Source organism: Roseateles sp. GW821-FHT02E12, assembly GCF_059421665.1.
The window spans coordinates 2222266-2276663 of record NZ_JBWKVK010000001.1 but is presented as its reverse complement, the minus strand read 5'-3'; the positions used below and the strand labels follow the sequence as shown (position 1 = coordinate 2276663).

The window sequence follows — 54398 nt, the reverse complement described above, 5'->3', positions numbered from 1 at the left end:
CTTGTGGCCCAGCTCGTGGGCGGTGTTGATGGCCACGCCGTTGATGCCGCCCACCGTCAGCACCAGGCCCACGAAGCCCACCACGCCGAGCCCGCCATGCACCGCCAGCCAGGCGCCGTGCAGCGTCAGCCCGAACTGCAGCGGCACGAAGAGCAGCAGCACGACGAGGTACCAGCGGTCAGCCTCCAACGCGGACACCTGGGCCTCGGGCGGGTTGCTGCGGTCCTCGCCCAGCAGCGTATCCAGCAGCGGGATCAACGTGTACATGACCGCCGGCAGCAGCCACAGCCAGAACGCGTGGCCACTGCGGTCGGCCTGCCAGACGTTCAGCCATGCCAGCCCCGGAAACAGGCCCGACAGCAGCCAGGCGTAGCGCTTGGTGTCGCGCCATCGCGTGGGGGCGGGCGCGGGGGCGGGGTCCGACAGGGTGGCAGGCATGGCGGGATGCTCGGCGGCCGGGCCGCCGCGGTCAAGGCCGCAGCGTCAGCGCTTGCAGCATCGTCACTGGCCAGCAGCGCGGGGATGGCGATGTGCGCCATCTGCTGACCCGCGGCTTTACAAATCTCAACCCGCTGCTGGGCCGCTGGCCCACGGAGAGTCGGGATTTCCGGTGACGATCAGCACGATCACACCACCCGGTGTAAGTTGCGCCCATCCTGCGCCGACCGAGAGGTCAGCCTCCAGCCCCGAGAGTCCCCATGCTGATCCGAATCCCTGCCCTTCACGAGCCCCTGCCCAGCGAGATCACGCCCCGCTCGGCCTACCTGAACCGCCGTGAGGCCCTGGCCGGGCTCGGTCTGGCAGCGGCGTCGCCCCTGGCGCTGGCGCAAGCCGCCCCTGGTGGCGGCAAGCTGGCCAAGCTGCCGGGCGCCCACTCGGCGGTGGCCGGCGCGATGGTGATGGACAAACTCACTAGCTATGCCGACGCCAGTTCGTACAACAACTTCTACGAGTTCGGCACCGACAAGGCCGACCCCGTGGCGCACGCCCACACGCTCAAGACCCGTCCCTGGACGGTCAGCGTCGAAGGCGAATGCGCCAAACCCGGCCGCTACGACATCGACGCGCTGCTCAAGCTCAGCGCCATGGAAGAGCGCATCTACCGGCTGCGCTGCGTCGAGGGCTGGAGCATGGTGATCCCCTGGGTGGGCTACTCGCTGGCCGAGCTGCTCAAGAAGGCCGAGCCCACGTCCAAGGCCAAGTACGTCGAGTTCACGACGCTGGCCGACAAGGCGCAGATGCCCGGCGTGCGCTCGGGCGTGCTGGACTGGCCCTACATCGAAGGCCTGCGCATCGACGAAGCCATGCATCCGCTGGCGATGCTGGTGTTCGGCATGTACGGCGAGGTGCTGCCCAACCAGAACGGCGCGCCGCTGCGCCTGGCCATGCCGTGGAAGTACGGCTTCAAGTCGGCCAAGAGCATCGTCAAGATCCGCTTCGTCGAGAAGGAGCCGCTGTCCAGCTGGACCAAGGCCGCCCAGCAGGAATACGGTTTCTATTCCAACGTGAACCCCAACGTCAGCCACCCGCGCTGGAGCCAGGCGGCCGAGCGCCGCATCGGCGAAGACGGCCTTTTCGCGAAGAAGCGCCCGACGCTGATGTTCAACGGCTACGAAGCCCAGGTCGGGCAGCTCTACGCCGGCATGGATCTGAAGAAGTTCTACTGACGCGATGAAGCGTTTGTTGACGACGGCGCTGCTCAGCAGAGCGGCGAAGCCCATTCTTTTCCTGCTCTGCCTGCTGCCGCTGGCCTGGCTCGTCTACGCCGCAGCCACCAACCAGCTCGGCGCCAACCCCGCCGAGGCCTTGATCCGGCGCCTGGGCGACTGGACGCTGCGCGGCCTGTGGCTGACGCTCACCATCACACCGCTGCGCGAGCTCACCGGCCTGGCGGCACTGGCGCGCTTTCGCCGCATGCTGGGCGTGTTCACCTTCAGCTACGCGTCGCTGCACCTGCTGGCCTATGGCTGGCTGGACATGGGGCTGGACTTCAGCGACATCGCCGTCGACATCGCCAAGCGCCCCTTCATCCTGATGGGCTTCACGGCCTGGGCGCTGATGCTGCCGCTCGCGACCACCAGCTTCAACAAGGCCATCAAGGCCCTCGGTGCCAAGCGCTGGCAGGCGCTGCACAAGGCCGTTTACGCCATCTCCGTGATCGCGCTGCTGCACTTCATCTGGATGCGCGCCGGCAAGAACAACTTCGGCGAACCGGCCATCTACGGCGCCCTCCTGGCCGCGCTGCTGGGCTGGCGGATCTGGAAAAAGCTGCGCAGATAATTTCCGGCCCTGCCCCACCGGCCACGCCATGTCCAGCCCCACCACCATCGACATCGCCATCCTCGGCGGCGGCCCCGCCGGCTGCAGTGCCGCGTCCTGGCTCGGCCAGTTGGGGCTGACGACGCTGCTCGTCGAGCGCGAGCCGCGGCTGTGCGCGGCGCTGGCGGCGCTGGACTTCCCCCAGGACTGGGTGCTGGGCGAACCCGCCACGCGCCTGTGCGACCTGGCCGAGCAGTACGCCGCGCAGGCCAGCGCCACGCCGGGCGTCTCGCTGCGGCTGGCGGCCCAGGTCGAATCCGCGCGTCATTCGCTGGATGGCTGGGCGTTGCAGCTCGCCGGCGGCGAGCGCGTGCAGGCCCGCGCGCTGCTGATCGCCACCGGCCTGCGCCTGCTGCGCCCGGCACGCTACTTCGCCTCGCCGCACCCGCGCGTGCTGGACGCCGCCTCGCTGACCTCGCAACGCGCCACGCTGCCGCCCGGCCGCGTGCTGCTGCTGGGCGCGGGCGACAACGCGGCCGAGAACGCCCTCTTCCTGGCCGACCGCGGCTTTGACGTCACCGTGTGGGCACGCGGCGGCTGGCGCGCACAGAACCATCTGATCGAGCGCGTTGAAGGCCACGCCCGCATCACCGTGCGCCTGTCCACGCCGCTGCCCGAGGCCTTGCTGCCCGACGCCGATGGCGTCAGCGTCGGCCCCGAGCGCTTCGACCACGCCGCCGCCCTGCTCGGCTTCGAGCCCGAACCCTCCGCCTTCACCTTGCTGGACGCACACGCCCGCCAACGCGCCTTCGTAGCCGGTGACGCCAGCGGCCGCTGGCACCCCTGCGTGCAGACAGCCCTGGCCGATGGCGTGCAAGCGGCCAAGCAGATCGAGCAGGCCCTGCGCCCGCAGGCCGCCGCCGCGCCGCAGCGCTACAACAACCGCCAGGTCATCCACCTACAGGGCCTGCGCTTTCGCGCCAACCTCGGCGTGCTGGACTTCGAGCGCACCGGCCCGCAGCCCATCCAGGTCGATGCCGAGGTCAACCTCGGCGCCCTGCCCGTCGTCGCCCGCGACGCCGACATCGGCCACGTGCTGGACTACCGCCGCGTGCGCACGGCCATCATCGACGAGTGCACCGCCGAGCACACCGACCTCGTCGAAGCCCTGCTGGGCAAGCTCTGCAACCGCCTGATGAGCCTGCCCGGCGTCGTCGGCGTGCGGCTGAAGCTGACCAAGCTGGAGATCTTCCCGGACTGCGAAGTCGCCATCAGCACCGAGCTCGGCGCCTGGTGAACCCACACCACCTTTGACCTGGGGCAAACAGCACCCCCGAGGTCTTGAAGCAAATTAAGGACGCCCGCGGCCGCCGCGCCGAGCATTCGGGTCGTCCATGTTGCACTCCTCGCACGCCAGCTGTTGCGCCAGCCTTCGCCAGACCCTGCTGCAGGGCTGGCAGCAGACGTTTCCGCTGCATTCATCGCCCTTCCGGCAGATGGCCGCGCGCAGCGGCGCCACGCCGCGCGAGCTGCTGAACCTGTGCCAGGAACTGCACCGCCACGGCGCACTGCAGACCATCCAGCCCTGCTGGGGTGAGGGGCTGCTGCGCGAGCGCTGGCGCCTTGCCTTCGAGCCAGGCGCCGACGATGCGCCACTGAACTCGGCACTGGCGGCCCTGCCCGGCTGCTTCCACATCGAGCGCTGCGAGCCCCAGGCAGGCATGCCCTCGCTGTGGGCCGAGATCGAGGCTCTGGATGACGAGGCTTTGGCCCGCCAGCTCCAGCACCTGCCCGCCGCCCCCGTGGCCCGGCTGAAGCTGCCCGCGTCGGCCGCCAACGCCCTGCCCTGTGACGACCCCGAGGTCGCCAGGCACCTCGAAGAAGGCCTGCTGCTGTGCTCGCGGCCCTTTGCGCAGTGCTCCAAGCTACTGGGCTGCAGCGAGTCCCGGCTGCTGGCCAAGCTGCAGGCCTGGCGCCGCGGCGGCCAGCTGGCTGGCATGGCCTTGAAGCCGCCGCCCACGCGCGTGCCGCAGCCGGGCCTGCTGGCGCTGTGGAAGCACATCGAGCCTACGGCCGAGGCCCTCGGCCGGCTGCAGGCCCACTGCAACGTGGACCGCGTCGTCAGCGCGCCCGGCACGCCGGCCTGGCCGTGGCGGCTGAGCCTGGTGCTTCACGCCGCGCCGCAGCTGGCGTTGGAGCAGCTGCGCGAGATCGTCGCCCACGCTGGCCTGCCGATGCCCGACACCAGCGCCAGGCTGCTGATCGATCAGCCACGCGACCAGGCGCTGCTGTTCCATACGCGGCCACCGACCGCCTGAGCCCTGCGGCGCGGACTCAAGCGCCGCAAGACGGGCTGGCCTGGAAGCGCATAGAGTGCGGCGACCGCCACGCGTGAAAGCCCTCCATCACCATGCACAAGCCCCTCCTCGCACTTTGCACGGCCCTGCTGCTCACCTGCACGACCGCCAGCCAGGCGCTCGACGATGCATCGGTGCTCTTCGACCGGTTGCCAGGGAAGTGGGCGCCCTTGCAGGATGGCAAGGCCGACTGCGGCGATGCCCAGGTCATCTCCTTCTCCAAAGACCACTCGACGGCGACGTTCACGCTCACCAAGCCTTTCAAGAACGATGACGGCCAGATGGTGTCCGCCGCCGTCTACAAGGTCTTGCGCGTCAAGGGCCGAAGCATCACGATGTTCCTGAACGGCGAGAAGCGTGAGACCGTGGGCGGAGACCCCATCGTGTGGACGCTCGTGCTGGTCCGGGACGACGCCTATGTGTGGCGCCAGACGGACTGGGGCGCCGGTGAGTCCACCATCCCCTTCGTCCGCTGCACCGATCAGGCCTGAAGCCCCCGCCCTCCCCTATCAGGCGGGCGTGCCGGCCGGGATGCCCGGCGTCAGCAACCGCTCCAGCAGCTGACGCACGCTGGTGATCTGGCTGCCGAAGGGCAGCAGGCCACGGCCGCGGAAGAACAGGCCCTTGTTGACCTCGCCGCGCAGCGCCGAACCCAGGCGCTGGTCGATGCAGAACTGGCCCCAGCCCTTGAGACCGTCGCGCAGGCCGCATTGGCTCAGGCAGTCGAAGGCCATGGTGCAGCGCTGCTTGAGCTGAGCCACGGCCTGCAGGCGCTCCTCGGCCTTGAGGTATTTGCGCAGCCACGGCGTCATCACGGCGCGGGCGGGCAGGCCGGCCACGCTGGTGAACTCGACGAGATCCTCGTCGCGCGCGTCCACCAGCACCTGCTTGAAGTTGGGATGGGCGTCGCACTCCTCGGTCGCGACAAAGGCCGTGCCGAGCTGGGCCGCGTCCGCGCCCAGGGATTGCAGGCGCTGGATGTCCTCGCAGGTGCGCACGCCGCCGGCGGCGATCAGCGGCACCCGGCCCTCGACGCCGGCATCGCGCAGATGCTGGCGCACGGCCGGCAGCACGGTCTCGAAGTCGAAGCGCGCATCACGCAGGTCGGCCACGCGCGCCGCACCCAGGTGGCCGGCGGCATGGCCCGGGTGTTCGATGACGATGGCACTCGGGATGCGCTGGCGGCGCTCCCACTTGCGCCAAAGCAGGGCCACGCCGCGCGCGTCGCTCAGGATGGGCACCAGGGCCGTGTCGGGGTGGTCTTGCGCCAGGTCGGGCAGGTCCAGCGGCAGGCCGGCGCCCACGACGAGGGCATCCACGCCCTCCTGCAGCGCCGTGCGCACCGAGGCCGCGTAGTCGCTCACCGCGCGCATCACGTTGACGGCCAGCAGGCCGCGCCCGCCGGCAATCTCGCGAGCCTGGCGAATCTCGCGCGCCAGTGCCTCCTGGTTGGCCTGCTCGATGACGGCTTTCTTCTTCTCGTCGCTGTCGCGCATGCCCTCGCTGCGGGCCATCAGGTCGGCGTGATGGCGGCGCAGATCCACCGAGGCAATGGTGCCCCAGGCGCCCTGGGCGGCCACGCTGCCGGCCAGGCGGTGGGCCGAGATGCCAACGCCCATGCCGCCCTGCACGATGGGCAGCAGCTGGCGGCCGCGGATCTGCAGGGGGTTCAGGCCGGCCGTGGCCATGCGGTCGAGAAGCGAGGAGGTGGTCATGGCGTCGGGGTTGAAAGGCGGAAACGGCGATGCTGGGCCGAGGCGCTCCGCAACGCTTTGATCTCGTTCAAGGTCGGGCCGATTTCTCAACCGCCCAGCACGTGCATGTCGGCACGCTCCGGATTCAGCAGGCGCAACTGTTCGCGCTGCTCGGAGTAGGCATCGGCCCGCTGCGCCCAGATGCCGGCCAGGCATTCACGCAGCAGCGCTTCGCTGCCCTGGGCGCCGCGCAGCAGCGGGCGCAGGTCGTGACCTTGGGCGGCAAACAGGCAGGTGAAGAGGCGGCCGTCCGCCGTCAGCCGGGCGCGCGTGCAGTCGCCACAGAAGGCGTGGCTGACGCTGCTGATGAAGCCGATCTCGCCCGCGCCGTCGGCATAGCGCCAGCGCTGGGCCGTCTCACCGCCACGCGTGGCCTCCAGCGGCAGCAGCGGCCAGCGGGCGGCAATGCGGGCGCGCAGTTCGTCGCTGGGCAGCACCTCGTCCATCTTCCAGCCGTTGTGGCAGCCGGCGTCCATGAACTCGATGAAGCGCAGCACCATGCCGCTGTTGCGAAAGTAGCCGGCCAGCGGCAGCGCCTCGCCGTCGTTCACGCCGCGGCGCACCACCATGTTGACCTTGATGCGCTCGAAGCCCGCACGCTGCGCCGCCTCCAGCCCGCGCAGCACCTCGGCCACCGGGAAGCCGACGTCGTTCATGCGCTGGAAGACGGCGTCGTCCAGCGCGTCCAGGCTGACCGTGAGGCGGCTCAGGCCGGCATCGCGCAGCTCGGCGGCCTGGCCGGCCAGCAGGCTGCCGTTGGTGGTGAGTGCCAGGTCCGGCGGTGTGCCGTCCAGCGTGCGCAGCGCGGCCAGTTGGCGAACGAGGCCTGCCAAGTCACGGCGCAGCAGCGGCTCGCCGCCGGTCAGGCGCAGCGTGTGCACGCCCAGGGCCAGCGCCTGGCGGGCAACCTGGGCGATCTCCTCGAAGTTCAGCAGCTGCGCCTGCGGCAGGAAGCGGTGGCCGGGGCCGAAGCGGCTGCGCGGCATGCAGTAGCTGCAGCGGAAGTTGCAGCGGTCGGTCAGCGAGATGCGCAGGTCGCGCCAGGGGCGTTGGCGGCGGTCGCGCAGCGTGCCGTCCAACGGCGCTTGCACAGGCGCAACGCGGGGCATCCAAAGCAAAGGGGCGGTCCTCGCGTCCATGCCGGCATTCTGGGCAGCAGCCCCGGCCCGGCCCATCCCGCCGTGGCACGAGGTGCGCCCCGGCAGCCTAGTCCCTTTGGCCGACCCCCGCCTCGTCCGCCCGCCGCGCACGCCGCCGCGGCGGCGCGTTAGTGTGTGGGCCATGAACATCGAGCATTTCAACGACCTGCTGGCCATGGCCCGTGCCCAGCGCGAGCCGCAACGGCTGCTGATGGTCTTCACCACGGCCGAATGCGAACCCGACGCGACGCCCGAGCAGCGCGCCGCCCACGCCGCCGGCGAGGGTGGCGTGCTGCGCCCGCTGATGTGCGTGGACAAGGACCCGGCCGAGCTGGCCGACTTCGCGGCCCTGGCCGCCGAGGCGGGCCAGGCCGGGCCGGCCTGGCAGCTGATGTTCACCGCCGCCCTGGCCGGCCGCACGACCACCAGCGAGATCCAGCGCATGCTGGAGCTGCTGATCAAGCGCGTGGAGTCGGGTGAGTTCGGCGGCCTGCTGCCGTTCAATCCGGCCGGCGAGGCCGTGCTGATCGGGTAGTGCGGCGGCGGATCACGCGACGGCCACGCTCCAAAGTGGCCCGATAGCGTCCAGCGTGTTCTTCAGGATGAGGCCGTACTCGGTGTCCCCTTCCATGACGAGGGCGCCATCGAAGAACAGGCGGTCGGCATCGTCCTCACCGCGCAGCAACCGCCACAGCGCATCGGCACGGGCGCGCAGGCGCAGATGCGGCGCACCACCCTCGCCCGCGGCGTGAAAGCCACGTTCGCCCAGGCGCAGACGCACGCGGGCGCCAAGCTCCTGCAACTCGATCTCGACGGTCTGGCCTTGCAGCGCCTGGCGCTGTGACGCATCCAGCCGCGGCAGCAGCAGGCGGTCCAGCATCAGCGCCAGGGCCGTGGAAGGCGGGCGGCTGGGTAGGAGGGCGATGCGCTCGCGCCAATGCGGCGGCAGGCTGGGCAGGCTTGTCGTCATGCGGCCTCCGCCAGGCCGGGCCGGCGGCGCGCAAAACCGTCCACGAGGCGGCCGGGCAGTGGCAACTCGCGCAACTCGGCCATGGCCTCGTCGGCATCGGCGCCCTGCGCGAACACCGCGTCGAACAGCTCGACGACACGCCCGAAATGCGCGCCGCAGGGCGACAAGCGCAGCAGGCTCACGCCCGCCTCGCGCAGCGCCGGCCCGTGGCCCAGCAGGCATTGCAGGGCCGCGCTCTGCGTCTGGATGCCGTTGAGCGCGAGGAAGTCCTCGCCCTCCCCCGTCTTCAGCAGCAGGCCGTCGGCGTCGTCGCGGCAGCGGAACTGGCAGTCGTCCTTCTGCAGCCGGTGGTGGCGGGCCGTGAAGCAGCGCGCCGAGAACGCCAGCGGCAGGCGGCCGAAACCCCAGACCTCGGTCGTGATCACCGACGGCTGTGGGTTGATGCGGCCCACCGCGTCCAGCGACAGCTCGACCGGCGCCACCCAGCGGTCCGCACCCAGGGCGGCGTGTTCGCTCAGCGCGTGGGCGTTGTAGATGTTGAGGTGAGGCCCCAGCGTGAACGGCTGGCGGCGCGCGCGGGACAGCACCTGCAACGCGGCGGCGTCACCGGCCTCGACGGGGAATTCATCCTGCTCACAAACACGGCGCAGCGTGCGCAGCTCGGCCTCGCTCATGACCAGGGCCATGGTCGCCAGGCGCACGTCCTTGCCGGCGGCGCGCAGTTCGCGGGCGATGGTCAGCCAGTCGTCGAACTTGATCTCGTTGCGCCGCGAACAGACCAGCTCGCCCAGCACGACGGCGCGCACCGGCGCGTCGGCCAGGTCGGCATAGAAGTTCAGCAGCGCCTCGCGCGGCCACCAGTACAGCAGCGGGCCGATGGAAAGCTCCAGCATCGTGTTCATCTCCAGGGACGGTCGTAGGCACCGAGCGTGTGCTGTTGCCCTTCGGCCCAGCGCGCCAGCAGGCCGTCCCAGGCCGGCTGCACGCTGTAGCGGCCGTGCCCTTCGTGGGCCGCCCAGGCCGAATCGATGGCAGCGCGCCAGACCTTGGTGACCTCGGCCACGTAGGCGGGGCTGCGCTGACGGCCTTCGATCTTGATGGCGGCCACGCCAGCCGCGATCAGCTGCGGCAGCAAGGCCAGGGTGTTGAGGCTGGTGGGCTCTTCCAGCGCGTAGTCGCTCGCCAGTTCACCCACCTCGAAGCGGCCCTTGCACAGCGTCGGGTAGCCGCGCGGCTCGCCGGGGCGGTAGTGATCGATCAGCACGCCGCCCAGCCGGGCGCGCACGCCGTCGGCCGCCTCGTCCCAGCGCACCGCCGAGGGCGGCGAGCAGACGCCGGCCGTGTTGGGCGACTGGCCCGTCGCGTAGCTGGACAGCGCGCAGCGCCCCTCCACCATCACGCACAGACTGCCGAAGCCGAAGACCTCGACCGGCACGCTGCAGTGCTTGAGCAGATGCTGCACCTGCTGCAGCGTCAGCACGCGGGGCAGCACGGCGCGCTCGATGCCGTAACGCTGGCGGTAGAACTCGATGGCCTCCCAGTTCGTAGCCGAGGCCTGCACCGACAGATGCAGGCGCAGCTGCGGATGGCGGCGGCGCGCGTCGGCCAGCACGGCGCTGTCGGCCACGATGAGGGCGTCGGCGCCCAGCTCGGCGGCATGGTCGACGGCGCGCTGCCAGGGCTGGGTGTCGCGCGCGTCGGCAAAGGTGTTCAGCGCCATCAGCACCTTGCGGCCGCGCCGGTGGGCCAGCGTGACGCCTTCGCGCACCTGGGCGGCGTCGAAGTTCAGGCCGGCGAAGTTGCGCGCATTGGTCGCATCCTTCAGGCCCAGGTAAACGGCGTCGGCGCCGGCATCGATGGCAAGTTGCAGCGCGCGCAGCGAGCCGGCCGGGCAGACGAGCTCGGGCTTGCGTGGCGGTGGGGAGTCAGTGGCAGTCATGCTCAGGCGCAACCGCCTCCGCCGCCACAGCCGCAGCTCTGGCGTGCGACGGGCGCAGGCGCCATGCCTTCGCCCGGCGCGGCGCGGCTGATGCGGATGCGCCAGTAGCCGGGGTCGGCCTGCACCACCTGCCAGCCGAAGGACTGCGGGCGGTTGGCGTGAAACTGCATCAGCAGGCCGCGCGGTTCATGGTCGTTGACCAGCTCGAAGGCCTCGCCCTCGGCAAGGGTGTCGAAGCACTGGAAGGCGAACTGGTGGCGCTGCGCGGGCGCGAGCGGGCGGAGGTCGTGGAGGGCGTTGTTCATGGGTCGTCAGCCTAGGGCTGGCGACTCCGCAGCGCCTTGAACCAGTTCAAGACAGCGGCACGCCGCTGGCATCCAGGCCACTGTCATCGTCACCGAAACGGTAGGGTCCGGTGCCGGCGTTGTCGGCGCGCGAGGCGGGTACGAAGGCGCCCACGGTCACGTCGAACACGTGCACCTCGCCGTCCTCGATGACGTAGTGCCAGCCATGCAGCGTCAGCGCCTTCGCTTCGACCTGCTCGCGCACCATGGGGTAGTCCATCAGCCGCTCCAGCTGCAGCACGATGGCGCGTTGCTCGGTGCGGCGCATCACCTCGGGGCCGGGCTCCGCCACGGGCAGCGCGGCCTCGCGGCCCAGGTCCAGCCAGCGGGCGAGGTTCTGCGCCGCCGGCGCCACCTCGCCGTACAGCGCGCGGATGGCGCCGCAATGGCTGTGGCCGCAGACGATGATGCGGCGCACCTGCAGGTTGAGCACCGCGTACTCGATGGCCGCCGCCGTGCCGTGAAAGCCCTGGCTCTGGTCATACGGCGGCACGAAGGCACCCACGTTGCGCACCAGGAAAAGTTCGCCCGGGCCGGCGCCGGTCAGCAGATAGGGCACGAGCCGCGAATCCGAGCAGCCGATGAAGAGCGTGAGCGGATGCTGGCCGTCGTCGACGAGATGCCGGAACAGCGAGCGTTGCTGCGGGAAGGCGTCCGTCTGGAAACGGCGCAGCCGTTCGAGCAGCTCGTCGGGCATTACTGCACCAGGGGTGAGGTCGCCTGTTGAAGTTCCACACCCTGCAGCCGCGCGTCGGCCGCCAGCGTCTGCAAGTACTGGCGCAGCGCGCTGATCTGATGCAGCTGGCGCATGCGCTGGGCCACGGCCTCGCGCACCTGCTCGAAGGCCGGCAACCTGCCGGGCTCGCGGGCGTCGATGGCGGCGATGTGCAGGCCGAAGCGGCTGTGCAGCAGCTGCGGCAGCACGCCAATCTCGCTGCGGCCGAACAGCTCCTTGGCGAACTCGGGCGCGCAGTCTTCCGACCTCAGCCAGCCCAGGCGCCCACCCTCGGCGCCGCTGGGGCAGTTGGACAGCGTCTTCGCGGCCTCGGTGAAGGCGGCGGCCTCGCTGGCGCGCAGCTGGATCAGGTGGCCTTCGGCGCGCTGGCGCAGCAGGCCCACGTCCACGCCGGGCGTGACGGCGAACAGGATGTGGCGCACCTGCACGCGCTCGCCCTGTGCGTAGTGCCGGGCGTTGGCCTCGTAGTGGCGCTGGCAGGCGGTGTCGTCCGGCTCGGGGCCGGCAAGCTCCTGGGCGATCAAAGCCTCGATGGCCTGGCTGGCTGCTTCGCTGACCGCACCCTCGCGAGGCGCCGGATCGTCTGCGGGGAGCAGGCTCAGGGCGATCGCGCGTTGGCGCAGCAGCTCGGTGCAGGCCCGCTGGCGCAGGGCTTCGTCGTCCAGCGCTTCTTCCGCAGCGGCGATCTCGATGTCGTTGACGTAGACCATGGCCGACCTCACTTGGGAAGATTCAAGCGGCGCGAGCGCACCACCTGATACGGACGGAAGACGTAGAACACCGAGGCCAGGCCGCTCCACACGTGCACGAGGCGGCTGAAGGGGAAGAGCAGGAAGATCGTCATGCCCAGCACCATGTGCACCTTGTAGGGCCAGGCCAGCGCCACCAGGCCGGTGGCATCCGGGTTGAAGGTGACGATGCGCTGCGCCCAGTCGCTCAGCACCAGCATGACCGTGCCGTCCGCGTGCGCCAGCGAGAACGGCAGCGTGATGAGGCCCAGGCTGAGCTGCACCCACAGGATCCACAGGATGGCCAGGTCCGTGCGGTGGCTGGTGAGGCGGATGCGCGGGTCGGTCATGCGGCGCCAGATCAGCATCGACAGGCCGATGAAGCAGAACGTGCCCGCCACGCCGCCGGCGACGATGGCCAGCATCTGCTTGTTGGCCGGGCTGATGAAGTGCTCGTAGACGGCATGCGGCGTCAGCATGCCCACCGAATGGCCGACGAACAGGAACAGGATGCCGGCGTGGAAGAGGTTGCTGCCCCATTTCATGCCGCGGCTGCGCAGCATCTGGGAGCTGTCGCTCTTCCAGGTGTACTGGTCGCGGTCGAAGCGGGCCAGGCTGCCCATCAGGAAGACGGCCAGGCAGATGTAGGGGTAGACGACGAACAGGAAGTTGTGAACGGCGTTCATGCCTGGGCTCCCGGTTGATGTGCACTGGGCTTGCGCACGATGTGGATGGGCTGCGGTTGCTCGGGCCGCGACTGGCCGGCCGACGAGCAGCCACCGAAGGCTTCGGGCTCGGCCCAGTCGTCGTCGAGCTCGGGCTCGGGCGGGATCTCGACGCGCTCGGCGCGCTCGCCCGCCAGTTCCAGCGTGGCGGCCAGCACGCTGGCGTAGGGGCTCTGGCGGCGCTGCAGCGCGCTGAAGATGGCCCGCGTGATGTGGGCGATCTCGGCGAGGAAGTCGCGCGCCTCGCGGGCCGGCTGGGTGCTGGCGAACTCCAGCACGACGGTCAGGTGGTCGGGCAGCTCGCCAGGTGCGAGGTAGAGGCCCGCGCGCTCGTAGGTCTGCTGCAGGTCGACCATGGCGGGGCCGCGGTCACGCGAGTCGCCGTGGATGTGCTCGAACAGGTGCAGGGCCGTGCCGCGGCCGCGGTCGAAGAGGTCGACGAAATCGGCCTCGGCCGCGAAGGGGTCGCCCTGCTGCAGGCGCTGCAGCAGCGCGCACAGTTCGTCCAGGCGAGCCGCGGGCAGCGCAGCTTCAGACCGCAGTGCCTGCTGAAGCTCGGGCACGGCCGCGCGGAAGGCGGCGTCGGGGTAGCGCAGCAGCGCGGCAAGCACGCGCAGGCTCAAGGGGGCGGGGGTGGGCGTGTTGAACATGGCGGCCGTCCTCAGATCGTTGCCTTGATGGGGATGGTTCGCTTCTTCTCCGAGCCGAAGAGACTCGTCTCGGTGACGCCCTCGGAGCAGCCGTTGCCGAAGCTGAAGCCGCAGCCGCCGCGCACGTTGAAGGCGTTCTCGGCGTACTCGCGGTGCGTCGTCGGGATGACGAAGCGGTCCTCGTAGTTGGCAATCGCCATCACGCGGTACATCTCCTGCACCTGGGCCTCGTTCAACCCGGCCTGGTGGAGCACGGCCTGGTTCTTCACGCCGTCCACATGCACGCCGCGCTGGTAGGCGCGCATGGCCAGCATGCGCTCCAGCGCGCCGACGACGGGCACCGTGTCGCCCGCGGTCAGCAGGTTGGCGAGGTACTGCACCGGGATGCGCAGCTGCTGCACATCGGGCAGTTCGCCCACGGCGCCCAGCTGGCCGGCATTGGCTGCCGCGCTGATGGGCGACAGCGGCGGCACGTACCAGACCATGGGCAGCGTGCGGTACTCGGGGTGCAGCGGCAGGGCCACCTTCCAGTCCACGGCCATCTTGTAGACGGGGCTGTTGCGGGCCGCTTCCAGCCAGTTCTCGGGAATGCCGTCAGCCCGAGCCTGCTTGATGACGGCGGGGTCGAAGGGGTCGAGGAAGAGGTCGAGCTGGGCCTGGTAGAGGTCCTTGTCGTGGGGCGTGGCCGCGGCCTCGGCGATGCGGTCGGCGTCGTACAGCAACACGCCCAGGTAGCGGATGCGGCCGACGCAGGTCTCGGAGCAGACGGTGGGCTGGCCCGCTTCGATGCGCGGGTAGCAGAAGATGCACTTCTCGGCCTTGCCGCTCTTCCAGTTGTAGTAGATCTTCTTGTAGGGGCAGCCCGACACGCACATGCGCCAGCCGCGGCACTTGTCCTGGTCGATCAGCACGATGCCGTCTTCCTCGCGCTTGTAGATGGAGCCCGAGGGGCAGCTCGCCACGCACGCCGGGTTCAGGCAGTGCTCGCACAGCCTGGGCAGGTACATCATGAAGGTGTTCTCGAACTGGCCGTAGATGTCCTTCTGGATGTCGTCGAAGTTCTTGTCCTTGCCGCGCTTGCTGAACTCGCCGCCGAGGATTTCCTCCCAGTTCGGGCCCCACTCGATCTTCTCCATGCGCTGGCCGGTGATGAGGCTGCGCGGACGGGCCGTGGGCGCATGCTTCATCTCGGGGGCCGAGTGCAGGTGGTCGTAGTCGAAGGTGAAGGGCTCGTAGTAGTCGTCGATCTCCGGCAGGTTGGGGTTGGCGAAGATCTTCATCAGGAGCTTCCACTTGCCCCCCTGGCGCGGCTCCAGCTTGCCGTCAGGCTTGCGGATCCAGCCGCCGTTCCACTTGTCCTGGTTCTCCCACTCCTTGGGGTAGCCGATGCCAGGCTTGGTTTCCACGTTGTTGAACCAGGCGTACTCGACGCCGGGGCGGCTGGTCCAGACGTTCTTGCAGGTCACCGAGCAGGTGTGGCAGCCGATGCACTTGTCCAGGTTCAGCACCATGCCGATCTGTGCGCGAATCTTCATTTGAGTGCTCCTCGCGTTCTCAGGGGTTTTCGCCTTGCGACTGGTAGGCCGCGGCGAGGTGGTCGTCACGCGGGGTGTCGAGCCAGTCCACCTTGTTCATCTTGCGCACCACGACGAACTCGTCGCGGTTGGTGCCGATGGTTCCGTAGTAGTTGAAGCCGTAGCTGTACTGGGCGTAGCCGCCGATCATGTGGGTGGGCTTGGTGACGATGCGCGTCACCGAGTTGTGGATGCCCCCGCGCACGCCGGTGATCTCGCTGCCGGGCGTGTTGATGATCTTTTCCTGCGCGTGATACATCAGCGTCATGCCGGGGTTCACGCGCTGGCTGACCACCGCACGGGCCGCGATGGCACCGTTGATGTTGAACAGCTCCACCCAGTCGTTGTCTTCGATGCCGGCCTTTTTCGCGTCGTCCTCGCTGAGCCAGATGACCGGGCCGCCGCGGTTGAGCGTCAGCATCAGCAGGTTGTCGCTGTAGGTGCTGTGGATGCCCCACTTCTGGTGCGGCGTGATGAAGTTCAGCACGATCTCGCGGTTGCCGTTGGGCTTGATGTTCTGGATCTCGCCCGTCGTCTTCAGGTCTACCGGCGGGCGGTAGCTGGTGAAGCCCTCGCCGAAGGCGCGCATCCAGGCGTGGTCCTGGTAGAACTGCTGGCGGCCGGTCAGCGTGCGCCATGGGATCAGTTCGTGCACGTTGGTGTAGCCGGCGTTGTAGGAGACCTTCTCGCTCTCCAGCCCGCTCCAGGTCGGTGAGCTGATGATCTTGCGGGGCTGCGCCTGGATGTCGCGGTAGCGGATCTTTTCGTCCTCGCGGTGCAGGGCCAGGTGCACGTGCTCGCGGCCGGTGGCCTGGCCCTGAGCCTCCCAGGCCTTCACGGCCACGTGGCCGTTGGTCTCGGGCGCCAGCTGCAGGATGACCTCGCAGGCGTCGATGTCACTGACGATACGGGCGCGGCCGGCTGCGTCCACACCGTTGAGTTCGCGGAGCTGGGCCACCTCGGTCTTGGTGTCCCAGCCAATGCCCTTGCCGCCGTTGCCCAGCTTGTCCAGCAAGGGGCCCAGCGACGTGAAGCGCTCGTAGGTGGCCGGGTAGTCGCGCTCGACGACAGCGATGGTGGGCGCCGTCTTGCCGGGGATGAGGTCGCACTCGCCCTTCTTCCAGTCCTTCACGCCGAAGGGCTGGGCCAGTTCGGCCGGTGTGTCGTGCATCAGCGGCGACATGACGACTTCCTTCTCCACGCCCAGGTGGCCGATGCAGACCTTGCTGAAGGCCTTGGCGAAGCCCTTGTAGATCTCCCAGTCGCTCCTGGCCTGCCACACCGGGTCCACCGCCGCGGACAGCGGGTGGATGAAGGGGTGCATGTCGCTGGTGTTGAGGTCGTTCTTCTCGTACCAGCTGGCGGTGGGCAGCACGATGTCGCTGTACAGGCAGGTCGTGCTCATGCGGAAGTCCAGCGTCACCAGCAGGTCCAGCTTGCCCTGCGGCGCCTTGGCGTGCCAACGCACCTCGTTGGGTTTGGCATCGTCCTCGCCCAGGTCCTTGCCCTGCACGCCGTTCTCGGTGCCCAGCAGGTGCTTGCAGAAGTACTCGTGGCCCTTGCCGCTGGAGCCCAGCAGGTTGGAGCGCCACACGAACATGTTGCGCGGCCAGTTCTGCGGTGCGTCGGGGTCCTCGCAGCTCATCTGCAGCGAGCCGTCGCGCAACCCCCGCACGACGTAGTCCTTGGGGTCCATGCCGGCGGCGCCGGCGTCCTTGACGATCTGCAGCGGGTTGGTCTTGAGCTGAGGTGCGCTAGGCAGCCAGCCCATGCGTTCGGCACGCACGTTGCAGTCGATCAGGCTGCCGGCGAATTCGGCGCGCTCGGCCTCGGTCGCCAGCGGCGACAGCACCTCGTCCACGTCCAGCTTCTCGTAGCGCCACTGGTCGCTGTGGGCGTAGAAGAAGCTGGTGCTGTTCATCTGGCGCGGCGGGCGCACCCAGTCGGTGGCGAAGGCCAGCGGCACCCAGCCGGTCTGCGGGCGCAGCTTTTCCTGGCCCACGTAATGCGCCCAGCCACCACCGCTCTGGCCGATGCAGCCGCACATCATCAAGAGGTTGATGACACCGCGGTAGTTCATGTCGCAGTGGTACCAGTGGTTCATCGCGGCGCCGATGATGATCATCGACTTGCCCTTGGTCTTGTGCGCGTTCTCGGCGAACTCGCGCCCCACGCGGATGACCTGGGCGCGCGGCACGCCGGTGATGGCTTCCTGCCAGGCGGGCGTGTAGGGGGCGTTGTCGTCGTAGCTTTTGGCACCCGAGCCGAAGCCGCGGTTGATGCCGTACTGCGCGGCCTGCAGGTCGAATACGGTGGCGACGATGGCTTCGCCGTCCTGCGTCTTCAGCCGTGTGGCCGGCACGCGGGCGCAGTGGCTGACGCCGTCCTGCTGCGGGTTGGGCGTGAAGTGCTCGCTGGCGCTGCCGGCGAAGTAGGGGAAGGCCACGTCGACGATCTCGTGCGCCTGCGCACCGTCCTCCACGAGGGAGAGCTTGAGCTTCACATCGCCGCCGCCCTCGGCCTCCTTGGCTTCGAGGTTCCACTTGCCGGTGTCGTCACGGCCCTCGGCGCCCCAGCGGAAGCCGATGGAGCCGTTGGGCAGCACGAGGCGGCCGGTGGCGTCATAGGCCAGCGTCTTCCACTCGGGGTTGTTGCTCTGGCCCATCTGGCCGGCCAGGTCGCTGGCGCGCAGGTAGCGCCCGGGCACGCGGGTCTTGCGCCCGTCGGGCAGCGTCTGCTCTTCCAGCAGCACCAGCAGCGGCAGGTCGGTGTAGCGGCGCGCGTAGTCGTCGAAGTAGGGGCTGCGTTCCTTGAAATAGAACTCGTTGAGCGCGACGTGGCCCATGGCCATCGCGAGCGCCGCGTCCGTGCCCTGCTTGGGGTGCAGCCACAGGTCGGCCAGCTTGGCGACCTCGGAGTAGTCGGGCGTCACCGCCACCGTCTTCGCGCCCTTGTAGCGCACCTCGGTGAAGAAGTGGGCGTCCGGCGTGCGCGTCTGCGGCACGTTGCTGCCCCAGGCAATGATGTAGTTGCTGTTGTACCAATCGGCCGACTCGGGCACGTCGGTCTGCTCGCCCCAGATCTGCGGGCTGGCCGGCGGCAGGTCGCAGTACCAGTCGTAGAAGCTCATGCAGACGCCGCCGATCAGGCTGAGATACCGGCTGCCTGCGGCATAGCTCACCATGCTCATCGCTGGGATGGGCGAGAAGCCGATGACGCGGTCGGGGCCGTGCTGCTTGATCGTGTAGACGTTGGCCGCGGCGACCAGCTCGTTGACCTCGTCCCAGGTCGAGCGCACGAAGCCGCCCATGCCACGCAGCTGCTGGTAGTCACGCCGGGCGCTCTCGTCGCCCTGGATCAGCGCCCAGGCGTCCACCGGGCTCTTGGAGACGGCCAGCGCCTCGCGCCAGCGCTTGAGCAGCCGGCCGCGCACCATCGGGTACTTCACGCGGTTGGCGCTGTAGAGGTACCAGCTGTAGCTGGCACCGCGGGCGCAGCCGCGCGGCTCGTGGTTGGGCAGGTCGGCGCGCGTGCGCGGGTAGTCGGTCTGCTGGGTTTCCCAGGTGACGATGCCACCCTTGACGTAGATCTTCCACGAGCAGGAGCCGGTGCAGTTCACGCCGTGCGTGCTGCGCACGATCTTGTCGTGCGCCCAGCGGTTGCGGTAGGCGTCCTCCCAGGTGCGGTCCTCGCCGGTGCTCACGCCGTGACCGCCGGCGAAGACTTCCTTCGGCAGCTGGAAGGCGGTCAGTCGATCCAGGAAATGGGACATCGATTTCTCCGTTAACAGGACAGGGGGGCGTGCCGCCGGCCGTAGAACCACCAGCAGATGGCCATGCAGCTCAGGTAGAACGCCAGGAAGCAATACAAGGCGGCAGCGGGGCCACCGCTCAACGTGATCGCGCTGCCGAAACTCTTGGGAATGAAGAAGCCGCCGTAGGCACCCACGGCCGCGCACAGCCCCAGCGCTGCGGCACCGTGGGCCCGCGCTTCAGGCACCGAGCCCTGGCTGTGCTGCGCCTCGCGCAGGAAGCCCAGCGGCACCATGCGGAAGGTGCTGCCATTGGCGATGCCGGCCGCCAGGAAGATCAGCGCGAAGCTGGCGACGAAGAGCGGAGCGCCGCCCTCGCCCGCGAGGCTGGCAAGCACGCCGACGACACCCAGGGCCAGCGCGCCGAAGCAGGCCAGGCTGATGCGCGCGCCGCCGAAGTCGTCGGCCGCCCAGCCGCCCAGCGGCCGCGCCAGTGCGCCGAGCAGCGGGCCGATCCAGGCCAGTTGCAGTGCGCCGTTCAGGTCGGGGAACTGGCTGCGCAGCAGCAGCGGATAAGCCGCCGCGAAACCGATGAAGCTGCCGAAGCTGCCGAGGTAGAGCCAGCTCATCAGCCAGCTGTGGCGGTGCGTGAAGAGCTGGGCCTGCTCGGCCATGCTGACGCCGGCGGCGGGCAGGTCGTCCATGCCGAACCAGGCGGCCAGGCTGCTCAGCACGATCAGCGGCAGCCAGACGAGGCCGGCATTGGCCAGCCACAGGCCGCCCGGCTGGTGCGCCAGGCCGAAGAGGTCGAGGCCAATGACGGCCGGTACGGCCCACTGCACCAGGCCCACGCCCATGTGCGCAAAGCCGGCACCCAGGCCCAGCGCCGTGCCCTGCTCGCGCGCCGGGAAGCAGGCGCTGATGTGCGCCATGCCGCTGGCGAAGTTGGCGCCACCCAGGCCGCACAGCAGAGCCAGCACAACCATCCACTCGTAGGGCGTGGCGGGGTCCTGCACAGCCAACGCGATGCCGCCGGTCGGAACAAGCAAGCTGGCCGTGGAGAAGGCCGTCCAGCGCCTGCCGCCCACCCAACGCACGGCGAAGCCGTAGAAGATGCGCAACGTCGCGCCGCAAAGGGCCGGCAGTGCGCTGAGCCAGAACAGCTGGTTGGTGCTGTAGCGAAAGCCCGCCGCCGGCAGGTGCACGACGAGCACCGACCAGAGCATCCACACCGCGAACGACAGCGCCAGCGCGGGGATGGCGACGCAGAGGTTGCGCAGCGCCACCGCACGGCCATGCCGGCCCCAGAAGTCGGTGTCTTCCGGGTTCCAGGGCAGCGGCAGGGACGAGGGCTTGGGCACGGTGGTCATGCTCCGCCGCGCAGGCTCCTGCGACCATCCATCGCCGGTCGGGTGGGGCCGGCGCGGAAGAACGAGGCGGGGCGGCACGGCTATCGTTCTTTCGGACGATGGCTGACGGCGGTCAGGGGTTCTTGATCTCCGCGCCACGGCGCAGGTAGAACCACCAGTTCAGCAGCAGGCAGACGGCATAGAAGGCCGCGAAGCCGTAGAAGGCCTGCTGCGGTGTGCCGGCCTTGATCTGCTCGCCGATCAGCACCGGCGCGATGAAGGCGCCGTAGGCCGCGACGGCGGAGGTCCAGCCCAGCACGGGACCGGCCTGGGTGCGATCGAAGATGACGCCGACCGAGCGGAAGGTGGAGCCGTTGCCGACGCCGCTGGCCGCGAACAGCAGCACCATCAGGCCCATGAAGGCTGGGAAGAACTGCTCGGGCGTGGCCGAGCCGTAGGCCTGCTGCATGACGTAGCCCACCGCCGCGGAGGCGAACACCATGACCGTCGAGATGACCTGCGTGACGATGGAGCCACCGACCTTGTCCGAGATCCAGCCTCCGATGGGCCGCACCGCGGCGCCGACGAAGGGGCCGATCCAGGCATAGGTCAGCGCAGACGGCGCGTTCGGATTCTTCAGCGTGTGCGTGAGCACGCCGGCGGCGTCGGGGATGTGCTGGAAGCCGAAGATCACCGTGATGGCCAGCGGCAGCGCCATGGAGAAGCCGATGAAGCTGCCGAAGGTGACGACGTAGAGCGCCGTCAGGCTCCAGGTGTGCTTGTTGCGGAAGATGGCGAACTGCTTGGCCACGTTCTCCTTCATCGCGCCGAAGGCGGCCAGGCGCATGACGACGAGCGCGGCCATGATGTCCAGCGGGATGGCCACCCACATGTTCAGCAGGCCCAGGCCCGTGGGCGCCGGCAGGTAGAGGTAGAGCATGCCGACGGACGGCACGAAGGCCAGCGAATACAGGTAGGTGATCTTCAGGAAGGCCACCAGCGGCGAGCCGGCCTGCGGCGTCACCGTCTTGAGGTTGTTCATGCCGAGCCAGCACAGCGCGGCCAGCGGCACGAGGGACAGCGTCCATGCAAAGCCGGCGTTCTGCACCCAGGTCTGCGTGCCCGCGGGGATCTTGCCGAAGATCCAGCCGCTGGCCTTCACCAGCGTCATCGGGTCGCCGGTCAGGCCGAAGAAGCTGACCGTCATGACGAGCGGAATGACGATCTGCATCGTCGTCACGCCGAAGTTGCCCAGGCCCGCATTCAGGCCCAGGGCCGTGCCCTGCAGCCGCTTGGGGAAGAAGGTGCTGATGTTGGACATCGACGAGGCGAAGTTGCCGCCGCCCACGCCCGACCACAACGCCATCAGCTGGAAGGCCCATAGCGGCCAGCCAGGGTGCTGCAGCGCGATGCCCGTGCCGATGGCCGGCGCCAGCAGCATGGCCGTGGTGAGGAAGATGGTGTTGCGCCCGCCGGCCATGCGGATCAGGAAGGAGGCCGGGATGCGCATCGTGGCGCCCGAGATGCCGGCGATGGCCGTCAGCGTGAAGAGCTCGGCCTGGCTGAACGGGAAGCCCAGGTTCAGCATCTGCACGGCGATGATTCCCCACATGCCCCAGACGGCGAAGCCGCACAGCAGGGCCGGGATGGAGATCCACAGGTTGCGGTAGGCGATGCGCTTGCCGGTGCTTTCCCAGAAGGCGGCCTCTTCCGGGCGCCAGTCCGCGATGTCGTTCTTGCTCATGTCTTGTCCTTGAGGGAGATCAGGCGGGTTGGGCGCCATGGCCCATGACGTCGGTGCGGCGCACCTCGGTCCAGTACATCCAGATCAACGAGACCCAGACGACGCCGTACATCAACATGAAGGCGCTGGAGCGGATGCCCGTGAGGTCCAGCAGCGCGCCGAACAGGATGGGCAGCACGAAGCCGCCAAGGCCACCGGCCAGGCCGACGATGCCGCTGATGGCGCCGATGTTGCCGGGGTAGTCGTCGCTGATGTACTTGAAGACCGAGGCCTTGCCGAAGGCGAAGGCCACGCCCAGCACGGCCATCAGCGCGGTGAAGGTGTAGACGTTCAGGCCGATGTGGAAGGTCTTGGCGCCGGCGATGGTCACGACGGTGAAATCGGTCTGCGGGTAGCTGAGCAGGAACAGGCAGATCCAGCTCACCCACATCACCCACCACGTCACCTTGTGGGCACCGTACTTGTCCGACAGCAGGCCGCCGATGGCGCGCAGCACGCCGCCGGGCAGGCTGAAGCAGGCCGCCAGCAGCGCCGCGACGCGGATGTCCAGGCTGTACTCGCCGACGTAGTACTGCACCATCCACAGCGCCAGCGCCACGTAGCCGCCGAAGACGATGCTGTAGTACTGGCAGTACTTGAGCACGCGCGGGTCCTTCAGGCTTTTCAGCTGCTCGCCAAAGCTCACGTTGCTGGTGACGAGATGGGCCGGGTTGCTGTGGCTGAACAGCCAGAACAGCACGACGGTGCCGGCCATGATGGCCGCGTACACCTGCGGCACCATGGCCCAGCCGAAGCTGACGAGCAGCACGGGTGCGATGAACTTGTTGACGGCCGAGCCGGAGTTTCCGGCGCCGTAGACGCCCATGGCCATGCCCTGGCGGCTCTTGGGAAACCAGCGCGCGACGTAGGGCGTGCCGACCGAGAACGAGCCGCCCGCCAGGCCGACGAAGAGGCCGATGACCAGGAAATGCCAGTACTGCGTCGCATAAGCCATGAGCCAGATGGCCGGCACGGTGGCGAGCATCAGCATGGTCAGCACGATGCGGCCGCCATAACGGTCTGTCCAGATGCCCAGAGGCACGCGCACGAGCGAGCCGGTCAGCACCGGCATGGCCGTCAGCAGGCCGAACTCGGTGGCATTCAGGCCGAGCAGCTTCTTGATGGGAATGCCGATGACGCCGAACATCATCCACACCATGAAGCACACGGTGAAGGCCAGGGTGCTGACGATCAGGACCGCCCAGGCCTTGCGGTCGACGGGGGTTGCGGTCATGCGCTTTCCTCCTCAGTGACGATGGAGTCACTGTCCCGCTGGCGCTGAGCGCTGCACATTCACCGGAGGGTCAGCAGGGCACCGCCCGCTGGGAGGACGACGGGTGTGGCGGCCTCGTCCTAAAGAACTACGCAGGAGGCAGCCGGCACCAACATTCGGACGGGCGCAGGAGAGCGGGCAGGCCTGATGCTTCGTGTCCCCCGGCCCGCTTCGCGAGCCTCCTCCTTTACCTGCGCATCAGGCCTCCCCGCCCTCCTGCTTGGCGTTGCATTCGGTGGTCGACCCGAAAACCCAATAGCGGAAAAGCTGGGGCGTGGGGGCGTGCAATTGCGCAGGTAAAGGAGGAGGGCCGCGCAGCGGCCCGGGGGACACGGAGCAATTGCATGCACCCGCGGCCCGGCGCAATCCAGTCGTGGACGTGGCTTAGCTACGCCCGCTGCTGCGTCACCAACACCGCCGCCTGCACGCGCGAATCCAGATCCAGCTTGCGCAGCAGATGCTGCACGTGGATCTTCACGGTCGTCTCGGCGATGCCCAGCTCGCGTGCGATCTGCTTGTTGGAGTCGCCACGGGCGATCAGGTCGACGATCTCGCGCTCGCGCGGCGACAACGTGCCCAGGGGGTCGGGCGGCGCCGCCGCGGCCGTGGACGCAGCCTCAGCTTCGTGGCGGAAGGCCGTGGCCAGCTTGCCGGCCATCTCGGCGCTGAAGCTGGACACGCCACGCGCCGCGCGCTCGATGGCCTGGGTCAGCTCGTGGTTGTCGGCCGTCTTCAGCAGGTAGCCGCAAGCGCCCGCACGCAGCGCGGCGCCCAGGTCGGACTCCGACTCGCTCATCGTCAGCATCAGCACCTGCGCGCCGGGGGCCGCCGCCTTCAGCGCGGGCAGCGCCTGCACGCCGGAGACGCCGGGCAGGTGGTTGTCCAGCAGGATGACCTGCGGCCGCAGCTCCGCGGCCAGGCGCTCGGCGGCGCCTGCGTCGCCGGCTTCGCCGACGACCTGCAGCTGCGACTGCGTGGCCAGCAGCGCGATCAGGCCGCGGCGGAACAGGGTGTGATCGTCGACGACGAGGACACGGATGGGATCAACGGCGCTCATGGGTTCATCGCCTCGGATTCGGGCAGCGAGACACGCACCAGCGTGCCCCTGCCGGGTTGGGATTCGAGCGCCACGGCGGCACCCACCTTGGCGGCGCGCTCGCGCATGATGCGCAGGCCCACGTGGCTGTCGTCGGGCGTGTCCACCGCCGGGTCGAAGCCACGGCCGTCGTCGCGCACGTCGATCTGCCAATGCGGCTGGTGCGTCAGCCTCACCCGCACCTGCCTCGCCTGCGCATGCTTGCGCACATTGGCCAGCGCCTCCTGCACCACATGCAGCAGCTGCACCTGCACGTCGGCTGGCAGCGGCGCGCCGTGGCCGTCCACCTCCAGCTCGGTCTGCAGGCCGCTTTGCAGGCGGAACTTCTGCAGCGTTTGCTGCAGCGCGGGCAACATGTCGTCTCCGTCCGTGCGGGTGCGGAAGTGCATCAGCAGCGCCCGCACATCGGCCGTGCATTCCTTCAGGCCCAGCTCCAGCTCCTCGACGAGGCGCCCGGCCGCATCGGGCTGCCCGCCCTGCTGGGCATCCTTGAGCAGCTGCAGTTGGATCTTGATGAACGCCAGGCTCTGCGCGATGGAGTCGTGCAGCTCGCGGGCCAGCATGCCGCGCTCCTCGGCCACCGCCGCCTCGCGCTGCAGCGCCTCGTTGCGCAGGCTGTCCATGGCGCTGGCCAGATGGCTCGCCAGGCTGTCCAGCAGCTCGCGGTCGGCCTTGGTGGGCTGCGGCGTTTCGCGGAAGAGCAGGTCCACCTCGCCCATCACCCGGCCCTGCACCGTCAGGGCAACCGCCGTGACGGCGATGAAGCCGGCCTTGGCGCAGTGCGACCCCTGTTTGTGCTCATGGGTGATGGGGATCACGCGGGCGTGCAGCCCCGGGCTGCCGCAATGGCAATCGCCCGGCGCCAGGCAGCGCTCGGCATCCAGCATCGCGGGCGGCAGGCCCTGCGCGGCCAGCAGCACCATGCGCTGCTGGCTCGGGTCCATCCAGCGCAGCGCCACGGCGTCGGCGCCGGCCGCGCGGCGCATGCGCTCGGCGAAACCGGCCGCCAGGTCGCGTTGCGAAGCGGCACGAGCGGCGAAGGCCGTGGCCTCATAGAGCGTCGCCAGCCGCTGCTGCTCCAGGCGCAGGTCGGCCGTCTTGGCGCGCACTTCGTCTTCCATGCCGCGGTAGACCGCCTCGAGCCGCTGTGCCATGCGGTTGAAGCCGCGCGCGAGGTCGCCGAACTCGTCCTGCGAGTCCTCGGCGATGCGGGCGCCCAGCGTGCCCTGCTCCAGCGCCTGCAGGCCGCGGCGCAGGCGGTCCACCGGCGCGAAGACAACCAGGTGGGAGGCGTACAAAAAGATCATGGCGGCCGCGATGGCCAGGCCCACCAGGGCCAGCTGCACGCTCGACAGCAGCGAGCTACAGCCCCCCATGCGCGCCTCGACGGCGTCGACAAGGATGTCGATGCGCCGCACGAGGGCCTCGGCCTGGGCGCCGCTGGGCGCCGGCAGGCCATTCGCCGAGGCCAACTTGAGTTGCTGCCAGCCTTCGCGCACGCTGCGGTAGGCCTGCAGGGTTTGCTCGTCGCGGGGAAGGAACAGGGGCCGCGCCGGGTCGCCGTCCACCAGCAGTTGCAGCGACGCGTCGTAGGCCTGCAGCAGTGCACTCAACTGCCCGCTGGCGCCCGTGGCTCCTTGGTGGGCGAGGCGCCAGGTCTGCATGCGCAGCCGACCGGCCTCGTTGACCGCCGCGGCGCCGCCTTCGAGCTGCCAGCCAATCCACAGCGTCAACCCGATGGAGGCGAGCGCGATGCACAGCAAGGCGGCCCCAAGGATGCCGACCTTGGTGGCGAGACGCGCGCGATTCCAGCCCTTGGACATGCGGCTCATTCTGGGCAACCGGTCAGCAGGCGAGCTTGATATCGCGCAAGGTTCGCAGCGATTCACTCCGCTACCGTTCCCGGCTGCCCGGGGGTTTGCGCCGCCTCCCTCGCGTCCAGGCCCCAGTCCATCCAGTCGTCGCCAAACAACTCGCTGGGGTGGGGCGTGGCGACCGAGCCATTGCCGCACTGCAGCGATTCAGCCGGGCAGTAGCGGTCGCAGCCCCAGCAGACGCGCCCGGGGTTGGCCGGCCGGATGGGGAACTTCTTGCTCATTCCAGCGCCAAGGCGGCGTCTGGCACCGCCCGCAAGGCATGCAGGCGTTGCCGTTGCTGCACCGGGCGCACCATGAACACGGTGGTGTCGCGCCCACGCTCCAGCAGCAGCGTGCGCACGCGCGCCTGCCAGAGGCCGCCCAGCTCGCGCTCGTCCTGCGCGGTCGCCTTGCCCGAAGACAGCAGCGCCACCAGGGCGTCCAGCTCCGGCTGCCCAGGCAGCGTCGCGGTGTCCACGCCGACGTCCACGGCGGCATGCGTGTCGAGCCGGGTGAAGCGCAGCGCCAGCACCAGGTCGGGCTTGCTGCGGATGAGGCCGGCGCGGCTGAAACGCCCGCCCAGGCCCTTGAAGCCGGAGCTGCCCGCCGCACCCGTGAGCATCTGCACCACCGTCGCGACGACGCCGCTGCTGCCGGAGCGCGCATCGTCGCGGAACTCCACCTTGATGCCACCACGCTGGGGCAGGCCCTCCGGGTAGAGGCGCTCCAGCGCCAGCCAGGTGAGCCAATAGGCCGACGCGACGGCCACGCAGGAATGGCCGGCAAGCCTCACGGCATCGGCAAAGCCGTATTCGAAGATGCCGTCCTCGGCGCAGCCCAGCACGCGGGCCAGCGGGTCCTGCACCGTGAGGCGGGGGATGTCGTCAAAGTAGTCAGGCAGTTTCATGGTGGGTCTCGTTGAGGTCAGCCGGGGCGGCCATCGACGCGCGGGCGGGACAGCACGGGCCAGTAGCGCACCGCGTAAAGGGCGAAGCCCGCCGACCACAGCAGCGCCGAAGCCAGGGCTGCGTGGACGATCTGGGCAGGGGCGACAACGGGCAGGACGACGCGCACGGCCGCGGCGGATGCGACCAGCACATAGCAGGCGACCTCATAGCGGTCGGCCTTCAAGGGCCGCCCGGTGTGGCCGCGCGCGGTGCGCGTCATCATGCCGATGACGAGGCCTCCCACGGCGCCCACGGTCAGCGCGTGCGTGGCAAGCGACGGCATCAGCCAGCCGGCTGCGGCCAGTGCGCGCAGCAGCAGATGCACGGGCACCCACAGATAGGCCAGGTGCAGCACCCACACCAGCGGCACTCGCCGCGTGCGCCAGGGCCGCCACAGCGCCCAGCGCCGGGCGTGCGCCGCACCGGCAGCGGTCGCCAGCAACGCCAGCGGCACGCCCTGCAGCCCGACCGCATCGGCAGCCAGCAGGGCCAGCACACTGCCCAGCGCGGCCTTCTCGACCCATGCATCGCGTGCCGCGCCCGCACCGGGCACGCCGTTGTTCGTGAACATCGGGATGACGCGCCCGCCCATGACGGCCAGGATGAAGAGCACCACGTCCAGCGCCACCTGGATACCGATCCAGCCCGGCACCGCGACCACGCCGAACTGCGCCAGGTGCACGCAGCCCGCCGCGAGCGCCAGCACGCCGAGCAGGCCGACGAAGAAGTAGTTGCGCCGGCTGCCTGCCTTCACGAAGGGCACGGCCAGCGCGACGGCCGCGGCCAGCGGGAAGGCGACGTTGGCGAGCGCGGCGGCCAGTGCATACGGCGTCAGCACCAGCACGCGGGCGGCCACCCACAGCGCCGCCAGCGCACCGAGCTTCCAGCCCGTGGGCGTGGGCAGGTTGGTCCAGTTGCGGCCGGCCGTGAACAGGAAGCCGACGATGACCGCCAGCGTGAAGCCGAACAGCATCTCGTGGGCGTGCCAGATCGGGCCGGCCAGGTAGGGCTGCCCCAGCAGCCCCGAGAACTGCAGCGCCCACAGCGGCACGGACAGCGCCGCGAAGACGCTGGCCAGCAGGTAAAACGGCCGGAAGCCCAGCGCAAACAGCGCAAAGCCCGCGGGCGCGGCGCCGGGGGGCTCGTCAATTCTCAACAGGGGCGTCATGTCTTGGGTTCCGATGAAGGGGTGCGAGCCCGGCACGCCAGGCGATGGCAGCGCCAGCCAGCGTCAGCACGAAGGCGGCGATGGCCAGCGCGTTGCCAGCCGCGCCCGCTGCCGTCAGTCGGGAGTCGAACAAGCCGCCGAAGAGGCGAACCGCCAGCGATGCGTGCAGCAGCGCAAGCGGCAGATAGAAGGGCCAGCCGAAGGCCAGCTTCACGCGGGCGACGGCCGGCAGGATGACCGGGGCATGGCCCAGCACCATGCTGAAGACGAAGCCGAGCGCGATGCCGTGCAAGGCCGCGTCGCGCCACGGCAGGCCGAGTGCCGTGCCCGCCCAGGCGAGGCCGGCGATGGCCAGCCACGCGTAGCCCGTGAGCAGGCACAGGGCCATGTAGCGGCTCAGGCCCGCCGCGCGGACCGTGCGGCGGGCGATGTCGAAGGCCGCGAGCCAGGCAGCGAGCGCTGCCAGCGACAGGCCGTACAGCACGCCGCCCCAGCCGGGCAGGAAGCCTGACAGCACCGCACCACAGGCCATCGAGGCCAGGATGGCGAGCAGGGCCGGGCCGGCACCGGCATGGCGGCGCATCAGCCGCGTCATCTCCAGCCGCTCGGCCGCGATGGTGAACACCAGGAAGCAGAACCACAGCGGCACCACGGCGCCCGCGATCAAGGCGAGTGCATGCAGCAGGCTGCCGGTGGCCCAGGTGGCCGCCCCGGCGAGCAGCAGCAAGGTGTGGGTGGCCCGCTGGCGCCGGACCACGGCCAGGTTCACCCCGACGAAGGCCAGCGCCGCACCCGCAGCCAACCACGCGCCGGCATCCGGCGCGCCGGCCAGCATCGCCAGGCCCGCGAGACCCGAGGCCACCGGCCCGGCAAAGGCGGCCGGATGCTTGACGGCCACGGCGCGCTCGATGGCGATGACCGTGCCCATGAAGGCGCAGATCATCAGGAAGGCATGGGCAGCGACGGCCGCGCTCGCGACGGGGACGGCAACACCCGCACGCACGAGGCCGCCGGCAATGCCGGCCAGCATCGACGCCACAACCAGGCCCGCAAAGGCCAGTCGCGGCAGCAGTCTCGGCGCGCGTCGCATCACCCGCCCCTACCAACCCATGAAGGCCTTGGCCCGGTCGCTCATGCGGTCGGTCGTCCAGGGCGGCTCCCACACCACCTCGACATGGATGCGCTGGTCGACCGGCACGACCTTGTCCAGCTCCACGCAGGCGTCGTCGACGATGACGTCCACCACCGGGCAGGCGGCCGAGGTCATGGTCAGCAACACCTTGACGCGCTCCGCCGTGACGGCCACGTCGTACACCAGGCCCACGTCGACGATGGACATGGCCACCTCGGGGTCCACCACACGGCGCAGTGCCGCGAGGATGGGCTCCCGCAGTTCGTCGGGGCCTTCGTAGGGATAGGGAAGCGCGGCGGCGTTCATACCGCGGCCTCGGCGGGCGCCATGAAGCGCAGCAGCTGCACCAGCTGCTGCCGGTTGGCCGTGATGTCGGCCAGCGTGTAGCGATCCAGCACGGCATGGAAGGCCTCCACCGCCTCGCCCAGCACGCCCTTGAGCCGGCAGTGGCTGACGATGGCGCAGTGGCTGGCCTCGGCCGAGAAGCACTCGGCCGGCTGGGCCTGGCCCTCGGTGTCGCGCACGACCTCGCCGATGCGGATCTGCTCCGCCGGCCTTGCCAGCGTGAGCCCGCCGCCCTTGCCGCGCACGGTGGTCACCCAGCCACGCTTGGCCAGGCGGTGAACGACCTTGGTGAGGTGGTTGGCCTTGATGTCGAAGGCTGCGCAGATCTCGCCCACCGTGGCCCGCCGGTCGGGCTCGGCGGCCAGGAACATCAGCACGCGCAGGCTGTAGTCGGTGAAGGCGGTCAATCTCATCGCTCAATCCTTTCAGCGCCCACGGGCCGGTGCGGCGCCTGCGGGCAGGCGATCCGCCGCACGGCGGCGCAGCAGGGCCAGGGCGTACAAGGCCAGGAACACGCTGCCCGCGGCGAACACGATGTCGCCCGGCACGCGCAGCCACACCAGCGTCTCCATCAGCTTGGAGTGGATGACTTCCGGCGAGCGGGCGTACCACAGGCCCTTGGTGATGCTCTCGTAGGCCTGGTAGATGCCGGCCGGCAGCAGCGACATGAAAACCATCATCGCCAGGCCGATGTTCAGGCTCCAGAAGGCGGGCTTGAGGAACTTGTCGGCATGCAATGCCCGGTCGTACAGGCCGCGCAGGCAGAACAGCATCAGGCCGATACCCAGCATGCCGTAGACGCCGAACAGCGCCGCGTGGCCGTGGGCCGCCGTCATGTTCAGGCCCTGCACGTAGTACAGCGACGCGGGCGGGTTGATGGCAAAGCCCAGCAGGCCGGCGCCCACGGTGTTCCAGAAGCCCACGGCGACGAAGGACAGGATGACCCACTTGTAGGCGCCCAGCCAGGCGACGTTCTTCGAGCGGCGATAGGTCTGCAGTGCTTCCAGGCCGATCAGCGTCAGCGGCACCACCTCCAGCGCGGAGAAGACCGAGCCGACCGCGATGACCGAGGTGGGCGTGCCCGTCCAGTACAGGTGGTGCAGCGTGCCCAGGATGCCGCCGAACAGGAAGACGATGGTCTCGGCAACGATGGCGCGGTTGGCAGAGGCCGCCCGCAGCAGGCCCAGGTTGGTGAAGATCAGCGCGACCACGGCCGTGGCGAAGACCTCGAAGAAGCCCTCCACCCACAGGTGCACCAGCCACCAGCGCCAGTACTCGATCATCGAATAGTGGGTGTGCTGGCCCCAGGTCAGCGAGCTGGCATAGAAGCCGCCGATGCAGGTGGCCGACAGGAAGACCATGGCGATGAGGCCGCGGGTTTCAGAAGGCCGCTTCAGCGCCGGCCACAGTGCGCGGCCCAGCAGGAAGACCCAGAGCAGCAGGCCGACGAAGAGCAGGATCTGCCAGAAGCGGCCCATGCTCGTGAACTCCAGGCCCTGGTTGCCGAACCAGAAGCTGAAGTCGATGCCTCGGTGCTGCAGCGTGCCCAGCCAGCCGGTGATGGTGGAGCCGAGCACGACGACGATGAGCGCCCAGAACAGCGCGTCGACGCCGAGCTTCTGCAGCTTGGGTTCGGCGCCCGACAGCAGCGGCGCGACGTACAGGCCCGTGGCCAGCCAGGCCGTGGCGATCCAGAACACGCCGATCTGCGTGTGGATGGTGCGGGTGACGGTGTACGGCAGGATCTGCGCCAGCGGAATGCCGAAGAAGGCCTGGCCCTCCACCGCGTAGTGCGCGGTGATGGCGCCCATGCCGATCTGCAGCAGCATCAGGCCGATGACGACGAAGAAGTACTTGCGCGTCGCCTTCATCGACGGCGTGGCCTTGGCGCCCAGCAGCGGGTCGGCCTTGGGCACTTGCGCCTCCTCCTCATCGCCGTTCTTGTGCAGCCACAGCATCGCGGCGATACCGGCCAGCAGCAGCACGATGCTGGCCATCGACCACATCGCGGCCGAGGTGCTCATCGTGTTGCCCACCATGGGCTCGTGTGGCCAGTTGCTGGTGTAGGACAGGCCGGTTTCGCCGGGGCGGTCCGTCACCGTCGCCCAGGCCGACCAGAAGAAGAAGGCCGCCAGCGCCTTGCGGTGCTCGGCCTCCGGCAGGGCGCCGGCCGTCATCGCGTACTGGTCGCGCAGCTTTTCCAGCGCAGGGTCGGTGCCGAAGAGGCCTTCGTAGTGCGCGGCGACTTCACGGATGGCCTGGGCGCGGGCGGCGGAGACACGCACGTCGCCGCTGGCGTCGTCGTGGGTGTTGCGGCGCATCTCGTCGCGCAAGCCCTGGTCGACCGCGGCCCGCTGGGCATCGCTGACGGGCAGGCCGCCCTGCTGCTGCTCGGCCAGACGCAGGGCCTTCAGCGCCAACGCTTCGCGGTGCAGCCAGTCTGCCGACCAGTCGGGTGCGACATAGGCGCCATGCCCCCACACCGTGCCGAGCTGCTGGCCGCCGGCAGTCAGCCAGGCTTGCTGGCCCAGCTGGATCTGCTCACCGGTGAACAACACCTCGCCGTCGGCGCTGACCACCCGGGTCGGGATGGGCGGGGCGGAGAGGTAGATCTGCCAGCCCAGGTAGCCCAGGGCACCGAACGACAGGACGAATATCAGGCCCAGCCAACGCCAGAGCCTCGTGGTGGATTTCATGATGCTTCCTTCTCAAATGCTCGCTGTATGCCGCTCAGGTTCCGCCGCAGGCGCCGCAGCAGCGGCCTTCGCTGTGCGCCGCAGGGGCCTTGGCCAGCCGCGTGACCCACAGGTCCGCGTCGACCTGGCTGGCGTCCCAGGTGAACTGCCCCGGCAGGCTCTTGCCGAGCTGCAACAGCAGGGGTTGGGGGTCGGTGTCGTCGATCAACTCCGTCGAATCGCCCGGGCTCAGGCCGCGGAGGACCTCGGCGATGCGCGCCGGCCTGGACTCGCGGGCGGATTCGCGCAGGTCGACTTGGGTGATGCAGGGGCTCGATGTCATGGTTTCTTGAACATGCATTTGTGATGCATGAATCTTAGGAATCCACCCCGCCCGGGGATTTGACGTACATCAAATTGACCGTCGGCAGCAGCCCGGCGGTCATCCGGAAGCCGCCAACCGAGCACATCCCGCGCGGTTTGGGACAATGGCGGGATGTCTGAAGTCCTCGCCCCCATCTCCCCAGCAACGCCCAACGCGGAAGACCTCGCCGCCAAACGGGCCGCGCACGAGATCAACAAGCTCTCCAAGCGCCTGCACCGCCAGGTCGGCCAGGCCGTCACCGACTTCCACATGATTGAAGACGGCGACAAGGTCATGGTGTGCCTGTCGGGCGGCAAGGACAGCTACGCGATGCTGGACATCCTGCTGAACCTGCAGGTGCGCGCGCCGATCAAGTTCAGCCTCGTCGCCGTCAACCTCGACCAGAAGCAGCCCGGCTTCCCGGAAGACGTGCTGCCCAACTACCTGCGTTCGCGCGGCGTGGACTTCCACATCGAGACCCAGGACACCTATTCCATCGTCAAGCGCCTCATCCCCGAGGGCAAGACGACCTGCAGCCTGTGCTCGCGCCTGCGCCGCGGCATCCTGTACCGCGTGGCGGGTGAGCTGGGCGCCACCAAGATCGCGCTTGGCCACCACCGCGACGACATGGTCACGACGCTGTTCCTGAACATGTTCTTCGGCAGCCGCCTGAAGGGCATGCCGGCCAAGCTGGTCAGCGACGACGGCAAGAACGTCGTCATCCGCCCGCTGGCCTACGTGAAGGAACCCGACCTCGTGCGCTGGGCCGAGCACCGCGAGTTCCCGATCATTCCTTGCAACCTCTGCGGCAGCCAGGACAACCTGCAGCGCGTGCAGGTCAAGGCCATGATCAACGAGTGGGAGAAGCGCTACCCCGGCCGCATCGACAACATCTTCACGGCCATGGGCAACATCGTGCCCTCGCACATGATGGACAAGAAGCTGTTCCCGTTCGAGACCATGAAGGCCACCGGCCAGGCCGAGCCGGACGGTGACATCGCCTTCGACGACGACGAAAGCTGCGCGACACCTACGCCGGCTTCGGTCATCACGCTGCAACGCTGATTTACAAAGGGGCAATCTGAGCGGGTCAGAATGGCGGCATCTCGTTGATGGAGGTGCCGTCATGAACCGCCGCCTGATCCTCTCCGCCCTGGCCGCCGCCTCGGTCGCCGCACTCGCCGGCTGCACCGGCCCCTACACGGTCTCCGCTGACGTTTCCAGTTATGGCAGCTGGCCGGCCGACCGCAAGCCCGGCAGCTATGCCTTCGACCGCCTGCCCTCGCAGCAGCAGAGCGAGGAAGCCGCCAAGCGCCAGGCCACGCTGGAAGACGCCGCCAAGGCCGCGCTCGAAAAGGCCGGCTTCAAGCCCGCGGCCGACGCCAAGAGCGCCGACGTGCTCGTCACGCTGGGCGCCCGCGTCACCGCCTACGACCCCGTGCCCTGGGACGACCCGCTGTGGTGGCGCTGGCGCGGCCGCCTGATCTCGCCGCGCTACGGGTACGCGCCCGGCTGGGGTGGCTTTGGCTGGCGCCATGACCCCTTCTTCGACCGCCGCTACGACCGTGCCGTGGCCTTGCTGATGCGCGACCGCGCCAGCGGCGAGGCCCTGTTCGAGACCCACGCCAGCAACGAAGGCATGACCATGGGCAGCGAGGCGGTCATCGCCAATCTGTTCGACGCCGCCCTGGCCGAGTTCCCCAAGGTCAACCCAAAATCGCACCGCGTCGGCGTGCAAGCGGTGCGCTGACCCGGCTGCGCCATGCGCGCCTGACCATAATCGCGACTTCGTTAAAACGCAGTCGCAAGGCAGGCATGGCGCTCAATATCGTGATCATGGCGGCGGGCAAAGGCACCCGCATGAAGTCCGCAACGCCCAAGGTGTTGCACAAGCTCGCCGGCCGCGCGCTGCTGGCCCATGTGCTGAAGAGCTGCGAACCGCTCGCGGCGCAGGCCCGCATCGTCATCACCGGCCATGGCGCCGAGCAGGTCGAAGCCGCAGTTGCGGCTGACGGCATCTCGTTCGTGCGCCAGATGCCCCAGTTGGGCACCGGCCACGCCATCCAGCAGGTCGTGCCCGTGCTGCAGGGCGAAGGCACGACGCTGATCCTGAACGGCGACGTGCCCCTCATCGAGACGACCACGGCCAAGGCCCTCATCGATGCCTGCGCCGGCCACGCCCTCGTGCTGCTGACGGTGGATCTCTTCGACCCCACCGGCTACGGCCGCATCATTCGCGACCCCGACGACGGTGGCGTGCTCGCCATCGTCGAGCACAAGGACGCCACGCCCGAGCAGCGCCTCATCCACGAGGGCTACAGCGGCATGATGGCCGCCCCCACCGGCGCGCTGAAGCGCTGGGTCGGCCAACTGACCAACAACAACGCCCAGGGCGAGTACTACCTGACCGACATCGTCGCGATGGCTGTTGCCGAAGGCCTGCCGGTGCTGGGCATCAAGGCCGGCAGCGAGACCGAGGTACTGGGCGTGAACGACCCCGTGCAACTCGCGCAGCTGGAACGCGCCTTCCAGGCCCAGCAGGCCGAAGACCTGATGCGCGCCGGCGTGCGCCTGGCCGACCCGGCCCGCTTCGACCTGCGCGGCACGCTGACGCATGGCCAGGACGTGGAGATCGACGTGAACTGCGTCTTCGAGGGCCACGTGGAGCTGGGCGACGGCGTGCGCGTCGGCGCCAACTGCGTCGTCCGCAACGTGAAGATCGCGGCCGGCGCGCGCATCCACGAGTTCACGCACATCGACGGCGAAGCGGCCGGCGCCAGCGTTGGCGAAGGCGCACTGATCGGCCCCTTCGCCCGCCTGCGCCCGGGCGCTCAGCTGGGCGCCGAAGTCCACATCGGCAACTTCGTCGAGGTGAAGAATTCGACGCTGGCCAAGGGCGCCAAGGCCAACCATCTGGCCTATCTCGGCGACGCGACGGTGGGCGAGCGCGTGAACTACGGCGCCGGCAGCATCACGGCCAACTACGACGGCGCCAACAAACACCGCACGACCATCGGCGACGATGTCCACGTCGGCTCCAACTGCGTGCTGGTGGCGCCGATCACGCTGGGCAATGGCGCCACCATCGGTGGCGGCTCGACCATCACCAAGGATGTCAACCCCGGCGACCTGGCCGTGGCGCGCGGCAAACAGGTGGCACTGGCCGGTTGGACCCGTCCTGCGAAGAAGCGTTGAATAGTGACTTAGTTCCGGCGATTGCTTCACACCGCCCGAGGTCGGGGGGCACTCGCCGAACCGGCCCGCCGTTAGGATGACCCCGCCTCACGAACTCGCTGTACCTCATGGCCCACGAACTCGACTTTGCCGCGCTCTCGCTTGACGATGCCATCCCGGCCGACCTCGGTGCGTTCGAGATCGCCCAGGCCCGCAGCGAGGCCGACGCCCGCAACCGCGCGCTGGAGCTGAAGGCCCAGGCCTGCAACAACGCCGCCGACGCCTGCTGGTACCTGGCTCGCAGCCTCGGCGCCGCACGCGACCTGCCGCAGGGCGGCGAAGCCAGCCTGGAATTGCTGTTCCAGCTCATCGGCGCCCTCGCCGACCTGCCCACCGACATCGCCGGCGCACCGCTGCCCGAAGTGGTGGGTGGCCGCGAAGACGGCATCACCGAACTCTGCCTGCAGCTCGAAGCCGCCCGCGAAGTGACCGAAGAAGCGCTGATCGACGCCGAGCTCGCCCCGGCCCGCACCCAGCACTGCCACTGAGCACAACCGCACAACGCAAAAGGCGCCCCGGAGGGCGCCTTTTTCATTCCGGCGGCTTCAACCGCCGTTGCTGAGCGTCTTGTCCAGGGCTGCCATCGGCGGCAGCGTCAGGCGGTTGTCCACCGCCTTCACGCCGGTCGTGGCCGCAGCGACGACGGTGGCACGCTCACGGGCCTGGATGTCGGGCGCCTGGCCTTCCAGCTTGACAACACCATGGTCGGTCGTGACCGCGATGCGCGCCGTCGACAACACTGCATCGGCAGCCAGCGCCTGGCGAACCTGGACGGTGATGCCGGTGTCCACCGGATCAGGCGCGGCAGGGGCCTGCTGGGCCAGGGGTGGCGTCACCGGAGCGGTGGCCACGGGCGGAACGACCGGCGCGGTGGTGGCTTCCGGCGGCACGACAGCAGGGGTCGCAGGCGTAGCGGCGGGCATCGGCAGGATGTCGCGCAGCACCGGCGGCGGCGAGGCCTGGGCCAGCACTTCAGGCTGCGGCGTCAGCGTACGGACGACAGGTTCCGGTGCCTGCACCTTGGGCGCCGGCGCAGCAGCCACGGTGACCGGCGGCGTCGGCACAGAGGCCTTGGCCGTGCGCGTCTCGGCGGGGGCCGGCTTCACGGCGGGCGCCTCATCGGCCGGCTTCACGGCGGGCGCCTCATCGGCCGCCTTGACTGCAGGCGTTTCGGCCGGCGTGGGCGTCGCCTCGGGCGCCGCCGTCACCACGCCAGTGCTGGGCGGCGCGGTCTGCAACTGCACGTCTTCCGGCGACGGCGTGGCCTGGCCAACAACGATGGCCGCAGCGGGCTCGCTGGGCTTCATGCTGCGCGACATCACCACCGCTCCGCCGATCAGCAGGGCACCCACGCCAACACCGATCACCCAGGGCGTGGTGTTGGAACGCGGCGCGCTGCTGGACGCGGAAGTGCTTGCCGCTGGGCGCACGGTGGGCGCAGCAGCGGCATGCGAATACGCGGCCGGTGAAACGGGCGTCGTCACGCTGGCGGTACGGTTGTAGGGCAGCGGGTCGCCGTGAAGCGGCGTGTGCGCATTGACGGGCTTGGCGCCGGCCTTGAAGCCCGTCTTCAGGCCCGGCTTCGGGGAGGTTCTGACGGGAGCCGCCGGGGCGTCATCGAAGTGATTGGCCCAGCCGTCTGCATGCATTGATTTGGGAAACTTCATCACTGCCTCCTGTTGTCGTAATCGACGGGTTCGTGATGAATCCATTGTTGGAACGGCGCGGGCACGCGCCGTGCCGGCCTAGGCAGCCTTGCCTTGTAGGACAGCGGGCCAGGGGCGTAGCGAGTTGTGACTGCGGTAAGCGAATGCCGCTAGAACGGGCGCACCGGCAACGTCTGCTCACGCTGCAGCCAGTTGCGCGGCGAGTAGCGGCTGGCCGCGTCCGTCACATGCAGCGTGTAGGCGTGGCGCGACTTCTCGGAGCGGTTGGCCGCCGAGTAGTGCGGCAGCAGGCCGTGGAAGACAACCAGCGAGCCGGCCTCGACTTCCAGCGGGATCGCCTCGGCCGAATCCGCCGCCGGCCAGGGCGTCGGGTCGATCTGCTCCATCCAGGCCTTGCGGCCCTCGCGCACGAAGCGCTCGCGGAGCACGCCACGCGAGCCCTTGTGGCCGCCGGGCTCGGTCCACAGGCAGCCGTTCTGCAGCGTCGCGTCTTCCAGCGCGAACCAGAAGGTCGTCACGGTGATGGGGTCGCTCTCGAAGAAGCTGGCGTCCTGGTGCCAACGCACCTCGCCGCCGATGCCGGGCTGCTTGAAGATGAACATGCTCTGCCAGACCTGCGGCTTGTTCAAGCCCAACTGCGCCGCAACGCCGCGCAGTGCCTCGCCCTTGGAGAAAGCCGAGAACACCGGGTCGAGGTCGTGCATCGCATGGCCGATCTTGTTGATGGCCAGTTCCTTGGGCACACGCAGCCGGCCTTCGGCGTCGAAGGCCTCCTCCTCGAAGAAGCAACGCACCTGGTCGCCGCTGTCGAGGAAGTAGTCGTCGACATGGCGCTGCTGCTCCTCGGTCGTGAAGACGGGGCGCTGCTCGCCGGGGTCGAAGGCGTCGACGATCTCCAGCGCACGGGCGCGCAGCGCGGCGATGTCGGCGGCAGGCTTGAAGCCGGGGATGACGAGGAAGCCCTGTTCGGCGTAGACGGAGGCGAGGTCGGCGTCGATCTTCATATGCATGCGGGAAGGAGTTGTGCGGATTGTGTCGCCGCCGCCGCGCGCCCACAGTGCGCCTACCTCAATCTTCGGGAGAAGCCCTGATGAAAGCACTCAAGGTCCTGCTGATCGTCGTCGTCGCACTGCTGGCCGTGTGCCTGGGCGGCGGCTTGATGCTGTCGCCCAAGTTCACCGTGTCGCGCACGGTGACGATCAACGCCGCCCCCGAAAAGATCTACGCCCTCATCGCCGACCCGCGTGGCTGGAAGGCCTGGAGCGCCTGGAACCAGCGCGACCCTGCCATGGCCATCGAGTACAGCGGCCCGCCTTCAGGCGCCGGCGCCGTGTGGGCCTGGAAGAGCAAGACCCAGGGCGACGGCCGCATGACCTTCACGAGCGCCGAGCCGCCCAAGCGCCTGGGCTACGACCTGTTCTTCCCCGACTTCGGCACCACGTCGACCGGCGACTTCCGCCTTGACGCCAACGGCGGCGCCACCCAGGTCACGTGGGCCATGAACGGCGACATGGGCGCCAACCCCATCTACCGCTGGATGGGCCTGTTCATGGACAAGATGGTCGGCCCGGACTTCGATGCCGGCCTGGCCAACCTGAAGGCGTTGGCCGAGAAGCCCTGACCAGGCCGGCGGCCCCGATCAGGATGGCCGCCGCACCCAGCCACTGCAGCGGCGCCAGCGCATGCCCGAGCGCCACGCGGTCCACGGCGATGGCCACCACCGGGTAGAGGAAGGACAGCCCGCCCTGCAGGGCCGTCGGCAGCCGCTGCACGCCGGCGTACATCAGCGCGTACATCAGCCCGGTGTGCACAACGCCGAGCACCACCAGCGGCATCCATCCCCACGCCGTCTGCGGCAGATGGCCAAAGTCGGCAAACGGCGCCAGCATCAGCACGCCCACGCTCACCTGGATCAAGGCGATCAGCGGCGCCGCCATGCCGGCCAGGCGCTTGGCCACCACCGCCGCCACCGCCCACAGCGCGGCGGCAGCCAACGCCATCGCGACGCCCAGCCCGAAATTGCCGCCCACATAGCCGGCGCTCGGCCGCGCCTGCACGATAAGCAGGACGCCAGCGAAGGCCAGCCCCACCCAGGCCAGCCGCGCCGCGCTCAGGCGCTCGCCGAAGAACACGACGCCCAGGCCCATCAGCAGGAAGGGCTGCAGGTTGTAGACCGCCGTGGCCACGGCCACCGAGGCCCGGCTGTAGGCTGCGAACAGCAGCACCCAGTTCAGCACGATGGCCACGCCGCCCAACACGGCCAGGCCGAACTCGCGCGCAGTGGGCCGGCGCCACAGGCCAAGCACAGTGCAGATCAGCGCCAGCGTCAACAACCCGAAGCCGCAGCGCCAGAACACGACGTCCAACGGCGCCAGCCCGGACAGCAGCACGAAGTAGCCAATCGAGCCCAGCAGGCTCATCGCGCCGCCCATTTCGAGCACGCCGCGGGTGGTGGGAGACACGGGGATCCTTGCAGTGACGAGGAATGTCATTGTTCCCGGGCATTCCTGATGCTCACATACAGAGAATGCGGCGAATCCTGAGATTGGCAGAATCCAGAACGGAAAAATACCATTCAGACCGAATCATGATCGACCCCACCGACCGCCTGCTGCTGGCCGCCCTGGCCGCCGACTCCCGCGCACCGCTGAAGGATCTGGCCCAGGCGATCCGCCTGTCGCCAGCCGCCACGTCGGAGCGGTTGACGCGGCTGCGCGAGCGGGGAGTGATCCGCGCCTTCACCATCGACATCGACCCTGTGGCGCTGGGTTTCACCCTCCAGGCCATCGTGCGCGTGCGGCCCATGCCCGGCGCGCTGGCCACCGTGCAGCAGCGCATCGAGGCCATGCCCGAGGCGCTGGAGTGCGACAAGGTCACCGGCGACGACTGCTTCGTGCTGCGGCTGGCGCTGCGCTCCATCGAACACCTGGACCAAGCCCTGGACCGACTGGCCGACTGCTCCCAGACCAGCTCCAGCATCGTCAAGGCCCAGCCCTTGCGCCGCCGCGCGCCGATGCTGAAGCTGGCCGGCTGACCGCGCTCAATGCCGGCCGAGAACACCTGATCCTCAATCGGCAGCCGCCTTCCCCCCGAAAGCGGTGGAGGCAGCGCAGCCAGCATTGACCCTGGCCCAGTGCAGGCGCAACGTCCGCGAGCCCCTCCAGGAAAGGACGCATCATGATGTCTCTCCTCCTCCGCGCACGGGTCTGGCTCGCTGCGCTGCTGCTCGCCCCGTCCCTGCTGCTGGCTGCGCCCTACGAGGTGATCGGCTCCATCGGTTCCACCCAGACGGGCGGCCCCTTCATCACGAATCTCGGCAACGGCACCTCGCGCTGGGTCACGCCACTCGACTGGACCAACAACAACGCCTTCGCGACCGGCCCGCTGTTCTTCATCGCGACCTCGCAATGGGTCAACGGCCAGCCGGCGAACGCCAACGCCATGCAGTGGGACAACGCCGCCGGCCTGTTCCGCCAAGGCAACCTCGCGGCCGAGGCCGACAACGAGGATCGCTTCATCAAGCTCTCCGACACCGACATCAGCTTCGCGGCGCTGAACCCCGTCTTTGGCATCGGCGCCGGCGACAGCCTCGCGGCCTTCAGCCTCGGCTCATTCAACCCCGGCCAGACCCTCTCGGCCGCCGTCAACTTCGTGCTCACCGATTCCATCGGCGAGATGTGGTTCAACGGCGTCATCGTCCAGCAGAAGCTGCCCCTGCCGGGCAGCCTGCCGCTGGCCATCGCCGCCGCCCTCGCGCTGTGGGCGGTGCGCGCGCGGCGCGGCGCCAAGGGCTGAGCCCGTCAGCTCGGTTCCCAGACCAGGGCCAGGGCCAAGGCCGCCTCGGTTACCGCACGGCCCAGCGGCGTCGCCGGGTCGGGCCGGCGCAGGCGCGGCACGCTGCCGCTCAGGTCCAGGCTGCCCACCACCGTGCCCTGGTGCAGCATCTCGTAGCCCACGGCCGCCGTCTGCGGCTGGGTGCTGCCTTCGTGCAGATGGGCCGAGCGCAGCCCCACGGTCAGCTCGCCACGGCGGTAGGCGCCCTCGCGGCTGAGCTTGCCGCGGCGCATCTGGCCTTCGCCGATCTGCAGCATGGCGGCAGGTGCGTTGCCCCAGCGGCAGCTCAACACCCAGGGCTTGCTGTCGGCCAGCCGGCCGTTGGCGCTTTGCTCGGGCGTCCAGGCCTCGCAGACGGCCGCGCTGTCGCCCGCCGGGCCAGCCCAGAAACGCAGCGGCGCGCGCACGGCGCCGGGCAGCGGCTCGAACAGCGCCAGCCGATCCGCACCGCGCTCGTAGCGCACGCGCTGGCCGCTGAGCGTGAACTCGCCCTGCCGCCCCCAGCCCGCCTTGCCGAAGCTCTCCTGGGCCAAGCCGGCCACGGACGGCGGCTGGGCCATGCGCCCTTCGCGCCCTTCCCGCACCTCGCGCACAGCGGCGCAACCGGCAAGCAGGGCCAGCAGCAGGGTCGAAGCAAGTACGGTCCGGGAAGGGTGGCGCATGGGCGGCAGGCGGGAATCGTGGCTCAGGCATCGACTCTAGGGCCGGGGCCTCCGTCAATCGTCGGGCAACTGTTACCCGGCGTTGCTTTGGTTAAGCCGTACAAAGGTGCTGCACCCATAGCCGGGCCGCGGCAAGCTGCGGTTCCCGGCCGTGATGCTGCCGGTGCTGGCTGGCGAGCTGACGTTTGCGCTGCGGCTGACTGCGGGCAAACACCGGGTTGCCGCCGCGCCCGCCGCCCCCACGTCCCGCCCATCCTCACTCGCCCGCCAGCCAGCCATGAGCGAAACCTCGGTTCCCACCCTCTACGAATGGCTGGGCGGCTTGCCCGCCCTGCTGCGCCTGACCGAGCGCTTCTACGAGCGCGTCAAGGACGACGCGCTGCTCGCGCCCGTGTTTGCCCACATGAACGGCGAGCACCCGGCCCATGTCGCCGCCTTCCTCGCCGAGGTGCTGGGCGGGCCAGCGGCCTATTCCGAGCAGCACGGCGGCCACCCGCACATGGTGCGCCAGCACCTGGACCGCCACCTCAGCCAGGCTCAGCGCCGCGCCTGGGTGGCGCTGCTGCTGGACACGGCCGACCAGCTCGGCATGCCCGACGACCCGGAGTTCCGTTCCGCCCTGGTGGGCTACCTGGAATGGGGCTCGCGACTGGCCGTCATCAACTCGCAGCCCGGCGCCGTGGTGGACGCCGACGCACCCATGCCGAAGTGGGGCTGGGGCGAGGCCAAGGGGCCGTATCAGGGCTGATGCACAAGCGCGGCCTTGCATGCTGAAATCGCGCCACTTCAGGAGGCACCCATGAAACGCGTGACCGGCATCGGCGGCATCTTCTTCAAATCCAGCGACCCCAAGGCCCTGGCCGATTGGTACGCCAAGCACCTCGGGCTGCCCGTCGAGGCCTGGGGCGGCGTCACCTTCCCCTGGGCCACGCCCGACAACCCAGGCGGCGCGGGCGGCACCAACTGGTGCCCCTTCAAGGCCGACACCGGTTATTTCGCGCCGAGCACGGCCGCCTTCATGATCAATTTCCGCGTCGCCGACCTGCACGGCCTGCTCGCGGCCCTGCGCGAGGAAGGCTGCAACGTCGTCGGCGACCCGCAGGACTCGGAGTACGGCAAGTTCGGCTGGGTCATGGACCCGGACGGCAACAAGGTCGAGCTGTGGGAGCCGCCGGCGGGGCAGTAAGCCCGCCAGCCGCTACTGGTTGATCGGCGGCGCCGAAGTCACGGGCTCCGACGCGGCCTCCTCGACGCGCGGCGGCGCCGGTGGCAGGCCGATGCGCGCGATCGCCATGTCGCCAGCGAACTCCGAATAGAACCAGTTGCCGTCCTGCTGCACCAGGCCCTCGGCGGGCGGTGCGAGCTGGGTGTTGGGCTGGCCCTTGAGCGCCACGGCCATGGTGGCCGCCCAGACCGGCAGGGCCAGGCCGCCGCCGCTCTCGCGCTCGCCCAGGGACTTGGGCTGCGGATAGCCTATCCACACCGCGCCCGCGCGCGTGGCCTGGAAGCCGCAGAACCAGGCGTCGACGGCGTCGTTGGTCGTGCCCGTCTTGCCGTAGAGATCCCAACGGCCGAGCATGGCACTCGCCCGCGCTGCCGTGCCTTCGCGGGCCACCGCGGCCAGCAGCTGCGAAGTCATGAAGGCATTGCGTGCGCTGACGGCCTGGCGGGGCTTGGGCGGTTCGGCCTGCCAGATCGTCTCGCCCTGGGCGTCCTGCACGCGCTGGATCAACCAGCCCGAGCGCAACTGGCCCTCGTTGGCAAACGCCGCATAGGCCTGGGCCATCTGCAGCGGCGTGACGGCTCCGGTACCCAGCGCGATGGTCAGGTTCAGCGGCTGCCTCTCCTCGTCCAGGCCAAAGCGTGCCGACCAGGCGCGGGCGCGCTGCGGGCCTAACGCCTGGGCAACGCGGATGGTGACCATGTTCTTGGACTTGGCCAGGCCCTGGCGCAGCGTCAGCGCCTCCTCGTACTGGCCGTCGTAGTTGCGCGGCGCCCAGTCGCCCTGCTCGAAGGGTTGGTCGCTGACCAACGTGCCGGCCCAGGCGCCCTGCTCGATCAGCGCCGAGTAGATGAAGGGCTTGAAGGCCGAGCCCGGCTGGCGGTAGGCCTGCGTTGCGGAGTTGAACTGGTTGCGCGTGAAGTCGAAGCCGCCCACCAGCGCGCGGATGGCGCCGGTGGCCGGGTCCAGCGTGACGACGGCACCCTCGGCCTGCGGCGTCTGGCTGACCTGCCACTGCTTGTTGGACTCCAGCACCCGCAGCACCGCGCCGCGCTTGAGGTTCTGCAGCGGGCGCATGGCCTGGCCCTTGAGCGTGATGCGCTCGCCATCGCCCAGCACCAGCTCGGCAGCGGTCTTGTCGAGCTTGAGCAGCACGGCCGAGCGCAGTTCGCCCAGGTCGGGGTGCGCATCGAAGGCGGCGTCCAGCGCTTCGTCAAGGTCGCCACTGTCGGGCAGCTCGACGGTCGCCTCCGGCCCGCGGAAGGGCTGGCGGCGCTCCAGCTCGAAGAGGGCGTGGCGCAGCGCCTCCTGTGCGGCCGCCTGCTCGGCGTAGAGCAGCGTCGTCGTCACCGTGAGGCCGCGCGTGTAGGCGGCCTCGCCGAAGCGGGTCAATATCTCCTGGCGCACCTGCTCGGCGGCGTGGTCGGCAACGCCGGCCAGGCGCTTGGGGCGCTGGATGCTGAGCGGCTGCTCGCGGGCCGCCTTGGCCTGCTCGGCGGTGATCAGCTTGACGGCCACGAGGCGCTCCAGCACGACGGCCTGGCGGCGCTTGGCCCGCCCGAGGTTCTGCACCGGGTTGAAGCCCATGGGGTTCTTGGGCAGGCCGATCAGCAGTGCCATCTCGCCCGTGCTGAGCTTGTCCAGCGTCTTGCCGTAGTAGCGCTCGGCGGCCGCCGCGAAGCCGTAGGCGCGGTTGCCGAGGAAGATCTGGTTCATGTAGATCTCGAGGATCTGCTCCTTGGTCAGCGCGTGCTCGATCTTGATCGCCAGCAGCGCCTCCACGGCCTTGCGCGACCAGCGCTGCTCCTTGGTCAGGTAGGTGTCGCGGGCCAGCTGCTGCGTGATGGTCGACGCGCCGTGCAGCGGGCCGCTGTGCGTCAGGTTGCGGAACATCGCGCGCACGATGCCGCCGAAGTCGATGCCCGAGTGCTCGTAGAAGTCGGTGTCCTCCACGGCCAGCAGCGCGTCCTGCATGGGCTTGGGGATGTCCTTCAGCGCGACGAAGCGGCGCCGCTCGGCGCCGAACTCGCCCAGCAACTGGCCGTCGGCACTCATCACGCGCAGCGGCTGGTGGGGCTGGTAGTCGGTCAGCACGTCCAGCGCCGGCAACTGCTGCCACAGGAAGATCGCGACGATGGCGCCGACGAGGACGAGAACCAGCGGCAGCCCCAGCAGGACCATCAACCAGGGGCGGGCCAGCAAGGCCTGGACAAAACCGGAACGGCGCAGCACGAGGCGGGGGACTTGTTAGGACTTCTTGGCCTTGAAGGCCGTGATGGCACGGGCGAGGTCTTCGCGTTCCTCGCAGCCGCTGGGGCACAGCTGGGCCAGCGCGGCCAGGCGCTTCTCGGCGCTGGCGACGTCGCCCTTCATCAGGTAGAGCTCGCCGAGGTATTCGTTGGCGCCGCGGTGGCCGGGGTCGATGCGCAGGGCTTCGAGGTAATGGCCCTCGGCCTGGGCCAGGTCGGGCGTGGCCTGCTTGCGCAGCGTGTAGCCCATCAGGTTGTTCCAGTCGGCACTGGCGGCCTGGGGCTGGGCGCGCAATGCGGCCAGCGCACCGACCCAGTCCTTGGCCGCGATGAGGCGGCGCGGCGCGGCCAGCGCGTCGGCGGCGGCCGGCTTGATTTCCGGCGGCGGGCTCATGTCGGCCGCCCAGGCGGGGTGGGTCAAAAGCAGCAGGGCGGTCAGGGCAAGCAGGCGCATGTCGTCTCCTCGTTCGGATGGGGCAGCAGCTTAGCGCCCCGGGCCGCGCTGGCGCCCCCGATGTCGTAAGTCATGGTGCCGTCGCACCGTCGGCTGAAGGCGCGGCTTCGTCGGGCGATCCGCGAGCTTCGTCCGGCGGCAGCTGACTGCGGCGGCGGCGATCTTTAACTTTGCGCCATCGCCAACCCCATGGAGACCGCCATGAAAAACCTGCTGACCGTGCTGCTGCTCGCCGCCCTCCCCGCTTCCTTCGCCTTCGCCGCTCCCGCTGCCTGCCCGGACGCCGGCGAGCAGCTGACCGAATACCTCGCCAGCGCCAAGCAGCGCATCCGCAGCGAAGGCGAGGTGCGCGTCGAGTTCGAGGTCGACGCCAACGGCCGCGCCCAGTTGCTGGCGCTGGACGGCTCGCGTGCCTACCGCAATCCGGTGCGCATCGCGATGCAGACGCTGGAATGCCAGCGCGGTGCGCCGCAGCGTTACGTCCTTAACATCCGCTTCGCGGAACCGGCGCCGATGATGGCCGCTTCCGCGGCCTCGGCCACCGTCGCGCAGGCGGCCCGCACCGACGCCCGCTGACACCCCCTTCATGCCGCCCACGCCCGCGCCCCCGTCTGCTCCCATCCAGCGCCCGCTGCTGCGCCGCTCGGCGCTGGCCGTGGCCGCCGCCGTGAGCCTGGCGCTGGCGCTCGGGCTGATGCTGCCCGAGCTGGTGAACTGCAAGTTCGCCAGCGAGGACAACATCTGCAACGCCAACCACCTGCCGGGCCGGCGCGCCTGGCTGGCCGTGGCCGTCATGCTCTACAGCCTGTGGCTGGGCGCCGTGCTCAGCCACCCGTGGCTGCCGCGGGCGCCACAGTGGCGTGGCGCCGGGCTGGCGGTGCAGATCGCCGTGCTGACGGTGCTGAGCACCTTTGTCGGCATGGCGGGCCACCACTTCGGTGGGCCCGACATCTTTTTCTCGCCCTACAACCTGCAGGTGCAGCTCATCCTGTCCAGCTGCGCCTGCCTGGCGCTGGAGTACCACCAGCGCGGCCGCCGCCGCGAGGCCGATGCCGAGTCCCTGCACCGCGGCGAGCAGGCCCAGGCCGGCCAGCTCGACGCCGCACGCGCGGCACTGCTGCAGGCCCAGGTCGAGCCGCACTTCCTGTTCAACACCCTGGCCCACCTGCGCCGCCTAGCCCGCACCGACGCACCGGCCGCACGCGCCATGCTGGCCGACCTGCGCCTGTACCTCGCAGCCGCCCTGCCCGAGCTGCGCCAGGCCGAGGCGCCGCTGGCGCGCGAGCTGAAGCTCGTGGCCGCCTTCCTCGCACTGCACCAGCGGCGCATCGGGCCCGACCGGCTGACGCTGCGCTACGAGATTGCGCCGGGGCTGGACGACATCATCGTGCCGTCCACCTGCCTGCTGACGCTGGCCGAGAACGCCATCAAGCACGGCATCGGGCCGCAGGTGGAGGGCGGCGAGATCTGCGTGCGCGCGGGGCCCGATCCCGACGAAGCAGGCCTGCTGTGCCTGGAGGTGGCCGACACCGGCGTCGGCATGGGCAGCGGCAGCGGCAGCGGCACGGGCCTGGCCACGCTGCGTGCGCGGCTGGCGGCAGCCTACGGCACGCAGGCCAAGCTCAGCCTGCACCTGAACCAGCCACGCGGCCTCGTCGCCCGCGTGCAGCTGCCGTGGCCATGAAGCTCCATCTACAACCCGGCGACCTGGGCTGGATGCTGCTCGTCGGCGCGGCCACGCTGATTGCCAACGGCACGCCGCTGGGCAACAGCATGCCCGGCAACGATCTGGTGAACGCGCTGATCTACAACGTGCTGCAGTTCGGCGTGCCCGCCGTGCTGCTGCTGCACCTGGCCGACGCCGCCGTCGACGCGCGCCGCCTGCCGGCCTGGGTCGCCTATCCGGCCGTCGTGCTGACGACAGTGATCGGCGGCGTCTGGTTCATCGCACCGGCTCTCTACCCGGTGCTCGGCAAGGTGGATTGGTGGACGGAAGAGTCCAACTATGGGCTGGCCAGCACCACCTTCGTCTGGCACGCGCTGGGCGTGGCCGTCTACGTGCAGCTGCGCTTCTCGCGGCGCGCCCAGGCCCGGCTGGCATTGCTGCGAGACGCGGCCGCGCGGCGCGAACGCCAGCTCGCCGCGACCCAGCTGCTGGCCCTGCAGGCACGCGTGGACCCGGCCCTGCTGTCCGACCGCCTGGCTGCCATCGACGACGAGCTGCTGCAGGAACCGCTGCGCGCTCAGGCCCGGCTGGCGGCGCTGATCGAGCTGCTGCGCGCGTTGCAGCCCCACGTCGAAGCCGAGGTGTCGACACTGGCCCGCGAGATCGTCGCGCTGCGCGCCTATGCGCGGCTGGTCAGCGCCGATGCCCAGCACACCGAGCGGCTGCACCTGGCCAACCTCGCCGAACCACCCGACTGGCCGCTAGCACCGATGGTGCTGCTGCCGCTGGTGCGACCGCTGCTGGACGAAGGCACGACGCTGTGGAGCCTGTCGCTGCACACGAGCGCCGGCACGGCCGAGCTGAGGTTGCAGGCGCTGGGGCCCGATGCCGCGCGCACGCGACGGGCGGCCGAGAGCGTGCCGGTCGTCGAACTGGCCCAGCGCCTGCGCGCCGTGCATGGCGAAGCTGCGGCACTGACGCTGTTGGCAGAAGATATGCCAATGTTCAAGCTGACCTGGCCCACCCCGACATGACCCGCGTCCTGATCGCCGAAGACGAAGCCCTGCTGGCCGCCGAGATCCGCGAGGAGCTGCTGCGCCAGTGGCCCGAGGCGCAGATCGTCGGCATGGCACGCGACGGCCACGAGGCGCTGCGCCTGGCCGAGCAGTTGGCGCCCGAGGTCTGCTTCCTGGACGTGCAGATGCCCGGGCTGTCGGGCCTGGAGGTGGCCCAGCTGATCGGCCGGCGTGCCCACGTCGTCTTCATCACGGCCCACGAGCGCTACGCGGTGCAGGCCTTCGACGAGGGCGCCGTCGGCTACCTGCTGAAGCCGCTGTGCGCGGTGCGCATGGCCAAGACGTTGCTGCGTCTGAAGGAGCGCCTGCCCCAGCCGCCCGCGGACCTCGGCGGCCTGGCCACGCGCACGGCCACCAGCCCCGCGGCTGCGGAGCCGCTGCGCTGGATCACCGTGCAGCGCGGCCGCGAGTTGCAGCTCATCACCGTCGAGGACGTGGCTTACTTTCGCGCCGACAACAAGTACGTCGCCGTCGTCACGGCGGACAACGAGGCGCTGATCTCGGTGCCGCTGAAGGAGCTGGTGTCGCGGCTGGATGGCGAGCACTTCTGGCAGGTGCACCGCTCCACCATCGTCAATGCGCGGGCGATCAAGTCGGTAAGCCGGTCCTTGAGCGGCAAGCTCAGCATTGCGCTGAAGGACAGGCCCGAGACGCTGGAAGTCTCGCCGGCCTACGCGCACCGGTTCAAGCAGCTTTGAGCTGAAAAAGCTCGGCGGCGTTGCCCCAGGCGATGCGCTGGGCGACTTCAGGCGGCAGCTGGCCCAGCCAGCCGCGGTAGTCGGCGAACAGGCCTTCATAGTGCTGCCAGCGCTGCGTGACCCAGGTGTCGGAGCCGATCAGGAAACGGCCCGGATGCTGGGTGAAAAGCGCGCGCCAGTCGTCGCTGAGGCGGCCGTCGAAGCTCAGCCCCGGCCGGTAGGACAGCTCGCCGCGCAGGCCCGGGTGCTTGGCCAGCAGCTCGCGCACGCGCGGCAGCGGTTCACCGGAGATGCCGGAGTGGGCCCAGATCAGCGAGGCACCGGGCGCGTGGCCGAGCAGCTTGTCGACCGCCACGTCGTCGACATGCGCCAGCACCGTGAGGCCACGCTCGCGCGCCAGCTTCACCAAGGCAATGGCCGTCGGCCCGTCGGCGTTGGCGCTGTCGTAGAGATGGAACTCGCCCAGGCCGCGGAAAGGCCCGGCCGGGCTGCCGCGCTTCAGCAGCTCCAGCACCATCAACCGGATGCTGTCGTCGGCGAACCAGCCCGTGTAGTCGGCACGGTTGCGGTAGAGGCGCACGAAGGGCACCCACTGCGGCCCGGCTTCAGCCACCAGGCGCAGCGTGCCGTCGTTGGGCCGGCTGTTGACCAAGGCCCCACGCACGCCGGCGCGAGCCATGCGGGCGAGCACGTCGGCCGGCGGATGGGGCGCCTGGGCGTCGTCGTTGTAGTGCAGGTGGGCGTCGAAGATGGGGCCGCCGTAGCCACCCTCGGCCCGCACCGTGAGCGGCAGCCCAGCGAGCAACAGCGCGCGCCGGTTCAGCATCAGACGGCGCGTTCCGCTGCTGCGATGAGGCGGCTGATGCGCGACACCGACAGGCCGAGCTGGTGTGCCAGATCGGTCATCGCGACGCCGCCGTCGGTGTGTGCCAGCCACAGCGCCTGCTCGCGGATGCCGCCGGCGCGGTTCAGCCACTCGCCGAACGCCGGCCGTGCGGCACGCCGGGGCGCGGCGGCAGCGGCCCGCATGCGCGCGGCGAAGTCGGCGTCGCCGAGGAAGATCTGCTCGCGCAGCCGGCCTGGCCACAGCTGCAGGCCGGGCTCGGAGGCGACGAGGCGGGCGTAGCGCTCGCCAGCCAGGCGATGCTGGGCGGGCGTGGCCGCCACGCGGCCAAGCAAATGGGTGTGCAAGCCGTCGACATCCAGCCATTCGGGCGCCGGCTCCATGCCGGCAAGCGCCCGGAAGCTGGAACCCGCCCAGTCGGCCGCGCCGCGCGCGAGGCCCAGGCGCACCGGGTTGAGGTCGACGTAGCGGCAGGCGTCCAGCAGATGACGCTCGCGGTCTACCAGCACGGCATGGAAACGCCCCTGGAACAAAGGCCCGCTGAAAGCCCGGCGGCGCTGCTGGTGCTGGGTGTAGACGCCGTTCACATGCCGCATCAGCTGCGACAGGTTGGCGCGCCGCGTGAACAGCAGCAGGTGGTAATGGTCGGGCAGCAGGGCATAGGCCAGGGCCTGGGCGTCGAAGCGGTGCAGGGCCTGGGCCAGCAGCGTGCGCATCTCGGCGCGGTCGCTCTCATCGGCGAAAGCGACCGTGCCGCTCTCGAACGGGCAGTGGGCGCCGATCAGGTAGACCGCGCCGGCGATCTCGAGTCGAGCGGGCCGGGCCATTGGGCGACCTTATGCCGCCGAGCGGGGAATGGCAAGATCGGGGCTCTGTTAACGCGACGGCAACGCCCCCCAGGCCGGCCGCCAGCCCATGAAGACGCATCAAATCGAAATCCAGAAGCTCAAGGCGGCGTCCGCCAACCAGCATGGCCAGATCCTGTTCAAGGTGGACGCCACGGTGACGCCCAAGACACCGCTCGAAGGCATAGAGCCCAGCAGTTTCATCGTCATGACCGAGGCCAACGCCCGCGTGCTGATGGCCTTGCTGAAGGCACAGCTCACCGAGGTAGACAGCAAGAAACCCAAGAGCCGCCACGGCCGCCACGGCTGAACCCGCGCGCCAGAGAACGCCCCCCATGACATATCCCCAATACAACCCCGCCTCCGACAACCGCCCGCTGTCCGACGATGAGCTGAACGACCTCGACGAGTTGCTGTCCATCCTGCCCACGGATGGGGCGCTGAACATCGAGGCGCTGGACGGCTACCTGGCCGGCCTGCTGCTGACGCCCGGCCGCAAGCTGGCCGACCTGCCCGGCGACGCCTGGCTGCCGGTCATCTGGGGCGGCGACGGCGACGTGGACCCGGCACCCTTCGTCAGCGGCAAGCAGCGCAAGAAGGTGACCCTGCTGGTGCTGCGCCACCTGCAGTCCATCGCCACGGCCTGGACGCTTCACCCCAAGGCCTGGGAACCCATCTTCAGCTTTGCCGACGGCGAGAGCGAGAGCGACGACAAGGACGAAGCGCCCGAGTTCGCCGATGCCGAGGACTGGGCCGCCGGCTTCCTGATCGCCGTGAACCTGGCGCCCGAGGCCTGGGAACCGCTGTTTGACGACGCGGCCACCGGCCCGCTGCTGGCGCCCATTGCGGCCCTGGGCGTGGAAGACGGCCCGCTGGCCGACGCGGCCGCCGAGGCCCGCGACGAAGCCAGCCGGAAGATTCCTGACGCCATGCTGGCGCTGTGGGCGATTCAGCAGCAAAGCTGACCCCCTCAACATAGGTGGCGCGCAGGCGTCGCTTTAGGTCAAACTCAAGCCATGCTGAACACCGTGCTCGCCGCCTTGGGCCTTGCCGTCTGCATCGCGATGGCGGTGCACATGGCCCTGCCCTACAGCGCGCAGGCGCGGGTGGATGCGGCCATGGCACGGCTGGGTGGCTGGCTGCAGTCCCAGCTCGACCGCGCGACCGGCTGGCGCCGCCGCCAGCGCGCAACGCGGGCCGCGGCGCTGGAGGCCGAGCGTGTCATCCGCCGCGCGCGTGACTCAGCCCAGGGCGACGCCCGGCTGGACGGCGAGTGGGACGGCAACGTCTACCGACCGAAGAGCTTCGAGAAGCCCAAGAAGCCGCACTAGTCAACGCACTAGTCGGCCGACTGCTGCAGCCGCCACATTTCCGTGTAGCGCCCGCCGCGGGCCAGCAGTTCGTCATGCCGGCCGCGTTCGATGACACGGCCCTGCTCCAGCACGAGGATCTCGTGCGCGTCCACCACGGTCGACAGCCGGTGGGCGATGACGAGCACCGTCTTGTTCTGGCCCACGGCCTCCAGTTCGGCCTGGATGGCACGCTCGTTGGTGGAGTCCAACGCCGACGTTGCTTCATCAAAGATGAGGATGGGCGGGTTCTTCAGCAGCGTGCGCGCGATGGCCACGCGCTGCTTTTCACCGCCTGACAGTTTCAGGCCGCGCTCGCCCACCATGGTGTCGTAACCGAGCGGTGTCGCGCTGATGAAGCCGTGGATATGGGCCGCGCGCGCGGCGCCTTCGACCTCGTCCTTGCTGGCTCCCGGCCGGCCATAGGCGATGTTGTAGGCCACGGTGTCGTTGAAGAGCACGGTGTCCTGCGGCACGATGCCGATCGCGCGGCGCAGGCTGGATTGCGTCACCGCGCGGATGTCCTGGCCGTCGATGCGGATCTGGCCACCGTCGATGTCGTAGAAGCGGTAGAGCAGCCGCGCCAGCGTGCTCTTGCCCGAGCCGCTGGGGCCGACGACCGCCACCTTCTTGCCCGCCGGAATCTCGAAGCTGACGCCGTGCAGGATGGGCCGGGCCGGGTCGTAGGCAAAGCGCACGTCGTCGAAGACGACGCTGGCGCCCCGCACCTGCAGTTCAGCCGCGCCGGGCGCGTCGGCCACCTCGCGGTCACGGTCCAGCAGCAGGAACAGCTTCTCGATGTCGGTCAGCGCCTGCTTGATCTCGCGGTAGATGACGCCGAGGAAGTTCAGCGGGATGTAGAGCTGGATCATGAAGGCGTTGACCATGACCAGGTCGCCCAGGCTCATGCGCCCGTCCACCACGCCTTGCGTGGCCCGCCACAGCATCAGCACCAGGGCCGTCGCGATGATGAGCTGCTGGCCGGTGTTCAGCATGGACAGCGTGCGCTGCGACTTCAGCTGGGCCTTGCGCAGCTTCTCCAGGCTCTCGTCGTAGCGCGACGCCTCGAAGCCCTCGTTGTTGAAGTACTTGACCGTCTCGTAGTTCAGCAGCGAGTCGATGGCCCGGCTGTGGGCCACCGAGTCCAGCTCGTTGAGCACCTTGCGGAACTTGGTGCGCCACTCGGTGACGAGGACGGTGAAGCCGATGTAGACGACCAGCGCCGCGACGGTGATGCCGGCAAACCAGACGTCGAACTTGACGCCCAGCAGCGTCAGCACCAGCACGACCTCGATCAGCGTCGGCACGATGCTGTAGAGCGAATAACTGATCAGCGAGTGCACCGCGCGCGTGCCGCGCTCGATGTCGCGTGTCATGCCACCGGTCTGGCGCTCGAGGTGGAAGCGCAGCGAGAGTTCGTGCAGATGCCGGAACACCTGCAGCGAGATGCTGCGGGCCGTGCCCTCGGTGGCCTTGGCGAAGATCAGCTCGCGCAGTTCGGTGAACAGCGACGTCGACAGCCGCAACGCGCCATAGGCCAGCAGCAGCCCGAGCGGTACGACGAGCAGCGCCTGGGGCTGGCCGGGCTTGAGGTCCAGGCTGTCAATGAGGTTCTTGAGCAGCAGCGGCACGCCGACGTTGCAGACCTTGGCGCCCACCATGAAGGACAGGGCCAGCCCGACAC

56 protein-coding genes and 2 pseudogenes (2 of these 58 only partly in view) are annotated in these 54398 nt (G+C 69.5%); 23 read left to right on the top strand and 35 right to left on the bottom strand.

All coding sequences use genetic code 11. The features are described 5' to 3' along the window. Window positions 1-438, bottom strand: partial view of an alkane 1-monooxygenase gene (locus AC07V5_RS10670; RefSeq protein ID WP_495115625.1) — the 5' end (the start) only. Its footprint begins 720 nt before the window's first position; only the first 438 of its 1158 coding nucleotides appear in the window; it begins with the start codon at window positions 436-438; its stop codon lies beyond the left edge, outside the window. Window positions 439-698: 260 nt separating this feature from the next. On the opposite strand from AC07V5_RS10670, the gene msrP reads away from it, so the two are divergent. The 6 genes and pseudogenes from msrP to AC07V5_RS10640 all read left to right on the top strand — a co-directional run bounded on the left by msrP (window position 699) and on the right by AC07V5_RS10640 (window position 5107). Continuing rightward, window positions 699-1667 (top strand): protein-methionine-sulfoxide reductase catalytic subunit MsrP, encoded by a 969-nt coding sequence (gene msrP, locus AC07V5_RS10665; RefSeq protein WP_495115624.1) that lies wholly within the window; start codon window positions 699-701, stop codon window positions 1665-1667. 4 nt (window positions 1668-1671) lie between these two features. Beyond that, a complete protein-coding gene (gene msrQ / locus AC07V5_RS10660; protein WP_495115623.1) occupies window positions 1672-2280 on the top strand; it encodes a protein-methionine-sulfoxide reductase heme-binding subunit MsrQ in 609 nt (202 codons plus the stop codon). 28 nt (window positions 2281-2308) lie between these two features. Further along, window positions 2309-2842, top strand: a pseudogene (locus AC07V5_RS10655) (FAD-dependent oxidoreductase); the annotation flags it as partial. Window positions 2843-3160: 318 nt separating this feature from the next. Further along, window positions 3161-3556: a dihydroneopterin aldolase gene (locus AC07V5_RS10650; RefSeq protein WP_495115677.1), complete on the top strand. Its 396-nt coding sequence runs from the start codon at window positions 3161-3163 to the stop codon at window positions 3554-3556. Window positions 3557-3653: 97 nt separating this feature from the next. Further along, complete coding sequence (locus AC07V5_RS10645) at window positions 3654-4577, top strand: hypothetical protein (protein ID WP_495115622.1); 924 nt, start codon at window positions 3654-3656, stop codon at window positions 4575-4577. Between the two features lie 92 nt (window positions 4578-4669). Then, window positions 4670-5107 (top strand): hypothetical protein, encoded by a 438-nt coding sequence (locus AC07V5_RS10640; protein WP_495115621.1) that lies wholly within the window; start codon window positions 4670-4672, stop codon window positions 5105-5107. 18 nt (window positions 5108-5125) lie between these two features. Here the strand turns inward: AC07V5_RS10640 and AC07V5_RS10635 are convergent, their stop codons facing one another. Beyond that, window positions 5126-6331 carry an NAD(P)H-dependent flavin oxidoreductase gene (locus tag AC07V5_RS10635; RefSeq protein WP_495115620.1) on the bottom strand — a complete coding sequence of 402 codons (1206 nt, stop codon included), beginning with the start codon at window positions 6329-6331 and terminating at the stop codon, window positions 5126-5128. A gap of 86 nt (window positions 6332-6417) precedes the next feature. Next, the gene (moaA, locus tag AC07V5_RS10630; RefSeq protein ID WP_495115619.1) at window positions 6418-7509 is read right to left on the bottom strand and encodes a GTP 3',8-cyclase MoaA; all 1092 of its coding nucleotides are present in this window, start codon (window positions 7507-7509) and stop codon (window positions 6418-6420) included. A 142-nt stretch (window positions 7510-7651) separates the two neighbouring features. Here moaA and AC07V5_RS10625 point away from each other — a divergent pair, with 142 nt between their 5' ends. Then, window positions 7652-8044 (top strand): ribonucleotide reductase subunit alpha, encoded by a 393-nt coding sequence (locus AC07V5_RS10625; RefSeq protein ID WP_495115618.1) that lies wholly within the window; start codon window positions 7652-7654, stop codon window positions 8042-8044. A gap of 12 nt (window positions 8045-8056) precedes the next feature. Here the strand turns inward: AC07V5_RS10625 and ubiT are convergent, their stop codons facing one another. The 23 genes from ubiT to AC07V5_RS10510 all read right to left on the bottom strand — a co-directional run bounded on the left by ubiT (window position 8057) and on the right by AC07V5_RS10510 (window position 32893). Further along, window positions 8057-8479 carry a ubiquinone anaerobic biosynthesis accessory factor UbiT gene (gene ubiT / locus AC07V5_RS10620; protein ID WP_495115617.1) on the bottom strand — a complete coding sequence of 141 codons (423 nt, stop codon included), beginning with the start codon at window positions 8477-8479 and terminating at the stop codon, window positions 8057-8059. Further along, window positions 8476-9372: a U32 family peptidase gene (locus tag AC07V5_RS10615; protein ID WP_495115616.1), complete on the bottom strand. Its 897-nt coding sequence runs from the start codon at window positions 9370-9372 to the stop codon at window positions 8476-8478. Before AC07V5_RS10615 ends, ubiT begins: the two co-directional genes overlap by 4 nt. Window positions 9373-9377: 5 nt before the next feature. Then, the gene (gene ubiU, locus AC07V5_RS10610; protein ID WP_495115615.1) at window positions 9378-10418 is read right to left on the bottom strand and encodes a ubiquinone anaerobic biosynthesis protein UbiU; all 1041 of its coding nucleotides are present in this window, start codon (window positions 10416-10418) and stop codon (window positions 9378-9380) included. Window positions 10419-10420: 2 nt separating this feature from the next. Further along, window positions 10421-10723 carry a DUF2249 domain-containing protein gene (locus tag AC07V5_RS10605; protein ID WP_495115614.1) on the bottom strand — a complete coding sequence of 101 codons (303 nt, stop codon included), beginning with the start codon at window positions 10721-10723 and terminating at the stop codon, window positions 10421-10423. Between the two features lie 46 nt (window positions 10724-10769). After that, complete coding sequence (locus tag AC07V5_RS10600; RefSeq protein ID WP_495115613.1) at window positions 10770-11459, bottom strand: carbonic anhydrase; 690 nt, start codon at window positions 11457-11459, stop codon at window positions 10770-10772. Further along, on the bottom strand, window positions 11459-12208 hold the full coding sequence (locus tag AC07V5_RS10595) for a peptidylprolyl isomerase (RefSeq protein ID WP_495115612.1): 750 nt from the start codon (window positions 12206-12208) through the stop codon (window positions 11459-11461). The genes AC07V5_RS10600 and AC07V5_RS10595 overlap by 1 nt, the downstream gene beginning before the upstream one ends. 8 nt (window positions 12209-12216) lie before the next feature. Continuing rightward, on the bottom strand, window positions 12217-12912 hold the full coding sequence (gene narI, locus AC07V5_RS10590; RefSeq protein WP_495115611.1) for a respiratory nitrate reductase subunit gamma: 696 nt from the start codon (window positions 12910-12912) through the stop codon (window positions 12217-12219). Beyond that, window positions 12909-13601, bottom strand: a complete 693-nt coding sequence (gene narJ, locus AC07V5_RS10585; protein ID WP_495115610.1) for a nitrate reductase molybdenum cofactor assembly chaperone — start codon at window positions 13599-13601, stop codon at window positions 12909-12911. The genes narI and narJ overlap by 4 nt, the downstream gene beginning before the upstream one ends. An 11-nt stretch (window positions 13602-13612) precedes the next feature. Continuing rightward, window positions 13613-15136, bottom strand: coding sequence for a nitrate reductase subunit beta (gene narH / locus AC07V5_RS10580; RefSeq protein WP_495115609.1), 1524 nt, complete (start codon window positions 15134-15136; stop codon window positions 13613-13615). 19 nt (window positions 15137-15155) lie between these two features. After that, on the bottom strand, window positions 15156-18947 hold the full coding sequence (locus AC07V5_RS10575; RefSeq protein WP_495115608.1) for a nitrate reductase subunit alpha: 3792 nt from the start codon (window positions 18945-18947) through the stop codon (window positions 15156-15158). An 11-nt stretch (window positions 18948-18958) separates the two neighbouring features. After that, a complete protein-coding gene (locus AC07V5_RS10570; protein WP_495115607.1) occupies window positions 18959-20296 on the bottom strand; it encodes an MFS transporter in 1338 nt (445 codons plus the stop codon). Window positions 20297-20408: 112 nt separating this feature from the next. After that, window positions 20409-22019: an MFS transporter gene (locus tag AC07V5_RS10565; RefSeq protein ID WP_495115606.1), complete on the bottom strand. Its 1611-nt coding sequence runs from the start codon at window positions 22017-22019 to the stop codon at window positions 20409-20411. 19 nt (window positions 22020-22038) lie between these two features. Next, window positions 22039-23292, bottom strand: a complete 1254-nt coding sequence (locus AC07V5_RS10560) for an MFS transporter (RefSeq protein WP_495115605.1) — start codon at window positions 23290-23292, stop codon at window positions 22039-22041. 427 nt (window positions 23293-23719) lie between these two features. Then, entirely contained in the window at window positions 23720-24388 is a 669-nt protein-coding gene (locus AC07V5_RS10555) for a response regulator (RefSeq protein WP_495115604.1), read from the bottom strand. After that, complete coding sequence (locus tag AC07V5_RS10550) at window positions 24385-26250, bottom strand: type IV pili methyl-accepting chemotaxis transducer N-terminal domain-containing protein (RefSeq protein ID WP_495115603.1); 1866 nt, start codon at window positions 26248-26250, stop codon at window positions 24385-24387. The genes AC07V5_RS10555 and AC07V5_RS10550 overlap by 4 nt, the downstream gene beginning before the upstream one ends. A gap of 62 nt (window positions 26251-26312) precedes the next feature. Continuing rightward, window positions 26313-26525, bottom strand: coding sequence for a DUF3079 domain-containing protein (locus tag AC07V5_RS10545; protein ID WP_495115602.1), 213 nt, complete (start codon window positions 26523-26525; stop codon window positions 26313-26315). Further along, the gene (locus tag AC07V5_RS10540) at window positions 26522-27190 is read right to left on the bottom strand and encodes a hypothetical protein (RefSeq protein ID WP_495115601.1); all 669 of its coding nucleotides are present in this window, start codon (window positions 27188-27190) and stop codon (window positions 26522-26524) included. The genes AC07V5_RS10545 and AC07V5_RS10540 overlap by 4 nt, the downstream gene beginning before the upstream one ends. Window positions 27191-27207: 17 nt before the next feature. Further along, window positions 27208-28398, bottom strand: a complete 1191-nt coding sequence (locus AC07V5_RS10535; protein WP_495115600.1) for an NnrS family protein — start codon at window positions 28396-28398, stop codon at window positions 27208-27210. Next, window positions 28376-29488, bottom strand: coding sequence for a DUF8744 domain-containing protein (locus AC07V5_RS10530; protein ID WP_495115599.1), 1113 nt, complete (start codon window positions 29486-29488; stop codon window positions 28376-28378). The genes AC07V5_RS10535 and AC07V5_RS10530 overlap by 23 nt, the downstream gene beginning before the upstream one ends. Window positions 29489-29497: 9 nt before the next feature. Continuing rightward, window positions 29498-29836 (bottom strand): metal-sulfur cluster assembly factor, encoded by a 339-nt coding sequence (locus AC07V5_RS10525; protein WP_495115598.1) that lies wholly within the window; start codon window positions 29834-29836, stop codon window positions 29498-29500. Further along, a complete protein-coding gene (locus AC07V5_RS10520; RefSeq protein ID WP_495115597.1) occupies window positions 29833-30288 on the bottom strand; it encodes an Rrf2 family transcriptional regulator in 456 nt (151 codons plus the stop codon). The genes AC07V5_RS10525 and AC07V5_RS10520 overlap by 4 nt, the downstream gene beginning before the upstream one ends. A 12-nt stretch (window positions 30289-30300) precedes the next feature. After that, complete coding sequence (locus tag AC07V5_RS10515) at window positions 30301-32571, bottom strand: nitric-oxide reductase large subunit (RefSeq protein WP_495115596.1); 2271 nt, start codon at window positions 32569-32571, stop codon at window positions 30301-30303. 34 nt (window positions 32572-32605) lie between these two features. Beyond that, window positions 32606-32893, bottom strand: coding sequence for a DUF2249 domain-containing protein (locus AC07V5_RS10510; protein WP_495115595.1), 288 nt, complete (start codon window positions 32891-32893; stop codon window positions 32606-32608). Between the two features lie 207 nt (window positions 32894-33100). Here AC07V5_RS10510 and ttcA point away from each other — a divergent pair. From ttcA to AC07V5_RS10490, 4 genes and pseudogenes are all read left to right on the top strand, one after another. Further along, window positions 33101-33979, top strand: a pseudogene (gene ttcA, locus AC07V5_RS10505) (tRNA 2-thiocytidine(32) synthetase TtcA); the annotation flags it as partial. 61 nt (window positions 33980-34040) lie between these two features. After that, window positions 34041-34664 (top strand): DUF4136 domain-containing protein, encoded by a 624-nt coding sequence (locus AC07V5_RS10500; RefSeq protein ID WP_495115594.1) that lies wholly within the window; start codon window positions 34041-34043, stop codon window positions 34662-34664. A 65-nt stretch (window positions 34665-34729) separates the two neighbouring features. Beyond that, window positions 34730-36109: a bifunctional UDP-N-acetylglucosamine diphosphorylase/glucosamine-1-phosphate N-acetyltransferase GlmU gene (gene glmU, locus AC07V5_RS10495; RefSeq protein ID WP_495115593.1), complete on the top strand. Its 1380-nt coding sequence runs from the start codon at window positions 34730-34732 to the stop codon at window positions 36107-36109. A gap of 107 nt (window positions 36110-36216) precedes the next feature. Continuing rightward, complete coding sequence (locus tag AC07V5_RS10490; protein WP_495115592.1) at window positions 36217-36636, top strand: hypothetical protein; 420 nt, start codon at window positions 36217-36219, stop codon at window positions 36634-36636. A gap of 57 nt (window positions 36637-36693) precedes the next feature. On the opposite strand, the gene AC07V5_RS10485 is transcribed toward AC07V5_RS10490, so the two are convergent. Both AC07V5_RS10485 and AC07V5_RS10480 read right to left on the bottom strand, forming a co-directional pair. Next, entirely contained in the window at window positions 36694-37815 is a 1122-nt protein-coding gene (locus tag AC07V5_RS10485; protein WP_495115591.1) for a BON domain-containing protein, read from the bottom strand. A gap of 149 nt (window positions 37816-37964) precedes the next feature. Beyond that, a complete protein-coding gene (locus AC07V5_RS10480) occupies window positions 37965-38825 on the bottom strand; it encodes a phytanoyl-CoA dioxygenase family protein (RefSeq protein WP_495115590.1) in 861 nt (286 codons plus the stop codon). Window positions 38826-38905: 80 nt separating this feature from the next. Here AC07V5_RS10480 and AC07V5_RS10475 point away from each other — a divergent pair, with 80 nt between their 5' ends. Next, window positions 38906-39436, top strand: coding sequence for an SRPBCC family protein (locus AC07V5_RS10475; protein WP_495115589.1), 531 nt, complete (start codon window positions 38906-38908; stop codon window positions 39434-39436). Here the strand turns inward: AC07V5_RS10475 and AC07V5_RS10470 are convergent. Continuing rightward, window positions 39363-40307, bottom strand: a complete 945-nt coding sequence (locus tag AC07V5_RS10470; RefSeq protein ID WP_495115588.1) for a DMT family transporter — start codon at window positions 40305-40307, stop codon at window positions 39363-39365. The genes AC07V5_RS10475 and AC07V5_RS10470 overlap by 74 nt on opposite strands. A 95-nt stretch (window positions 40308-40402) precedes the next feature. Between AC07V5_RS10470 and AC07V5_RS10465 the strand changes: the two genes are divergently transcribed. Both AC07V5_RS10465 and AC07V5_RS10460 read left to right on the top strand, forming a co-directional pair. Next, a complete protein-coding gene (locus tag AC07V5_RS10465) occupies window positions 40403-40849 on the top strand; it encodes an Lrp/AsnC family transcriptional regulator (RefSeq protein ID WP_495115587.1) in 447 nt (148 codons plus the stop codon). Window positions 40850-40995: 146 nt separating this feature from the next. Beyond that, entirely contained in the window at window positions 40996-41610 is a 615-nt protein-coding gene (locus AC07V5_RS10460) for a hypothetical protein (RefSeq protein WP_495115586.1), read from the top strand. 5 nt (window positions 41611-41615) lie between these two features. On the opposite strand, the gene AC07V5_RS10455 is transcribed toward AC07V5_RS10460, so the two are convergent. Beyond that, window positions 41616-42311, bottom strand: a complete 696-nt coding sequence (locus tag AC07V5_RS10455; protein ID WP_495115585.1) for a hypothetical protein — start codon at window positions 42309-42311, stop codon at window positions 41616-41618. 277 nt (window positions 42312-42588) lie between these two features. On the opposite strand from AC07V5_RS10455, the gene AC07V5_RS10450 reads away from it, so the two are divergent. Together AC07V5_RS10450 and AC07V5_RS10445 are read left to right on the top strand one after the other, a co-directional pair. Next, window positions 42589-43059, top strand: coding sequence for a group II truncated hemoglobin (locus AC07V5_RS10450; protein WP_495115584.1), 471 nt, complete (start codon window positions 42589-42591; stop codon window positions 43057-43059). A 51-nt stretch (window positions 43060-43110) separates the two neighbouring features. Next, entirely contained in the window at window positions 43111-43497 is a 387-nt protein-coding gene (locus AC07V5_RS10445) for a VOC family protein (RefSeq protein ID WP_495115583.1), read from the top strand. Window positions 43498-43509: 12 nt separating this feature from the next. Here the strand turns inward: AC07V5_RS10445 and AC07V5_RS10440 are convergent, their stop codons facing one another. After that, window positions 43510-45765 carry a penicillin-binding protein 1A gene (locus AC07V5_RS10440; RefSeq protein ID WP_495115582.1) on the bottom strand — a complete coding sequence of 752 codons (2256 nt, stop codon included), beginning with the start codon at window positions 45763-45765 and terminating at the stop codon, window positions 43510-43512. Window positions 45766-45780: 15 nt separating this feature from the next. Continuing rightward, entirely contained in the window at window positions 45781-46236 is a 456-nt protein-coding gene (locus tag AC07V5_RS10435; RefSeq protein WP_495115581.1) for a tetratricopeptide repeat protein, read from the bottom strand. Between the two features lie 201 nt (window positions 46237-46437). Here AC07V5_RS10435 and AC07V5_RS10430 point away from each other — a divergent pair, with 201 nt between their 5' ends. Genes AC07V5_RS10430 through AC07V5_RS10415 form a run of 4 tightly spaced genes read left to right on the top strand, consistent with a single transcriptional unit; the run spans window position 46438 to window position 49676 of the window. Further along, the gene (locus tag AC07V5_RS10430; RefSeq protein WP_495115580.1) at window positions 46438-46812 is read left to right on the top strand and encodes a hypothetical protein; all 375 of its coding nucleotides are present in this window, start codon (window positions 46438-46440) and stop codon (window positions 46810-46812) included. 10 nt (window positions 46813-46822) lie between these two features. Next, a complete protein-coding gene (locus AC07V5_RS10425) occupies window positions 46823-47920 on the top strand; it encodes a sensor histidine kinase (protein ID WP_495115579.1) in 1098 nt (365 codons plus the stop codon). Beyond that, on the top strand, window positions 47917-48936 hold the full coding sequence (locus AC07V5_RS10420; protein WP_495115578.1) for a LytS family sensor histidine kinase: 1020 nt from the start codon (window positions 47917-47919) through the stop codon (window positions 48934-48936). The genes AC07V5_RS10425 and AC07V5_RS10420 overlap by 4 nt, the downstream gene beginning before the upstream one ends. Next, window positions 48933-49676, top strand: coding sequence for a LytR/AlgR family response regulator transcription factor (locus AC07V5_RS10415; RefSeq protein ID WP_495115577.1), 744 nt, complete (start codon window positions 48933-48935; stop codon window positions 49674-49676). The genes AC07V5_RS10420 and AC07V5_RS10415 overlap by 4 nt, the downstream gene beginning before the upstream one ends. Here the strand turns inward: AC07V5_RS10415 and AC07V5_RS10410 are convergent. Together AC07V5_RS10410 and AC07V5_RS10405 are read right to left on the bottom strand one after the other, a co-directional pair. Further along, window positions 49663-50502, bottom strand: coding sequence for an amidohydrolase family protein (locus tag AC07V5_RS10410; protein ID WP_495115576.1), 840 nt, complete (start codon window positions 50500-50502; stop codon window positions 49663-49665). The two genes, AC07V5_RS10415 and AC07V5_RS10410, sit on opposite strands and share 14 nt — an antisense overlap. Beyond that, window positions 50502-51347, bottom strand: a complete 846-nt coding sequence (locus AC07V5_RS10405) for a transposase (protein ID WP_495115575.1) — start codon at window positions 51345-51347, stop codon at window positions 50502-50504. The genes AC07V5_RS10410 and AC07V5_RS10405 overlap by 1 nt, the downstream gene beginning before the upstream one ends. A gap of 88 nt (window positions 51348-51435) precedes the next feature. Here AC07V5_RS10405 and AC07V5_RS10400 point away from each other — a divergent pair, with 88 nt between their 5' ends. Genes AC07V5_RS10400 through AC07V5_RS10390 form a run of 3 tightly spaced genes read left to right on the top strand, consistent with a single transcriptional unit; the run spans window position 51436 to window position 52696 of the window. After that, window positions 51436-51675, top strand: coding sequence for a hypothetical protein (locus tag AC07V5_RS10400; protein WP_495115574.1), 240 nt, complete (start codon window positions 51436-51438; stop codon window positions 51673-51675). Between the two features lie 25 nt (window positions 51676-51700). Further along, window positions 51701-52330: a UPF0149 family protein gene (locus AC07V5_RS10395; RefSeq protein ID WP_495115573.1), complete on the top strand. Its 630-nt coding sequence runs from the start codon at window positions 51701-51703 to the stop codon at window positions 52328-52330. Window positions 52331-52381: 51 nt separating this feature from the next. Beyond that, the gene (locus AC07V5_RS10390; protein WP_495115572.1) at window positions 52382-52696 is read left to right on the top strand and encodes a hypothetical protein; all 315 of its coding nucleotides are present in this window, start codon (window positions 52382-52384) and stop codon (window positions 52694-52696) included. 8 nt (window positions 52697-52704) lie between these two features. On the opposite strand, the gene AC07V5_RS10385 is transcribed toward AC07V5_RS10390, so the two are convergent. After that, on the bottom strand, window positions 52705-54398 hold the 3' portion of the coding sequence (locus AC07V5_RS10385; RefSeq protein WP_495115571.1) for an ABCB family ABC transporter ATP-binding protein/permease. The gene runs 97 nt beyond the window's last position; only the last 1694 of its 1791 coding nucleotides appear in the window; its start codon lies beyond the right edge, outside the window — the gene reads right to left on this strand; its stop codon occupies window positions 52705-52707.

Coding starts and splice junctions, on each gene's coding strand:
- msrP (WP_495115624.1), top strand. CDS start 699: ATGCTGATCCGAATCCCTGCCCTTCACGAGCCCCTGCCCAGCGAGATC.
- msrQ (WP_495115623.1), top strand. CDS start 1,672: ATGAAGCGTTTGTTGACGACGGCGCTGCTCAGCAGAGCGGCGAAGCCC.
- AC07V5_RS10645 (WP_495115622.1), top strand. CDS start 3,654: ATGTTGCACTCCTCGCACGCCAGCTGTTGCGCCAGCCTTCGCCAGACC.
- AC07V5_RS10640 (WP_495115621.1), top strand. CDS start 4,670: ATGCACAAGCCCCTCCTCGCACTTTGCACGGCCCTGCTGCTCACCTGC.
- AC07V5_RS10635 (WP_495115620.1), bottom strand. CDS start 6,331: ATGACCACCTCCTCGCTTCTCGACCGCATGGCCACGGCCGGCCTGAAC.
- moaA (WP_495115619.1), bottom strand. CDS start 7,509: ATGGACGCGAGGACCGCCCCTTTGCTTTGGATGCCCCGCGTTGCGCCT.
- AC07V5_RS10625 (WP_495115618.1), top strand. CDS start 7,652: ATGAACATCGAGCATTTCAACGACCTGCTGGCCATGGCCCGTGCCCAG.
- ubiT (WP_495115617.1), bottom strand. CDS start 8,479: ATGACGACAAGCCTGCCCAGCCTGCCGCCGCATTGGCGCGAGCGCATC.
- AC07V5_RS10615 (WP_495115616.1), bottom strand. CDS start 9,372: ATGCTGGAGCTTTCCATCGGCCCGCTGCTGTACTGGTGGCCGCGCGAG.
- ubiU (WP_495115615.1), bottom strand. CDS start 10,418: ATGACTGCCACTGACTCCCCACCGCCACGCAAGCCCGAGCTCGTCTGC.
- AC07V5_RS10605 (WP_495115614.1), bottom strand. CDS start 10,723: ATGAACAACGCCCTCCACGACCTCCGCCCGCTCGCGCCCGCGCAGCGC.
- AC07V5_RS10600 (WP_495115613.1), bottom strand. CDS start 11,459: ATGCCCGACGAGCTGCTCGAACGGCTGCGCCGTTTCCAGACGGACGCC.
- AC07V5_RS10595 (WP_495115612.1), bottom strand. CDS start 12,208: ATGGTCTACGTCAACGACATCGAGATCGCCGCTGCGGAAGAAGCGCTG.
- narI (WP_495115611.1), bottom strand. CDS start 12,912: ATGAACGCCGTTCACAACTTCCTGTTCGTCGTCTACCCCTACATCTGC.
- narJ (WP_495115610.1), bottom strand. CDS start 13,601: ATGTTCAACACGCCCACCCCCGCCCCCTTGAGCCTGCGCGTGCTTGCC.
- narH (WP_495115609.1), bottom strand. CDS start 15,136: ATGAAGATTCGCGCACAGATCGGCATGGTGCTGAACCTGGACAAGTGC.
- AC07V5_RS10575 (WP_495115608.1), bottom strand. CDS start 18,947: ATGTCCCATTTCCTGGATCGACTGACCGCCTTCCAGCTGCCGAAGGAA.
- AC07V5_RS10570 (WP_495115607.1), bottom strand. CDS start 20,296: ATGACCACCGTGCCCAAGCCCTCGTCCCTGCCGCTGCCCTGGAACCCG.
- AC07V5_RS10565 (WP_495115606.1), bottom strand. CDS start 22,019: ATGAGCAAGAACGACATCGCGGACTGGCGCCCGGAAGAGGCCGCCTTC.
- AC07V5_RS10560 (WP_495115605.1), bottom strand. CDS start 23,292: ATGACCGCAACCCCCGTCGACCGCAAGGCCTGGGCGGTCCTGATCGTC.
- AC07V5_RS10555 (WP_495115604.1), bottom strand. CDS start 24,388: ATGAGCGCCGTTGATCCCATCCGTGTCCTCGTCGTCGACGATCACACC.
- AC07V5_RS10550 (WP_495115603.1), bottom strand. CDS start 26,250: ATGTCCAAGGGCTGGAATCGCGCGCGTCTCGCCACCAAGGTCGGCATC.
- AC07V5_RS10545 (WP_495115602.1), bottom strand. CDS start 26,525: ATGAGCAAGAAGTTCCCCATCCGGCCGGCCAACCCCGGGCGCGTCTGC.
- AC07V5_RS10540 (WP_495115601.1), bottom strand. CDS start 27,190: ATGAAACTGCCTGACTACTTTGACGACATCCCCCGCCTCACGGTGCAG.
- AC07V5_RS10535 (WP_495115600.1), bottom strand. CDS start 28,398: ATGACGCCCCTGTTGAGAATTGACGAGCCCCCCGGCGCCGCGCCCGCG.
- AC07V5_RS10530 (WP_495115599.1), bottom strand. CDS start 29,488: ATGCGACGCGCGCCGAGACTGCTGCCGCGACTGGCCTTTGCGGGCCTG.
- AC07V5_RS10525 (WP_495115598.1), bottom strand. CDS start 29,836: ATGAACGCCGCCGCGCTTCCCTATCCCTACGAAGGCCCCGACGAACTG.
- AC07V5_RS10520 (WP_495115597.1), bottom strand. CDS start 30,288: ATGAGATTGACCGCCTTCACCGACTACAGCCTGCGCGTGCTGATGTTC.
- AC07V5_RS10515 (WP_495115596.1), bottom strand. CDS start 32,571: ATGAAATCCACCACGAGGCTCTGGCGTTGGCTGGGCCTGATATTCGTC.
- AC07V5_RS10510 (WP_495115595.1), bottom strand. CDS start 32,893: ATGACATCGAGCCCCTGCATCACCCAAGTCGACCTGCGCGAATCCGCC.
- AC07V5_RS10500 (WP_495115594.1), top strand. CDS start 34,041: ATGAACCGCCGCCTGATCCTCTCCGCCCTGGCCGCCGCCTCGGTCGCC.
- glmU (WP_495115593.1), top strand. CDS start 34,730: ATGGCGCTCAATATCGTGATCATGGCGGCGGGCAAAGGCACCCGCATG.
- AC07V5_RS10490 (WP_495115592.1), top strand. CDS start 36,217: ATGGCCCACGAACTCGACTTTGCCGCGCTCTCGCTTGACGATGCCATC.
- AC07V5_RS10485 (WP_495115591.1), bottom strand. CDS start 37,815: ATGAAGTTTCCCAAATCAATGCATGCAGACGGCTGGGCCAATCACTTC.
- AC07V5_RS10480 (WP_495115590.1), bottom strand. CDS start 38,825: ATGCATATGAAGATCGACGCCGACCTCGCCTCCGTCTACGCCGAACAG.
- AC07V5_RS10475 (WP_495115589.1), top strand. CDS start 38,906: ATGAAAGCACTCAAGGTCCTGCTGATCGTCGTCGTCGCACTGCTGGCC.
- AC07V5_RS10470 (WP_495115588.1), bottom strand. CDS start 40,307: ATGACATTCCTCGTCACTGCAAGGATCCCCGTGTCTCCCACCACCCGC.
- AC07V5_RS10465 (WP_495115587.1), top strand. CDS start 40,403: ATGATCGACCCCACCGACCGCCTGCTGCTGGCCGCCCTGGCCGCCGAC.
- AC07V5_RS10460 (WP_495115586.1), top strand. CDS start 40,996: ATGTCTCTCCTCCTCCGCGCACGGGTCTGGCTCGCTGCGCTGCTGCTC.
- AC07V5_RS10455 (WP_495115585.1), bottom strand. CDS start 42,311: ATGCGCCACCCTTCCCGGACCGTACTTGCTTCGACCCTGCTGCTGGCC.
- AC07V5_RS10450 (WP_495115584.1), top strand. CDS start 42,589: ATGAGCGAAACCTCGGTTCCCACCCTCTACGAATGGCTGGGCGGCTTG.
- AC07V5_RS10445 (WP_495115583.1), top strand. CDS start 43,111: ATGAAACGCGTGACCGGCATCGGCGGCATCTTCTTCAAATCCAGCGAC.
- AC07V5_RS10435 (WP_495115581.1), bottom strand. CDS start 46,236: ATGCGCCTGCTTGCCCTGACCGCCCTGCTGCTTTTGACCCACCCCGCC.
- AC07V5_RS10430 (WP_495115580.1), top strand. CDS start 46,438: ATGAAAAACCTGCTGACCGTGCTGCTGCTCGCCGCCCTCCCCGCTTCC.
- AC07V5_RS10425 (WP_495115579.1), top strand. CDS start 46,823: ATGCCGCCCACGCCCGCGCCCCCGTCTGCTCCCATCCAGCGCCCGCTG.
- AC07V5_RS10420 (WP_495115578.1), top strand. CDS start 47,917: ATGAAGCTCCATCTACAACCCGGCGACCTGGGCTGGATGCTGCTCGTC.
- AC07V5_RS10415 (WP_495115577.1), top strand. CDS start 48,933: ATGACCCGCGTCCTGATCGCCGAAGACGAAGCCCTGCTGGCCGCCGAG.
- AC07V5_RS10410 (WP_495115576.1), bottom strand. CDS start 50,502: ATGCTGAACCGGCGCGCGCTGTTGCTCGCTGGGCTGCCGCTCACGGTG.
- AC07V5_RS10405 (WP_495115575.1), bottom strand. CDS start 51,347: ATGGCCCGGCCCGCTCGACTCGAGATCGCCGGCGCGGTCTACCTGATC.
- AC07V5_RS10400 (WP_495115574.1), top strand. CDS start 51,436: ATGAAGACGCATCAAATCGAAATCCAGAAGCTCAAGGCGGCGTCCGCC.
- AC07V5_RS10395 (WP_495115573.1), top strand. CDS start 51,701: ATGACATATCCCCAATACAACCCCGCCTCCGACAACCGCCCGCTGTCC.
- AC07V5_RS10390 (WP_495115572.1), top strand. CDS start 52,382: ATGCTGAACACCGTGCTCGCCGCCTTGGGCCTTGCCGTCTGCATCGCG.